The organism is Rhodococcoides kyotonense (assembly GCF_900188125.1).
In the GTDB taxonomy this organism is placed as follows: domain Bacteria; phylum Actinomycetota; class Actinomycetes; order Mycobacteriales; family Mycobacteriaceae; genus Rhodococcoides; species Rhodococcoides kyotonense.
On the sequence record NZ_FZOW01000001.1, the window covers coordinates 202,382 to 260,052 of the forward strand.

Sequence of the window (57,671 nt, forward strand, 5' to 3'; positions counted from 1 at the left end):
GCGAGGCTGGCCTCGTCGTACACGATCTCCATGCCACGCCCGCCGAGCACGTACGACGGGCGCACGAGCACGGGATAGCCGATGCCTCCGGCGATCTCACGGGCGCCGTCGAACGTCGTCGCGGTGCCGAACTTCGGTGCAGGCAGGCCGGCCTCGGTGAGCACGCGGCCGAATTCGCCGCGGTCCTCGGCCAGGTCGATTGCCTCGGGGCTGGTGCCGACGATGGGTACGCCTGCAGCCTTCAGTCGCTTCGCCAGGCCGAGCGGCGTCTGGCCACCGAGCTGGACGATGACGCCCGCGACGGTGCCGGACTGCGCTTCTGCCCGGTACACCTCGAGCACGTCCTCGAACGTGAGCGGCTCGAAGTACAGGCGATCGGCGGTGTCGTAGTCGGTCGAGACGGTCTCGGGATTGCAGTTGACCATGACCGTCTCGTAGCCGGCTTGCGACAACGTCTGTGCTGCATGGACACACGAGTAGTCGAACTCGATGCCCTGACCGATGCGGTTGGGACCCGATCCGAGGATGAGAACCTTCTGGCGCTCACGCTGCTCGGCAACTTCGGATTCGGCTTCGGGGTCGAGTTCGTACGTGCCGTAGTGATACGGGGTCTTCGCCTCGAACTCGGCCGCGCAGGTGTCGACGGTCTTGTAGACCGGGTGCACACCGAACTCGTCGCGCAGTGCACGCACGCCGTCCTCGTCGCCGAGTTCCGGCCGCAGCGCAGCGATCTGACGATCGGAGAGTCCGTGGTACTTGGCCTGACGCAGCAGAGCCTCGTCGAACGTCTCGGCCGCGCGGAGCTCGTTACCGAGCTCGTGGATCTGCTGGAACTGATCGAGGAACCACGGGTCGATCTTGGTGGACTCGAACAACTGCTCGAGTGTGGCACCGAGGGCGAACGCCTTCTCGATGCCGTACATCCGGCCGTCTTTCGGGACCGACAGATCCTCGAGGAGCGACTCGAGGCTCTCGGACTCGACCTCCGGGCCGGTCCAGTACCCGGCACGCTTGGTCTCGAGCGAGCGCATGACCTTGCCGAAGGCCTCGGTGAAGTTGCGGCCGATCGACATGGCCTCGCCGACGGACTTCATCGTCGTCGTCAGGGTGCCGTCGGCGCCGGGGAACTTCTCGAACGCGAACCGAGGAGCCTTCACGACGACGTAGTCGAGCGTCGGCTCGAAGCACGCCGGGGTTTCCTTGGTGATGTCATTGACGATCTCGTCGAGCGTGTAGCCGATGGCGAGCTTGGCGGCCATCTTCGCGATCGGGTAACCCGTCGCCTTCGACGCCAATGCCGACGACCGCGACACACGCGGGTTCATCTCGATGACGACGAGTCGGCCGTCCGTGGGATCCATCGCGAACTGGATGTTGCACCCGCCGGTGTCGACGCCGACCTCACGCAGGATGTCGATCGAGAGGTCACGCATCTTCTGGTATTCGCGGTCGGTCAGTGTCATCGCCGGAGCGACGGTGACCGAGTCGCCGGTGTGCACACCGACCGGGTCGACGTTCTCGATGGAGCAGACGATGACCACGTTGTCGCGGCCGTCGCGCATGAGCTCGAGCTCGTATTCCTTCCACCCGAGGATCGATTCCTCGATGAGGACGTTGGCGGTCGGCGATGCCGCGAGGCCGCCGCCGGCGATGCGCGCGAGATCGGCGTCGTTGTACGCCATTCCGGAGCCGAGGCCACCCATCGTGAACGACGGACGCACGACGACCGGGAAACCGAGCTCGGCGACCGTCGCGCGGACCTCGTCCATCGTGTAGCAGACAGCCGAACGGGCCGACTCTCCGCCGACCTTCGCGACGATGTCCTTGAACTTCTGACGGTCCTCGCCGCGCTGGATGGCGTCGAAGTCGGCGCCGATGAGTTCGACGTCGTACTTCTCGAGGATTCCCTGCTCGTGCAGCGCGACGGCGGCATTGAGCGCCGTCTGGCCACCGAGCGTCGCGAGAACTGCGTCGACGGGATGGCCCTGCAATGCTTCGCGAGCGAAGATCTTCTCGATGAAGTCGGCCGTGATCGGCTCGACGTAGGTGGCGTCGGCGAATTCGGGGTCGGTCATGATGGTGGCCGGGTTCGAGTTCACGAGAGAGACGCGCAGTCCCTCTTCGCGCAGAACCCGACAAGCCTGGGTTCCGGAATAGTCGAACTCACAGGCCTGTCCGATGACGATCGGTCCCGAACCGATGACCAGGACGTGTCCCAGATCGCTGCGGCGTGGCATTACTTGTCAACTCCCTCGAGCACTGATGTGAACCGATCGAAAAGGTAAGCGGCGTCGTGTGGGCCTGCCGCGGCCTCGGGGTGGTACTGCACCGAGAAGGCACGGCCACTCAGCAGTTCGACGCCCTCGACGGTGCCGTCGTTGGCGCAGGTGTGACTGACGCGGGCGCGACCGAAATCGGTGTCGAATTCTTCACCTGCCTCGCCTTCGAGCGCGAAACCGTGGTTCTGCGCGGTGATGGCGATGCGACCCGTCGTGTGTTCGACGACGGGGATGTTCATGCCGCGGTGGCCGAACTTCATCTTGTATGTAGAGCGTCCGAGAGCTCGGCCGAAGATCTGGTTGCCGAAGCAGATCCCGAACAGCGGCAGACCGCGATCGAGGACCTCACGGGTGAGGGCGACGTTCGCGTCGGCGGTCGCCGGGTCACCGGGACCGTTGGACAGGAACACGCCGTCGGGATTCAGTTCGAGGATCTGATCCATGCTCGCCGCGGACGGAACCACGTGCACTCGAATGCCGCGCTCGGCGAACATCCGGGGTGTGTTGGTCTTGATTCCGAGATCGACTGCGACGACGGTGAATCGAGCGTCGCCGCCGACCGGTTCGATGATGTATCCGGCATCGGTGGTCACTTCACCGGCCAGGTCGGCACCGAGCATCGACGGCTGCCCGACGACCTGATCCAGCATCTCGGCGTCGGTTCCGAGCGCATCGCCCGAGAACACGCCTGCACGCATCGAACCGCGTGTACGCAGGTGCCGAACGAGCGCACGAGTGTCGATTCCGGCGATGCCGACGACGCTCTGCGCTTCGAGCTGCTCCTGCAGCGACCCCGTCGCGCGCCAGCTCGACGTCCGCCGAGCAGGGTCACGGACGACGTAGCCTGCAACCCAGATCTTGTTGGGATCCTGGGCGCTCGCTGCTTCGCCGTCTTCCTGGTTCCAGCCGGTGTTGCCGATCTGCGGCGCAGTCGCGACGACGATCTGGCGGTGGTAGCTGGGGTCGGTCAACGTTTCCTGGTAGCCGGTCATGCCCGTGCAGAACACGGCTTCTCCGAGAGTCCGTCCGGTGGCGCCGAAGGTGGTGCCACGGAACGTCCGGCCGTCCTCCAGAACAAGAACTGCGCTGCTCACGCGGTTGTCTCCTTCGAATCGTTCGTATCTGTTTCAGTACCTACCCACGTGGGATAGACAAGTTTGTCGTCGGCTCGAAAGCCGGTGTCGATCTCGGTGCCGGTCGGCAGAGCCCAGCGGATGACCAGCAGGCCGTCCTTGCTCATGACCTTGCCGGCCAGCGCGCGTTCGGTCCTGATCGCCCGCACCGATTCCCGAGGAATCCAGATGGTGGATTCACCGGTGCGCTCGAGCAGGATTCCCTTCTCGTGCCGGGACAGCTCGGCGGTGGCGCGGTGACCGATGTCCCCGACGGCGACGCGGTCCTGCCAGCTCGGTGCGATCGTGCTGCCGACATACAGGCCGGTCGAGACCTCGATCAGCGTCGCGCCAAGGTCGTCGGGCACCGAGGGGAAGGTTCCGATGGCGTCGGCCTGTCGCTTCTGACGACCGCGCCATCCCCAGAAGATCAATCCGATCATCGCGATCCAGAACACGACGAACGCGATGACGATGAGAACTCTGTCCATCTCTATGCCTCCGTCGTCGCGCGTACGGCACCGTCACGTGCCGTGATCCGCCCGCGCAGCAGCGTCGTCGTGACCCTCGCTGCGAACGACATCGTCTCGAACGGCGTGTTCTCGGAGATGCTGGCGAACTTCTTGCCCTCGACCGTCCACGACGCATCGGGATCGACGAGCGTCAGGTTCGCGATCTCACCGATCTCGATGGGCCGACCCTGATCGGCGAGTCCGACGATCGCCGCGGGCCGCTCGCTCATGACGCGGGCGACACCGCGCCAGTCGAGCAGACCGGGCTCGACCATCGTCTGCGCGACGATCGACAATGCGGTCTCCAGTCCCAACATGCCGGGACGCGCCTGCGAGAACTCACAGCACTTGTCCTGCTCGGCGTGCGGCGCATGGTCGGTGGCGACGCAGTCGACCGTGCCGTCGGCGAGACCCTTGCGGAGAGCTTCGACGTCGGAAGCCTCGCGCAGCGGCGGATTGACCTTGTTGACGGCGTCGTACGTCTCGAGGCGCGAGTCGTCGAGCAGCAAGTGATGCGGCGTGACCTCGGCGGAGATCGAAATACCTTGTCCACGTGCCCATTTCAGCAGCTCGACCGTGCCGGCCGTCGATGCGTGGCAGATGTGCACCCGGGCACCGGCATCGCGAGCGAGCAGCGCATCGCGGGCGACGATCGACTCCTCGGCTGCGCGTGGCCACCCGGCCAGACCCAGGCGAGCGGCCGTCGGCCCCTCGTGCGCGACGGCACCCACGGTCAGCCGAGGCTCCTCGGCGTGCTGCGCGATCAGAACTCCGAGCGAGCTCGAATACTCCAACGCGCGACGCATGATCAACGGATCGTCGACGCACTTGCCGTCGTCGGAGAACATCTTCACCTTGCCGATGCCCGACGCCATCGTGGCCATCTCGGCGAGCTGCTTGCCCCCGAGTCCGACGGTGACGGCCCCGACGGGATGCACGTCGACGAGGCCCACTTCCTGGCCACGGCGCCACACGTGATCGGTGATGACGACCGAGTCCGCGACCGGATCGGTGTTGGCCATCGCGAACACGGCCGTGTAGCCACCCAATGCTGCTGCAGCGGAACCGGATTCGATGGTCTCGGTATCCTCGCGACCGGGCTCACGCAGATGAGTGTGCAGGTCGACGAAGCCGGGCAGCAGGATCTGTCCGCTCGCATCGACGACCTCCGCGTCACCGGCGTCGAGGTCGGTGCCGATCGCGGCGATCAGGCCGTCGTCGATCAGGACGTCGGTGGCAGGCTGCTCGCCGTAGACGAGAACTCCGCGCAGCAGAACACTCATGACTCGCCTCCGTCCGAACCGACGAGCAATCGGAACAGAACCGCCATGCGCACGTGAACTCCGTTCGTAACCTGTTGCAGTACTGCAGTTCTGGGGGAATCGGCAACCGAGGACGCGATCTCCATGCCGCGCAGCATCGGGCCTGGATGGAGTACGACGGCGTGTTCGGGCAGCAGATCCATGCGCTTCTGCGACAGCCCGTACGTGATCGAGTACTCCTTGGGCGACGGGAAGAACCCGCCGTTCATACGCTCGGCCTGCACGCGCAGCATCAGCACGGCGTCGAGTGACGGCAATTCCGCATCGATGGTGTGCGACACCCGAACCGGCCACGTCGATGCACCTATCGGAAGAAGCGTGGGCGGCGCGATGAGCACCACCTCGGCGCCGAGGGTCGACAACAGGATCGCGTTGGACCGCGCGACCCGACTGTGCAGGATGTCGCCCACGATGCCGATGCGCTTGCCCTCGATACCGCCGAGGCGCTGACGCAGCGTCAGAGCGTCGAGCAGCGCCTGAGTCGGATGTTCGTGAGTACCGTCACCCGCGTTGATCACCGCGGGGCCACCTGACGTGGAGCCTGCGGAACGTCCGAAGGAACTGCCTTCGCCTTGCCCTGCAGTCCACGCTGCGATCTGATGCGCGGCGCCCGACGCCGGATGGCGGACGATGAGCGCGTCGGCGCCCGCGGCCCGCAATGTCATCGCGGTGTCGCGCAGTGACTCGCCCTTCGACACCGACGAACTGCTGGCGCTGACGTTGATGACGTCGGCGCTCATCCACTTACCTGCGACCTCGAACGAGACGCGAGTACGGGTCGAGTTCTCGAAGAAGACGGTCATGACCGTCCTGCCCCGCAACGTCGGAAGTTTCTTCACCTCGCGGCCGAGCAGGGCCTGCTCGAACCGATCGGCTTCGTCGAGCAGTTCGGTCGCCGATTCACGGGTGAGATCTGCGACGGAGAGCAAGTGCTTCAACGCGGGTTCCTCCGGTCGAAGATGGTCACGCCGTCATGGCCGTCGTGTTCGGTCAACGACACCGACACGTCCTCGGTCCGTGCCGTCGGGACGTTCTTGCCCACGTAGTCGGCCCGGAGTGGCAGCTCCCGATGACCACGATCGATGAGTACGGCCAACTGGACGGCGCGGGGGCGACCGAGATCGCGCAGCGCATCCAATGCCGAGCGGACGGTCCGGCCGGAGAAGAGAACGTCGTCGACGAGGACGACGAGCGCATCGTCGATTCCTCCCGGCGGAACGAGCGTGCGCTCCAGCGGGCGATGGGGCTTGTTTCGCAGATCGTCACGGTAGAGCGTGATGTCGAGCGATCCGAGTGGCGGGCGAACCCCGCTGAACACCTCGATGCGTTCGACGAGCCGCTCGGCGAGAGTGGTGCCACGCGTCGGAATGCCCAGAAGAACCACACGCGGCTGCTCGGCGGAGTCCAGCGCGGACTTCTCGATGATCTGATGCGCCATACGGGCGATGGTCCGGCCCACGTCCGCGGCGGACAGCAGCTCGCGGGAAGAACCGGAATTGTCGGGAACGGAAGAACTGTCGGGCGCAGGCAAACTACGACCTCCTTCTCCGCCTCTCTGGACGGATCGTTAAAGGATGTCTGACGGTGAATCAGCCTAGCAATCGCTCCTCCCCGCACCGATGGCGGGGAGGAGCGTGAACTTCTCGATGCGTTACGAGTCCGCGGACTTCTCGTCGACGGTCGACTCGGTGCGCGACGATACAGCGGCGGCAGCCGCACGAACCTGAGGCGCAACGAGAACGATCTGACCGAGGACACCGTTGACGAACGACGGCGAATCGTCGGTGGACAACTGCTTGGCGAGCTCGACGGCCTCGTCGACAGCGACGACCGGCGGCACGTCGGTGGCGTGGAACAGCTCCCACACCGCGACGCGCAGGATGGCACGATCGACCGCGGGCAACCGGTTCAACGTCCAGTCCGTCAGGTGATCGGAGATCACACCGTCGAGACGGTCCAGATTCTCCGCCACACCGACGACGAGAGTCTCGGTGTATTCACTGACCGGTGCGATCGAGTCGTCGCTCCGTGCCAGTTCGATTCGTTCCTTCGCCAGCTCCACCGGATCGGTGTCACGCGCCTCGGCCTCGAACAGGAAATCGACGGCTCGCTTGCGCGCTTTGTGACGCGCACCGAGCTTCTTCTGTGGCTCGGTGCGCGCTGATGTCTTCTTCGATGACACGTTAGGAGTTCACACGCCCGAGGTAGTTGCCGTCGCGCGAATCGACCTTGAGCTTGTCACCGGTGTTGATGAACAGCGGAACCGAGATCTCGGCGCCGGTCTCCAGCGTCGCGGGCTTGGTACCGCCCGTGGAGCGGTCTCCCTGCAGACCGGGATCGGTGTGCTTGACCTCGAGCTCGACCGTGACCGGCAGCTCGACGTACAGCGGTGCGCCCTCGTGGGTTGCGACCTGAACCTTCATGTTCTCGAGCAGGAAGCGAGCGCCGTCACCGACGGTGGCCTCGGAGATCGAGATCTGATCGAAGGTGTCGCCGTCCATGAACACGTAGTCGCTGCCGTCGTGGTACAGGTACGTCATGTCACGACGGTCCACCGTCGCGGTGTCTACCTTCACACCGGCGTTGAACGTCTTGTCGACGACCTTGCCGGACAGCACGTTCTTGAGCTTCGTGCGCACGAACGCAGGGCCCTTGCCCGGCTTGACGTGCTGGAACTCGATGATCGACCACAGCTGGTTGTCGATGCTGAGTACGAGACCGTTCTTGAAATCGCTGGTAGAAGCCACTGGCTCTTACGTCTCCTCGTATTTCCCGTCTACGCCGTGCGTCACACGAGAATAAGTTCTTTGCTGGTCATGGTGAGCAGCTCTGGTCCGTCGTCGCGAACGACGAGTGTGTCTTCGATCCGGACGCCACCGCGCCCCGAGATGTACACACCCGGCTCGACGGTCACAGCTGCACCGGACAGAAGTGTACCGGTGCTGGTGCGAGCAATTCCCGGCGCTTCGTGGATTTCGAGGCCGACGCCGTGCCCGAGGCCGTGCAGGAACAGCTCACCGTAGCCCGCTTCCTCGATGACCGACCTCGACGCCGCGTCCACCGATGCCGTGCTCACGCCGGGTGCCAGGGCCTCGCGACCGGCAGCCTGGGAGCGCAGCACCAGATCGTAGATCTCCTTCTGCCACTCGTCCGGTTGCCCGAGAACGACCGTGCGTGTCATGTCCGAGTGATAGCCACCGACCAGCGCACCGAAGTCGAACTTCACGAAGTCACCTGCGGCGAGCACGGACGCGGTCGGCCGATGATGCGGCACCGCCGAGTTCGGTCCCGCCGCGACGATCGTCTCGAACGAGATGCCGTCGGCGCCGAAATCGAGCATCAGCGATTCGAGCTCACGGGCCACGTCGAGTTCGGTGCGACCCACCCGGATGCCGCCGCGTTCGATCAGTGCGGCGAATGCGTCGTCGGCTGCTCGGCATGCGTCGCGCAGCAGACCGATCTCGTATTCGTCCTTGACCATGCGCAGTTCTTCGACGAGGCCTGGGCTGCGGACGAGCCGAGGTGCCGACTCGAGCGCGGACCATGCGTCGTGCTGATCGACCGTGACGACGTGGCTCTCGAAGCCAAGGGCACCGGACCTCGCTGTCGCCTCGTTCGCGAGCAGCGCCGTCGCCGACGACCGGTCGATGAGGGCGCTCAGGTCGGGAACCTGCGCGGCGACCTGGGATAGGTAGCGCCCGTCGGTACAGATGACGGTCTTGTCCTCGCTACCGGGTGTATCCGACGCGGACACGACGAGCGCTGCATTGCTCCCGGTGAATCCGGTCAGGTAGCGGATGTTGAGCAGGTCGGTCACGAGCAGGCCGTCGAGCTCTCTGGCCTGCAACGCCCGACGCAGCGCAGCCCTTCGCTGTCCGAAGTCGGCTCGGGTATTCGGATCCACAGACATTCCTACAACCTATCCCTGCCCGCATCGGTGGACGGGTGCGGCGGTTCGTCGACGCCATACGAGATCGATTTCTGTGGGGCCGGACACACTTACCGACGAGTAGGGATAGGCTGAGCCCATGACTGGGTGGGTTGTGCGCGGAATCGGAATGGGTCTGATCAACGTAGGCGTGCGAATACTGCTGGGGGCAGCAGTCGCACAGTGGCCACTGCACGGGTCGCAGTTGCGGTGGGTCGGCATGGCCGCCGTGCTGCTGTCCGTCGTCGTGTGGGCGGGCATCGACGGCATCCGCGATCGTCACGCCAATCCAGACCCCGAGTACGGCAAGGATCTGACCATGGTGTGGCTGAAGGCCGCCGTCGTCGGAGGGCTGCTCGCCGGACTGCTGTCCTGGTTGGTGGGCTTCATCGTCGACTTCAGCCTGGGCCAGAATTCGCTGTTCTTCGAGCTGACGTCGGGAGCTGCGTTCACGATCCTCGTCATCTTCATCCCGGCGACCATCGCCGTGTTCCTCGGTCGCCTGCTCGCAGGCCGCGACGCGAAGAAGAAGCTTGCCGCGACCGACGCCGAACGTGAGAAGCAGCGTCACGACCGCCATCTGGTCGGCGCAGGCGGCGCAGCCGAATCGTCCCGAGCACCTGAGACACCGCGCGCAGCGGACTCTCAGGACAGCACGCGCTGGGCCGACGACTCCGCCGACACCGAAGTGTTCCCGGCCGTCGACCCCAGCGCGACGAAGAAGGACAGTTAGAGCAGAATGCCGGTGCTCGACGGGCCCGCGTCATCTCGCGCGATCGCCGAATAGGCGGCGACGAGGAGGCTCGGGTCCGGGCCTTCGAGCCGTCCCGGCTTGGCCAGACCGTCGAGCACGACGAAGCGAAGCATCCCCGCACGATTCTTCTTGTCGGTCTGCATGCCCTTGAGCAGATCACCGAACGCGTCGGAGTCGTAGGTCGTGGGCAGTCCCACCGCCTTCAGAATGCTGCGGTGACGATCGGCGGTGGCGTCGTCGAGACGTCCTGCCAGCCTGCCGAGCTCTGCCGCGAACACCAGACCGACCGCGACGGCCGCGCCGTGACGCCAGCGGTAGCGCTCGCGTCGTTCGATGGCATGGCCGAGAGTATGGCCGTAGTTCAGGATCTCGCGAAGGTTCGATTCCTTCAGATCGGCCGCGACGACACGCGCCTTGACCTCGACGGAACGCCGAATCAGTTCGGGGAGAACGGTTCCCTTCGGATCGAGCGCAGCCTCGGGGTCGGCTTCGATCAGGTCCAGAATGACCGGGTCGGCGATGAAACCGGTCTTGATGACCTCCGCGAGCCCGGCGACGATCTCGTTCCTCGGAACGGTCTCGAGAGTCGCGAGATCGATCAAGACGGCCGCCGGCTCGTGGAACGAACCGACCAGGTTCTTGCCTGCCTCGGTGTTGATGCCCGTCTTGCCGCCGACGGCCGCGTCGACCATCGCGAGCAGCGTCGTCGGCACGTGGACGATCTTCACCCCGCGCATCCACGTCGCCGCGACGAAACCGGCGAGATCGGTTGCGGCTCCCCCACCGAGACTGACGATGGCGTCGCTGCGTGTCAGACCGATACGGCCCAGCACCTCCCAGCAGAAACCTGCGACGGCCAGTTCCTTACCGTCCTCGGCGTCCGGGATCTCGATCCGATGAGCGTCGATTCCCTTGGCTGCCAATGCCTCTCGGACCGCTTCGGCAGTCTCCGCCAGCGGCGGCTGATAGAAGATGGCGACGGTCGCCGTGCCTGCCAACTCGTCGACCAGATCGGTCAGCAGCCCACGGCCGATGATCACCGGGTACGGCGCGGCGGTCTCGACTGTGACGCGTACGGGTTCGGTCATACTCTCCCCTTCATTCGATTCGGTCGGTGCGGCTGGGCGGTGTCGGGACACCTGCCTGTTCGTCGAGCTGCTTCAGTTTCGCGACGACCTGTGTGACGACACGACCAGGGCTGCGACCGTCGGTACGTACCCGGATGGTCGCGGCGGCCCGGTACAGCGGTCTCCGCGTGCGCATCAGATTCTGGTACTTCGTGCGCGGGTCGGGGCCGGACAGCAGCGGCCGCGCGGTGTTGGCACCGGTACGACGCAAACCTTCCGCGACGCTGATCTCCAGGTAGACGACGGTCTCGCGCGACAGAAGCGTTCGAGTCCGCTCCGACAGTATCGATCCACCACCGAGCGAGACGATTCCGGTGTGCGTCGCGAGAGCATCTGCGACGACCTGCTCCTCGATGACGCGGAACGCCGGTTCGCCGTCCTCGGCGAAGATCTCCGGGATAGTGCGCCCGGTGGTCCGTTCGATGGCGGTGTCCGTATCCAGAAGCTCGAGTTCGAGCGCCTGCGCGACGCGGCGGCCGATGGTCGATTTTCCGGCGCCGGGCGGGCCGATCAACACCGCGTACGGACTCATCGCGGCGGTCGGGCGGCGGTGCCCTTCACGTAGTGGTCGACGTTGCTGATCGTCTCTGCGAGCGAGTCTCCCCCGAACTTCTCGAGCGCAGCCTGAGCGACGACGAGAGCAACCATCGTCTCGGCGACGACACCGGCCGCGGGCACAGCACACACATCCGAGCGCTGGTGGATCGCGACGGCTTCCTCACCGGTGGACATATCGACGGTGGACAGTGCGCGCGGCACCGTCGAGATCGGCTTCATCGCGGCGCGGACGCGCAGCGCCTCCCCGTTGGTCATGCCGCCCTCGATGCCACCCGCACGATTGGTCGAGCGCAGCACACCGTCGGGGCCGGGCTTGATCTCGTCGTGCGCGGCGCTTCCTCGCCTGCGGGCGGTCTCGAATCCGTCGCCCACCTCTACGCCCTTGATCGCCTGGATGCCCATGAGAGCCGCGGCGAGACGCGCATCGAGCCGTCGTTCGCCGCTGACGAAGGAACCGAGCCCGACCGGCAGACCGTGGACCACGACCTCGACGACGCCACCGAGGGTGTCACCGTCTCGCTTGGCGGCTTCGATCTCGGAGATCATCGATTCCTCGGCCGCCTTGTCGAATGCGCGGACAGGACTTGCGTCGATCGCATCCAGATCGTCCCCGGCGGGAGGGGGGCCGACGTAGGGGTCCGACGCACCGATGGAGATCACGTGCGAGACGACGTCGACGTCGAACGCCTGCTTGAGGAATTGCCGGGCGACGGTACCGATCGCGACGCGGGCCGCGGTCTCACGGGCGCTCGCGCGTTCGAGAACGGGACGGGCGTCGTCGAACCCGTACTTCAGCATTCCGGAGTAGTCGGCGTGCCCAGGACGCGGACGCGTCAGCGGGCTGTTGCGCGCGAGGTCCGACAGGACCGACTCGTCGATCGGATCCGCCGACATGACCTGTTCCCATTTGGGCCACTCGGTGTTGCCGACCTCGATCGCGACGGGACCGCCGAGTGTCCGGCCGTGGCGGACGCCTCCGGTGATGGTCACCTTGTCCGCCTCGAACTTCATGCGGGCGCCGCGCCCGTAACCGAGGCGTCGGCGCGCCAGCTGAGACGCGATGTCGTCCGAGGTCACCTCGACACCCGCAACCATTCCTTCGAGGATGGACACGAGGGCGGGACCGTGAGATTCTCCGGCAGTTATCCAGCGCAGCACTGCGTTATCTTTTCACGTCCGTCACGTCGCGAGTGCCAGCAGGGTCGCCGCGCACATCGCGGGCCCGTGCGGCACCCGTGCGTGCCGTCTGCCCGACCCGCTCAGTACCGCGCCGCAGAGGCCGGTGAGCAGTGGCGCGGCGACTGCACCGAGTGCCCACGCGTCGACCCCCGCCATGCCCGCCACTCCCCCCAATGCCCACGCCAGCTTCACATCACCCGCCCCGAGCGCCCGAGGCAACGACAGATGCACGACGAGATAGCACGCGAACAGCCCGGCAGCACCCGCCAACATCGACGGGAACCGGTCGACGGCCACCGCGTACAGACCGATCGCGAGCACTCCGGTCGCCGTCAGTGTGTTCGGCAATCGGCGGGATCCCACGTCGATGCTGGACAGACAAACACACCACCAGCCGAAGACGGCGACGGCGGGAGCACCGCCGAACAGCGACACCGCAGGCCAGACGAACGCCAGCAACGGCGTCGCACCTGTCGGGCGCAGGTCCGGCGCACTTCGGCGCAGCATCCTTGTCGTGAAATATCCGGCGACGGCGCCTGCAGCGGCCCATCCGAGTAGTACGACGACATTCGACGAGTGCATGCGTGCATGGTCGCGGAGTCAGCGGCGCACCCATGTGCGAAAGCCCTGGTCGTACTTCGGGCTGTGGACACACCGAACGCTGTGGAGAAATCAGATCGCGGCGCGCATCGCCTCTCGGGGCGCCGGGCGACCGGTGAACTGCTCGACCTGGCCGTACGCCTGATTGAGCAACATCTGCAGACCGGAGATCACCGTGCCGCCTGCTGCATCGACAGCCGTCGCGAGGGGCGTCGGCCACGGATCGTAGATCGCATCGAGTACGACGGGTGCGTGAGCGACCGCGGCTGCGACGGATGCGACCCCGACGGCCGGAACGGTACTGACGACCACTGCAGCCCGGTCTGCCACGCGTGCCACACCGTCGTCGGTGATCGGCAGGAAGTCGGCAGCCATCCCCGACGCCTCGGCGCATGCGAGCGTGTCGCGCGCGCGGTCGGCGGACCGGGCGACGACGGTCACCGTCGACGCACCGAGGCCCGCGAGGGCCACGATGGCCGGACGCGACGTACCGCCTGCCCCGATCACGAGGACCGGGCGTCCGGACAGATCGACGACACCCGCTTCGGCGAGTGCGCCGGTCACGCCGTCGACGTCGGTGCAGTCGGCACGCCATCCCGACGACGTCCGCACGAGCGTGTTCGCGGATCCGGCGAGGACGGCCCGTTCCGTCCGCACGTCGGCGAACTCGAGAGCGGCGACCTTGCCTGGCATGGTCACCGACAGTCCGATCCAGTCGGGGCCGAGAGCGCCGACGAGTCCGGGCAGTTGCTCACCCGTGCAGAGGATCCGCTCGTAGGTCCAATCGTCGAGACCCAAGGCTCGATACGCGGCCAGGTGCAGCAGCGGCGACTTGGAATGTTCGATCGGGCTGCCCAGAACTGCAGCGCGCACCGTGTCAGCGCCCACTGTCGAGGAAGCCGTCCTCGACCTTGGTGATGTTGGCGAGGTGCTCGTCGTAGCTACGGGTGAACAGCGTTTCACCCGCGGTGTTGATGGTCACGAAGTACAGCCAATCTCCGTCCGCCGGTGCTTCCACGGCCTCGACCGCGGCGACGCTCGGCGACGCGATGGGTGTGGCGGGCAGGCCCTCCATCGCGTAGGTGTTCCACGGCGTCACCGTGGCCCGGTCCAGGTCGGTGGTCGCAACTTCGGTGGTGTCGAGTGCGTAGTTGACCGTCGAGTCGAATTCGAGTTTCTGAGGTTCCGCGAGTCGGTTGATGATGACGCGCGCGACCTTGCTGAAGTCCTGCGGAAGCGACTCACGCTCGACGAGCGAGGCTGCCACCAACGTCTGATACGGGTCGAGCCCCGAGCTGGCGCCTGCCGTCAGAATCCCGGTGCTCTCGTACGTGCTCGCGGAGTCGCTCACCAACTGCCGCAAGATCTCGGTCGGCGACGCGGTCGGATCGAAGTCCCAGCTACCCGCGGAGATCAGTCCCTCCAACTGGCGGTCCCGGTCGGGGACCGTGCTGACCCTCTGCGACGCCCATTCGGGAACTCCGAGGGTCGACGAATCCTCCGCCGCCCCGGCCGCGTTGAAGTCCTGATTGGAGATGCACGTCGGCGTACCGCTTCCGGTCGTGTCGATGCAGCTGGCCTCGGACAACAGTGTGTAGATGCCCTTCTTCACTGCATCGGTGTTGACGTCACGCGAATCGTGCAGCTGGCGACCCTCGGAAATCACGACGCTTCCCACCCGGGCGGACGGATCGACGAGTGCGTCGACGGCCTCGGTCGCCGGGACGTTGCTCGGCAGCAGGTAGAAGCCCGGTTGTACGGACGAGATCGACGAACTCTGCACGGCGGCACCCATGAATGCGCCGGTGCTCGCGACGACGCCCTTGTCGACTGCGTCGGCACCGATCTGCTCGGCGGTGTCACCCGGATGTACCCGGACGACGACCGAGGGACCTGCGTTGCCCGCTGCGAAATCCTCCGGTGCACCGGATCCACCGGTCATTCGATCGAACACGGCGTAACCTCCACCCACTGCTGCGACGACGACGATCAGACCCAGCACCAGACCGATCGTGCGTCCGCGACGCTTGCGCTTGCGTGCGGCGCGTTCCTGTCGCACCTGGGCACGGCTGCGTCCGACCTCACGAGGACCGGAACCGTGCACGGCACGATGGAACTCGCTGCCTTCGTCGGATCGGTAACCGATCGGATCGGTATGAAGCTCGTCCTCGTACCGCTCGCGGTCGAAGGACCTGTGGTTGCTCACTCGCCGGCCTCCGGAGTTCGACCTGTGTCTTCGGTGCTGGTGGTGCGTGCCGCGCTCAGTCGACTGGAGCGCTCGTCGAGCCACCCCTGCAGGATCGCCACGGCGGCGGCCTGATCGATCACCGAGCGCTGAGCTTTGGCTCGCACTCCGCTTTCTCGAAGTGCGCGCGCCGCAGTCACGGTAGTCAATCTTTCGTCCGCCATGCGTATCGGCACGCCGGGGAGACGTCGTCCCAGTGTGCGAGCAAATCCTTCGGCGGCCTTCACCGCGGAGCCGCTCTCGCCCCGAAGTGTGCGCGGCAGGCCGACGACGACCTCGACGGCCTCGTACTCCTCGACGATCTGAACGACTCGGGCCACGTCGGGAGCATCGGGGCCTTTGATCTTGGAACGAGCGACCGTCTCGACCGGTGTCGCGAGCACCCCACCGGGATCACTCGACGCGACACCGATCCGCACACTGCCGACGTCGATGGCGATACGTCGACCGAGCCCGGGGTCGTCGTCGCCCGGGCGGTCGGGCACACGGCTGCGAGACGGACGAGGCGACTGTCCGGCGGGGTCGGTCACGATCTTCAGGCGAGTTCCGAGATTCGAGCGCGCACCCCGGACAGAGCCTGCGCGATGCCGTCCGGATTGGACCCGGAGCCCTGTGCGGTGTCCCCTTTGCCGCCGCCGCGGCCACCGATCGCCGGGCCGAAGCTCGACACGAGTTCACCGGCCTTGACGCCCGCGTCCTGTGCGCCCTGGTTCGCCGACACGACGAACGGAACCTTGCCGTCGACCGTGCCGAACAGCACGACCACGGCCGGATCGGATCCGAGCCGCCCACGGACGTCGGCAGCGAGGGTACGAAGATCGTTGCCACCCACACCGTCCGGTGCCTGTGCGACGACGGCCCGCACAGCGCCGATGCGCTCGGCGGATGCCGCAAGATCGCCTGCAGACGCAAGAACATTCGCGGCCTTGACCGCCTCGAGTTCCTTCTCCGCGACACGGAGCTTCTCGACGAGAGACTCGATACGAGCAGGCACTTCCTCGGTCGGCACCTTGAGCGACGACGCGACGCCTGCCAGCAAGGCGCGCTCCTTCGCGAGGTAGCGGTAGGAATCGAGACCGACGAACGCCTCGACGCGGCGAACACCGGATCCGACGGACGACTCACCGAGCAACGTCACCGGTCCGATCTGGGACGAATGCTGCACGTGGGTACCACCGCACAGTTCCATCGAGAACGGCCCACCGATTTCGACGACGCGTACGCGATCGCCGTAGTTCTCACCGAACAGCGCCATCGCGCCCATCGCCTTGGCGCTGTCGAGATCGGTGATCGACGTGTTGACGGCGAAGTCGGCGCCGATCGCGTCGTTGGTCACGGCCTCGATGTCGGCTCGCTGGGACTCCGACAGCCCGCCCTGCCACGAGAAATCGAACCGAAGGTAGCCGGGCTTGTTGAGCGACCCGGCCTGAGTTGCGTTGGGGCCCAACACCTGTCGCAACGCTGCGTGCACCATGTGTGTACCCGAGTGCCCCTGTGTCGCACCCTTGCGCCACGCGGGATCGACGTCGACGCGCACCACGTCACCCTCGGTGATCTGCCCGGTCTCGACCGTGACCTTGTGGGTCCAGACCGTCTTGGCAATCTTCTGGACGTCGTTGACCTTCACCTGTAGGCCGGGGGCGCTGATCGTGCCGATGTCGGCGATCTGGCCGCCGGACTCCGCATACAGCGGGCTCCGATCGAGGATGACCTCGACCGATTCGCCCGCGGTAGCCGTCGGGACACGGACGCCGCCGGAGATCAACGCGAGAACGTTGGCCTCGGAGGACAACTCGTCGAAACCGGTGAACTCGGTCGGTCCGCGATCGACGAAATCCTTGTACACCGACAGGTCGGTGTGCGCGTGCTTGCGCGCGCGGGCGTCGTCCTTGGCGCGCTGACGCTGCTCGGCCATGAGCGAGCGGAAACCTTCTTCGTCGACGGTCAATCCCGCTTCCGAGGCCATCTCGAGCGTCAGGTCGATCGGGAAGCCGTAGGTGTCGTGCAGCGCGAACGCTTCTGCCCCACCGATGGTCGACGTACCGGACGCCTTGACGCTGTCGGCTGCGGTCTCGAACAACTTCGACCCGGACGTCAATGTCTTCAGGAACGCAGTCTCCTCACCGACGGACACGGTGAGAATGCGATCGAAACCGGTGACCAGTTCCGGGTAGGACTCGGCCATCGTGTCCCGGACGACGGTGATGAACTGAGCCATCGTCTGATCCGGCGCACCGAGCAACCGGGCCGAGCGAACGATGCGACGCAGCAACCGGCGCAGCACGTAGCCGCGACCGTCGTTGCCGGGATTGACGCCGTCGGAAATCAGCAGCGCGGCGGTACGCGCATGGTCGGCGATGACACGAAAGCGGACGTCGTCGGCATGGTTCTTGCCGTAGGCGCGGCCGGTCAATTCCTCTGCCTTGGCGATGACGGGACGGACCAGGTCGGTCTCGTACACGTTGTCGACGCCCTGCAGCAGGAACGCAACACGTTCGACGCCCATGCCGGTGTCGATGTTCTGCTTCGGCAGCGGGCCGAGGATCTCGAAGTCGTCCTTGCTGATGCCCTGGCCGCGCTCGTTCTGCATGAAGACGAGGTTCCAGATCTCGATGTAGCGATCCTCGTCGGCCTCGGGTCCGCCGTCGACGCCGTACTCGGGTCCACGGTCGTAGTAGATCTCCGAGCACGGACCGCACGGGCCGGGGATGCCCATCGACCAGTAGTTGTCGGCCATGCCGCGACGCTGGATGCGCTCGTCGGGAATCCCAGCGAGCTCTTTCCACAGTGCGATCGCCTCGTCGTCGTCGAGGTACACGGTGACCCAGATGCGCTCGGGGTCGAATCCGTAACCGCCGTCGTCGACGTGTGAGGTGAGCAACGACCATGCGTGCCGGATCGCGTCGCGCTTGAAGTAGTCGCCGAACGAGAAGTTTCCGGCCATCTGGAAGAAAGTGTTGTGCCGCGTCGTGATGCCGACGTTCTCGATGTCGAGCGTGCGCACGCACTTCTGGACGGACGTCGCGGTCGCGAACGGAGGGGTCTGCTGACCGAGGAAGTACGGAACGAACTGCACCATGCCCGCATTGACGAACAGCAGGTTCGGGTCGTCGAGCACCAACGAGGCGCTGGGCACTTCGGTGTGCCCGGCCTTCACGAAGTGGTCGAGGAAACGCCTGCGAATGTCATGGGTTTGCACTGGTACAGGTTAACGCGCCGGGATCGGAACATGCGTCAGCCCCACCCGGCCCACCGCTACCGTCCGCGAACGATACGCCGAAGCTTGCCGACGCGTGTGCCGATCTCCCGTTCGGCGCCGTGATCGGTCGGCTCGTAGTAGTCGATGCCGACCAACTCGTCGGGTGGGTACTGCTGACGCAACACCCCGCCCGGGTCGTTGTGCGGGTATTTGTAGCCGACCGCGTTGCCGAGCGCTTCGGCCCCCTTGTAGTGCCCGTCGCGCAAATGAGGCGGCACCGATCCGGACTTGCCGGCCGCGACGTCGCTCATGGCGGCGCCGAGCGCGGCGATCACCGCGCCCGACTTCGGTGCCGTCGCGAGGTGAATGGTCGCCTGCGCCAATGCGAGCCTCGCCTCGGGCATGCCGATCAACTGCACGGCGGACGCGGCTGCGGTGGCAGTCTGCAGCGCGGTCGGGTCGGCCATGCCGATGTCCTCGCTGGCGTGGACGACCAGTCGACGTGCGATGAACCTCGGGTCCTCCCCAGCCGTGATCATCCTGGCCAGATAGTGCAGGGCGGCGTCGACGTCGGATCCTCGAATGGATTTGATGAACGCGCTGATGACGTCGTAGTGCTGGTCGCCGTCGCGGTCGTAGCGCACGGCGGCCTTGTCGACGCTCGCCTCGACGGTCTTCAGATCCAACACCGGTCCCGATGCGGCCCCGGCAGCGGCTTCCAACGCGGTCAACGCCCGACGCGCATCGCCTGCCGCCAACCGCACGAGATGCGCCATCGCGTCCTCGTCGATCGCGACGGCGCCATCAAGACCACGCGGATCGTTGGCCGCGCGAGTAAGGAGCAGTTCGATGTCGTCGGCGCTCAACGGCTGCAACTGAAGAACCAGTGATCGCGACAGCAAGGGAGACACGACCGAGAACGACGGGTTCTCAGTGGTCGCCGCGACGAGGAGCACGATGCGGTTCTCGACGGCGGCCAGCAGCGCATCCTGCTGTGTCTTGGAGAATCGGTGTACCTCGTCGATGAACAGAACGGTCTGCTCACCGACGGTCAGCCTGCGACGGGCGAGGTCGATGACGCCGCGCACTTCCTTGACACCGGCCGACAGCGCGGACAACGCCTCGAATTTGCGTCCGGTCGCGCCCGAGATCAGGGATGCCAGCGTGGTCTTGCCCGTGCCGGGCGGGCCGTACAGCATCACCGACGACGCGCCGGATCCGTCGACGAGCCGTCGCAGAGGCGCACCGGGAGCGAGCAGATGAGACTGGCCGACGACCTCGTCGAGCGAGACCGGTCGCATTCGTACGGCGAGCGGTGCGTCGGGCCGAATGTAGGGACGAGGCGTCTCCGACGCCGTCGACTCCGGCACGAACGGGTCTTCTTCCGCCTGCGGTGCTTCGAACAACCCGTTCTCTTCGGCGTCGTCGTCGAATCCTGCGCCGAAACCTGTGCTCACTGCTCGAAGATTACCGAGCCGGACCGACCGATGCTCACCGGTCCCACTTGACGCGCAGTGCTGCAACGACCTGGCTCGCGAATTCCGCCACATCGGAGGCACCGGTGCGCACCGCCTGGTCGACCAGCACGGTCCACCGCGACACCAGAGCAGCCGAGCGGGGAACCGACAGATGGTGTTCTCTGGCCGCCGCGATGCGAGCGTGATCGTTCGGCAGGAACCAGTAGGTGGACAGCCACACCCAGATGAGCTGTGCGTCGAGGATCTTCGACGCCAACACCTGATCGTCCGCGAGGTGCGGCCAGATTCCGACGACCTCGGCACGCCACGCATCGATCATCGCCTGCGCGCGTTCCTCCGACAGATCGAAGTGGCACAGGCAGCCTGGGAACGACGCCAGCGCATAAGTGATGTCGAGGGTCGCGTCGCGGAAACCACCCCACTCGTAGTCGAGGAAGCGAACACCTTCCTCGTTGACGATGATGTTGTCGGGGCACAGATCGGCCGGGCTGAACGCGCGAAAAGCCCCGTGCGCGAACAGGCGTCCGCTGCGCTCGACGCGATCGAGGATTGCACGGGGTGTCTCGCCGAGCTCGAGTTCGTCGGCGAGCATGCGCGGGACGGTGGCCAGTGCATCGGGAATCTGTGCTGCAATGCCGTCGTCCGCGGCGGGCAGGCCCACACGACGCAGCAGCGCGGCGAAGTCTTCTTCACGACCGACGGTTGCTGCGTGCATACGACCGAGCGCCTGCGCCATCGCCATCAGCGAGTTGGTGACCGAGGCTGCATCGGAATGCTTCAGCAGAGCGGTGATGGGCGACGCGTCTCCCAGATCGCTGAGCACCAGCAGTCGAGCGTCGATGTCGTAGGCAAGCAGATCGGGGCCGGGACGGCTATCTGTGGCCAGCGCCGTGGCGAACTGATACGACGCCGCCTCACGGAGAAATGCCGATTGACTGCCGGTGGTCTGCGCGCTCGCATGGACGTCCGCATCGGTGGCCGTCTCACGCAGCTGTTTGATCACCAATGTGCGCGGGAGCTGAAATGGATTCTCTGCCACCCGAACACGAAGGACGACAGCCTGGCCACTGCCACCCAGGTCGATCGGATCGACGAGTGTGACGGGTGCGCCGGTGCGCTTGGTGAGCAACTGCTGTGCGGCTGCTACTACCTCTGAGACAGGGTCTGCCAATGTTGCGGTCATCGGCTACCAAGGTACCCGGTCCCTCCGACGAACTGTGCCCGCTCGCCCACAACGAATCGGACGCTTTCCGGGCGAGCTCGGCCTCGATCCTGTCGCGGTTGCATCACGATCGGCGTCGATGCTCAGGTCACGGGTGCAACGTCCACCGACACCGAAATCGTGCTCGTCTCGGCTTCGGTGTAGATGACGCCCCGCAGCGGCGGCACGTCCGCGTAGTCGCGGCCCCACGCAACGGTCGCGTAACGCTCGTCGACCAACTGGTCGTTGGTCGGATCGAACGCCAACCATCGGCCGTCCGGTGTCCACACCGCAGCCCAGGCATGGGTCGCGTCGACACCGATCATGCGTTCCTTTCCCGGCGGCGGCTCGGTGGCGAGATATCCCGAGACGTACCGCGCGGCCAGGCCCTTCGCGCGCAGACATGCGATGGCGAGTCGCGCGAAGTCCTGGCAGACGCCGGATCTGGCGTCGAGGACATCGGCCACCGTGGTCGAGACCGTCGTCGATCCGGATTCGTACGTGAAATCGGTGAAGATGCGATGCGTGAGGTCGACGATCGCGTCGCGGAGATCCCGCCCAGGCGGAAAGCTCGGCTCGGCGTACTCGAGGACCGCGTCGGTGATCTCGGGGACCGGCAGATCGAGCACGAACTCGACTGCGGTCGCCGCGTCGGAACCGAGCTGCCGCGGAAGGGCGGACTCCCAGTGCACCGACGCGCCGAGATCGGCGTCCGTCGGCGGCTCGACCTCGACGAGCGAATCGGCGGTCACGACGAGCTTCTCGTGGTCCGTGGTGACGTGGAAGTAGACGTCCTCGTTGCCGTAGACGTCGACTCCGAACGATTGATCGGTGGGCGCCGGCTCGACCGTCACCGACTTCTCGACGCATCGTTGAGCGTCGGTGTCGCGGGGGGCGAGAAAACCGCGACCGTACGACGACGTCACTCGGTCGGAGTAGGTGTAGGTGGTGATGTGTTTGATCCGATAACGCCTGTTCATGCCCTGTCCTCGTCGTGTCCGCGATCGGCTGCGCGAACCCGTCGCCTGCCGACCGAGCCCCACAGCGGCTGAGTCCCGCCGGGCAGCACCATGTGGGTCGACAGCACGACGGACGACAGTTCTTCGAGTTGCGTATGGATACCGTCGACGAGTTCGATCAACTCCGCGCGTCGGCCGGATGCGTCGACCGACTCGAGATCGCCCGGGTCGACTCTGCGCAGCCGAACCGCCATCTGCTCGACGAGCACCTCGGGGCGCGAGGTGCCCGACGCGTCGGGCAGCGAGCCGAGGTCGTGCTTGAGTCGGTCGAGCTGATACACGAGCGACCTCGGATTTCCCTCGTCGAACAGCAGAAGCTGCGCGACGGCCGCAGGTCGGGCACGCCCACGGTTGCGACGACGGTAGATCACCGAGGACTCGGCTGCCGACAGCACGGAGTCGATCACGGCCTGCTCGGTCGACGGCGTCAGCGCGTGACCGATGGTCGCCGATAGCAGCGCGGTCAACTGCAGGCCTCGTTCGATGCGTTTGCCCGCATCCATCAGGTACCAGCCCGCGTCGCGCACCATCGATTCCGACGCGAGGCCACTGAGCGACAGCAACCCACGCAACACCGACGTGTGCGACGCGGCGAGCTGAGCTCCGTTGCCCTCCGAGCCGTCGAGGTCCGCAAGCGCCGTGTCGATCCTGGCCAGCACGGCCCACGTGTCGTTGGACAACTGGTCGCGGACTCGCCGCGCAGCCCCCTGGAGGCGGTCGATCGACTGGGCGAGCGATCCCATGCGATCGACGGACAGGGTCAGGGATCGAATCTCCGCGGCCGCGTCGGCTCGGATCTTCTCGTCGAAGAACCCAGGGGCCGTCGCGGATACACGGGTCACGGCTTCGAGCAGAATCGGCAGGCTGTCGCTGCCGTCGAGCCACGGCATCGACGAGAAGTCCTGCAGTCGTTCGCGTGCGGCGATGAGCAACCGCGTCATGTCCTCGGCGCGTTCGCTGTATCGCCCCAGCCAGAACAGGTCGCCCAGTACGCGAGGCGAGCTGACGACGTCGCCGGTGGTCGCCGCGTAGTGCGGCAGTTCCTCGAACGACGACGGTGGCGTGTGCGGGGCGGAGTCGGCAGGCGTCACACGTTCGGCCGATCGGACCCAGACGTCCTTCGATGCCACGGTGATCAACGGCTCGGCGACGGGCGAGGTGACCAGGACGCGGCCGAGCCCACCTGCCATCGGCGTGTACCCGACACGCTGCGCCACGCTGAACAACCGCATCCCTACCTCGGCCGCACCGACCTGGCCGCCGTATCCGGAACCGGAGGGGGCAACCGAGAATTCGGGAACCTCCTGCCCCACCCACTTCCACGGTTCCGACCGAATTCGGCGAACGAGCGTGTCGGCATCGGAATCGGACAGGTCGTGGCCCACGACGGTCCTGCGGGTAGCGGTCGACGTGAAGACGAGCGAGCGTACGCGCGCGATCATGTGCGACAGACCGTTGTCGTTCCCGCCCCAGTACGACGGTGTCGAGTCGAGCACCAGGTCCTCGTCGAGCAGCGCGCGACTCAACGCAGGCAGAAGCGGATGCAGCGCAGGGCTTTCGAGAAACCCGCTACCAAGAGTGTTGACGACGGTGACCGCGCCGCGACGCAGCACCTCGACCAGACCGACGATGCCAAGCCGCGAGTCCGGCCGCAGGTCGAGCGGGTCCGTGAACTCGGCATCGACGCGCCGCAGCACGACGTCCACACGACGCAGCTTCCCTAGCGAGCGCATCCACAGGCACCCGTCGCGCACCACGAGGTCCGCGTTCTCGACGAGGGGGAACCCGAGAATGGTCGCCAGGTACGCCTGATCGAACGCTGTTTCCGAGTGCGAACCCGGGCTGAGGACCACGACCACCGGGTCTTCCGCCGAAGCCGGAGCGACGTCGATCAGTGCCAGCCGAATCGCGCGCGCGAACGTCGAGAGCGGACGCGGGTTCATGTCCTGGAACAGTTCGGGTGCCGCCCGCGACATGACCCGTCGATCGGCGAGCGCGTACCCGATTCCCGACGGGGCCTGCGTGCGGTCGGCGATCACACGAAAGTGCCCGTCCGCGCCGCGGCCGATGTCGGCGGCGTGGATGAACAGCTGACGCGGACCGGGAATGGTGATGCCGTGCGCGGCTCGGAGGTAACCGGGATCACCGAAGACCAACTCCGGTGGAACGAGTGACGTGCGGACGGTCTTCATCGGCCCGTAGACGTCGGTCAGCAGGGCGTCGAGCAGCCGCGAGCGTTGAATCAGCCCTGCTTCCAACCGATCCCAGTCGTCCGCCGCCAGTACGAGTGGAATGCTGTCGAGCCCCCACCGGACCGGAGAGACGACGCCGTCGGACCCGTCGGCCGGAATCGGGTTGTAGATGATGCCGTGGTCGTCGACGAGACGGCGGACCCGCGACTGCAGCGCACGCTCACCGCCGGGCCCGGCGTCACCGAGACCGTGCATCAACTCCGCCCACTGCGGCCGAACCGAGCCGTCGGATCCCACCAGTTCGTCGTGACGTGCATCGCCGCGCACCGTGCTGCGCCGAGTGCGGTATTCGGAGACGATCCGCTCGGACACTGCATCCCGGTCGGAGCGGCCGTCGACCGTCCCCGAAGCGGGATCCACCGTATCGACGGGCACCATCGAGTCGTCGTTCCTTCCGTCGAAAGCGTCGACGCCGTCGGTCACCGTGTGGGGGTGGGATGAACACCGGGGCTAGGTGTACACCCCCGTACGCCGGAGGTCGAGCATTCCGGGCGCGGTGACGTCGATCGACTGTCGAGCCTGCATTTCGACCAATCTTGCTACGTCGACCTTGCCTGCGGCGAATCCGCCCTCCTCGAATCTGCCGTTCCGCCGCGATTCGGCCTCCACAGCGTTGACTGGAGGGCCGTCGTACGACCGTCCTCCCGGGTGCACGACATGGTAGGTGCACCCACCGACAGCACGACCGGTCTGCTTCTCGACGACATCGAAGTGCAGCGGACTCTGCACTTCGATGGTCGGATGCAATGCACTGGGTGGCTGCCATGCCCGGTAGCGCACGCCGGCGACCTGAACATCCTGTCGCTCGGTGCGCAACAAAGGAACCGGAACACCGTTGCAGGTGACCAGATACCTGCCCACGTCGGCGCCCGCCACACTCACCTGGATACGTTCGACCGACGAGTCCACGTAGCGCGCGGTCCCGGACGACGTCGACTCCTCGCCGAGTGTGTTCCACGGTTCGATGGCACCGCGCAGTTCCAGCTCCGCGTCCCCGACGACGGTGGTACCGATCCTCGGAAACCTGAACTCGGTGAACGGATCGAGCCAGCTGGTGTCGAAGTCGATGCCGTGCTCGCGCAGATCTTCCGCGACACGTCCTATGTCGGCGGTCACGAAGTGCGGCAACATGTATCGGCCGTGCAGATTCGCGCCGTGCCGGATGAGCGGCGCCTTCAGCGGTTCGTCCCAGAACCGCGAGACCATCGACCGGACCAACTGAGACTGCACCATCGCCATCTGGTGATGCGGCGGCATCTCGAACCCTCGCAGCTCCAGCAGACCGAGGCGACCGCGCGTGCTGTCCGGGCTGTACAGCTTGTCGATGCAGAACTCCGCGCGGTGGGTGTTGCCGGTGATGTCGGTCAGCAAGTGCCGCAGCGCCCTGTCGACGACCCACGGCGACGCCGACCGGTCCCCCAGCGTCATACGTTGGATCTCACTGAAGGCCACTTCGAGCTCGTAGAGCGCTTCCTCTCGACCTTCGTCGACGCGTGGAGCCTGCGACGTCGTCCCGATGAACCTGCCCGAGAACAGATACGACAACGACGGGTGCCGCTGCCAGTGGGTCAGCAACGACACGAGCAGGTCCGGGCGCCTCAGCACTGGTGAGTCGGACGGTGTGGTACCGCCCAAGGTGATGTGATTGCCGCCGCCGGTGCCGCGAGTGGTGCCGTCGTTGTCGAAGCCCTCGGTACTCAGACGGGACAGTCGAGCCTGGTGATACAGCGTCTGCATCAGGTCGTCCTGTTCCGCCCACGACGACGCCGGCTGCACGTTGACCTCGATGACGCCGGGATCCGGTGTGACCGTGAGTGTCTGGATACGCGGATCCGACGGCGGTCCGTACCCCTCGACGACGACCGGGGTGTCGATGGCGGCCGCCGCGTTCTCGACGAGCGAGACCAGTTCGACGAAGTCGTCGAGCCGATTCGTCGGCGGCATGAACACGTGCAGGATCCCGTCGCGAACCTCCGCGACGAGCGCCGTCACGTCCGTGCCACCGACGTTTCCGCGAGCAGCGTCGTTGGACTCCACCAGTCGGGCGTATCGGGCCTCGGCCGGGTCCAACGGCCTGGGTGGCCGCTGCGTCCTCTGCTGCGGCAGAGGATCTTTCGGCGCCGTCGGATCGTCAGGATTCTCGGGCGGACGTCCCGCCCACGTGATCGCGTTCAGTGGCAGCCGCAGACCTGCGGGCGAATCGCCTTCGAGCAACACGAGCCGTCCGCGCCGCAACGTCCAGTCCGCGCTCTGCCAGCCGGTGCCGTCGGACGTTCTGCTGATCGGCAACACGAACGCGGCAGGTTCGTCGGTACTGGAATCCAACCGCCGCAACAGTTCCGCCCGCACGTCGGCCGAATCCGAGCCGGGTTCGATGTCTTCAGCGTCCCGCGGCGGGTCGCCGTACGGCTGCCGAACGAGATCGAGCAGGCGAACCAGTGGATCCTCGTACGCGGGACGTGCCTGCGACTCGGGCAGCCCCAACGCGTCGACCACCTTCTCCACCAGGGCACGCGACGCCGATATCTCGACCGGTGCGGGCTTACGGTCGTCGGGCAACCAGGGGTCGGCAAGGAGATCGGAGTCACGCCACAGCGCTTCGCCGTCCGTCCGCCAGAACAGCCCGATCTGCCAGCGCGGCAACGGCTCTCCCGGATACCACTTGCCCTGGCTGCGCTGCACGAGACCGTCGGGTGCGTAGATGGTCCGCATACGCTCGGCGAGTTCGCTCGCGAGCAGGCGTTTGTGCGGACCATCCGCCGTCGTGTTCCATTCAGGCGCTTCCTGGTTCTCGATCGCGACGAACGTCGGTTCGCCGCCGACCGTGAGGCGGATGTCCTGCTGGGCCATACGCTCGTCGAGTTCGACGGCCGCGGCTCGAATGGCAGCCCATTGCTCGGCGGTGTACGGAAGAGTCGTGCGCGGATCCTCGTGTACACGAACGACGGTGTTGGAGAAGTCCAGTTCGGCCTTGCACTTGCCGGTCGCACCGGAAATGGCTGCAGCCGTGGAGGGATGAGGCGTCGCCGACAACGGGATGTGGCCCTCACCGGCGAAGAGCCCCGACGTCGGATCCAACCCGACCCAGCCTGCACCCGGCAGATACACCTCGGTCCATGCATGGAGGTCGGTGAAATCGGCAGGCGGGCCGGACGGGCCGTCGAGCGACTTCACGTCCGACGCCAACTGCACGAGATAGCCCGAGACGAACCGCGCCGCCAGGCCCATCTGCCGCAGGATCGACACCAACAACCAGGCGGAGTCGCGACACGACCCGACCGCGGACGTCAGCGTGTGATCGGGCGTCTGCACCCCCGGCTCCATACGAACCGAGTAGCCGACGTCCTCGAGCACGGATCTGTTGGCAAGCACGAGGAAGTCGATCGTCCGGAACTTCGGGCCACGTTCGCGCACCGCGGCATCGAGCTTCTCCACCCACGCCGTGACGACGGGTCCAGGTCCGGATCCTGCCTCGTCCTCGTCCACCGGCCGTAGATACGGCTCCAGGTCGGGAAGGTCGTGCTCCTCGTACTCGAACCCGAAGTGCTCCGCCCACTCCTCGACGAAGAAGTCCAGCGGGTTGATCACGGCCATGTCTGCGACGAGACCGACCGTGATGGACATGTGATCGGTGCGCTCGGGAAAGACCACGCGCGCCAGGAAGTTTCCGAAAACGTCCTGCTGCCAGTTGACGAAATGCTCCGCAGGTTCGATCGTCAGCGAATACGCTTCGATCGGAGTGCGCGAATGCGGGGCCGGACGAAGACGGATTTCATGCGGATATACCTGCACCATTCGATCGAACGAATAGCTCGTTCGGTGTTCCAGTGCGACCTTGATGCCCACGGCGAGCCCCTCACGTATCCCGGACCGGTTCCGAATGCACAACCTTAGTTCTCACGGGACACACTCGCCTGCCGAGAATTTCCGCCGGGAATGCCCGTTCTCCTCCCTCGCGCGTACTGCTTGACACTCCCCCGTGAATGGGGTTCGCTCACGTGCGAGTGTGTAAAGACCTGATACGCAACTATTCAGCTACTCCAGCCGAGGGGAATGTCAGTGAGCGAGAACCCGCCCAATGGACCGCAGTACGGCGGCAGTCCGGATCCGAATCAGCCGCAGTACCCGCAGAATCCGGCGGGAAACTACCCTCCGCCGGGAAACTACCCGCCACCCGGTAACTACCCACCGCCCCCTGCGGCCGGCAACTACGGCTACGGATCGGGGTCGCAGTTGCCGGGCGGCGCCCAGCCCGGCAGCCTGGGACTGCGCTTCGGCGCTCGCCTCATCGACGGGATCATCGTCGGCATCGTCGCGTTCATCATCTACCTGATCGCGCCGGGCGGATTCGTGGGCCAGTTCATCCTCGGACTCGTCAGTGCCCTTCTCGGATTCGCATACTTCACGTTTCTCGAGTCGAGCCGCGGGCAGACCTTCGGCAAGCAGATCCTCGGACTGCGGACCCTCGGTGCAGCGGGCGGACATCCGACGCAGGCAGAGGCAGCCAAGCGCAACGCGTTCCTCCTGCTCAACATCATTCCTCTGCTCGGTGGACTCCTGGTCTTCATCGCTTACATCGTCATCGCGGTGACCATCAACTCCAGCCCCACCAAGCAGGGCAAGCACGACGAACTCGCCGGTGGCACGCAGGTCGTCAAAGTCGGCTGATCACAGCCGCAGCATCGCAGGATGGGCTCGTCGTCTCCCAGGCGGCGGGCCCATTTCGTTTCCGTCCCATGTCTCGATCCGACAACTCGGCGTGTGCGACATGCCGTAGTCGGGGCACAATCGAGTTCGAATCCCCCACGAGGAGTGATGACCGTGAGCGAGAACCCACCCGACGGACCGCAGTACGGCAACAACCCCGATCCAGAACGACCCGATCTCGGCAAGGCTCGTCCCGATGGTGGGTCGACGCCGCCGCCGCAGAACTACCCGCCCTCCGGTGGTGGCACTCCCCCTCCGCCCGGCAACTACCCGCCTCCTCCCGGGAACTACCCACCCCCGGGCGGGTACCCTCCGCCTCCGAGCAACTACCCGCCTCCCGGTGGCAACCCACCTCCCGGCAACTACCCACCTCCCGGCGGTAACTACCCACCCCCTGGCGGATATCCACCGCCTCCGGGCAACTACCCACCCCCTGGCGGATATCCACCGCCTCCCGGCAACTACCCGCCGCCACCCGGTAACTACGGCCCGGGGAATTACGGTGGCGCAGGCTACGGCGGTGGACTGCCCACGACGTTGAGCGTCGGCGACGCGATTTCGTTCGGGTGGAACAGGTTCAAGGACAACGCGGGCGTCTGGATCGGCATCGTGCTCATCGCCGCGGTCATTCAGATCGTGATCAATGTGATCTTCGGCGGCACCAACACGTCCGACGACTTCTCTGCCGCATTCGGAGTCCTGGGCATCATCGGCGCCATCATCAGCACGGTCGTCGGCTATCTCATTCAGGCGGCGCTGATCCGGGGCGCTCTGCACGAGGTCGACGGCAACAAGCCCGCGATCGGATCGTTCTTCCAGTTCGCCAACGTCGCCGCGATCATTCTCGCGAGCTTCCTCGTCGGCATCCTGGTGCTGGTCGGCTTCGTCCTGCTGATCATTCCCGGCATCATCCTGGCGTTCCTGACGTGGTGGACGTTGCAGTTCGTCATCGACCGCAACGAGGACGCGATCACCGCCATCAAGTCGAGTTTCCGGGCGATCTCGTCGAACGCCGGGCCCCTCGTTCTGCTGGCCCTGGCGCTGGTCGGTATCAACATCCTCGGCTTCATCGCGTGCCTCATCGGCCTGCTCGTGACCATCCCGATCACGATCATCGCGTCGACCTACGCGTACCGAGTCGTCGTGCGCTCGCTACCTGCCTGACGGAACACCGCCCCGACGCACAGAGGCCCTCCTACGATTCGATCGTAGGAGGGCCTCTTGTCCGTCGGCGCTATTCGGAGGCCGTAGCGGCGTCCGCGTCGACCTTCACGTCTTCCTTCTTCTCCGGCTTCGCGTCGATGCCGGATTCCTTGCGCTGCAACGGAGTGATCGGTGCCGGTGCATCGGTCAGCGGGTCGACGCCGCCGCCCGACTTCGGGAACGCGATGACCTCACGGATCGAGTCGACACCCGCCAGCAGCGCCGTGATGCGGTCCCAGCCGAACGCGATGCCGCCGTGCGGGGGCGCGCCGTAGCTGAAGGCGTCGAGCAGGAAGCCGAACTTCTCCTGCGCCTCGGCCTCGTCGATACCCATGATCGCGAACACTCGTTCCTGAATGTCCTTGCGGTGGATACGAATACTGCCACCACCGATCTCGTTTCCGTTGCAGACGATGTCGTATGCATACGCGAGAGCCGAGCCTGGATCGGTGTCGAACGTGTCGATCGACTCGGGCTTGGGCGAGGTGAACGCGTGATGCACGGCCGTCCACGCACCCGAACCCACGGCGACGTCACCGCTGGCGGTGGCGTCGGACGCAGGCTCGAACAACGGCGCGTCGACGACCCACACGAATGCCCAGGCCTTCGGATCGATCAGATCGAGCTTGCGGGCGATCTCACCACGCACTGCGCCGAGCAACCCACGCGATGCCTTGACCGGGCCCGCGGAGAAGAAGATCGCGTCGCCCGGTGCGGCACCGACATGTGCTGCGATGCCGTCACGTTCGGCGTCGGTGAGGTTCTTGGCGACGGGTCCGCCGAGGGTTCCGTCCTCGCCGACGAGCACGTAGGCAAGACCCTTGTGGCCGCGCTGCTTGGCGAATTCCTGCCACTTGTCCAGCTGCTTACGCGGCTGCGATGCGCCGCCCGGCATGACGACCGCACCGACGTACGGCGCCTGAAACACACGGAAAGTGGTGTCCGAGAAGAAGTCCGTGCACTCGACGAGCTCGATCTCGAAGCGCAGGTCCGGCTTGTCCGAGCCGTAGCGGCGCATCGACTCGGCGTACGTGATGCGCGGAATGGCGGAAGTGAACTCGTAGCCGACGAGCTTCCACAGCGCCGCGAGAATCTCCTCCGCGAGCAGAATCACGTCGTCCTGAGTGACGAAGCTCATCTCGATGTCGAGCTGAGTGAATTCGGGCTGACGGTCGGCGCGGAAGTCCTCGTCGCGGTAGCAGCGCGCGATCTGGTAATAGCGCTCGATGCCACCGACCATCAACAGCTGCTTGAACAACTGCGGGCTCTGGGGCAGCGCGTAGAAACTCCCCGGCTGAAGTCGCGCAGGCACCAGGAAGTCGCGGGCGCCCTCGGGCGTCGACCGCGTCAACGTAGGGGTTTCCACCTCGACGAACTCGTGATGTGCGAGGACGCCACGCGCGGCCGCGTTGACCTGCGACCGCAGCCGGATCGCGTGCCCAGGGCCTTCGCGTCGGAGATCCAGGTAGCGGTACTTCAGGCGCGCTTCCTCACCCGGCTGGTCGTCGAGCTGGAACGGCAGCGGTGCGCTCTCCGACAACACCTCGATGTCCGTCGCGTCGACCTCGATCGCACCGGTGGGAATCTCGTAGTTCTGGTTGCCCTCGGGGCGCTGTTCGACCTTGCCGGTCACCTTGACGACGTATTCGGCCCGCAGACGGTGTGCCTGCTCGGCGACATCGCCCTCACGGAAGACGACCTGTGCGACGCCGGATGCATCCCGCAGATCGATGAAGATGACACCGCCGTGATCGCGTCGACGCGCCACCCAACCCGTCAGTGTGACTGTTCGATCGACGTGCTCGGCTCGAAGAGAGCCGGCGAGGTGGGTGCGCAGCACTGGTTTCCTTTCACAAAAATGCCGAACAGCGTGTTCGTCGGTCACCAATCCTACGTAAGACACGTGCCCGGACCGGAAACGGATACCTCCGGAGCATGGGAAGCTGCTACCCGACGGCAATTCCCAGCAGACCACGACACCTCGTCTCGCACGAGGTTCTTCCCCGGAAGGACACCTGAGATGACGTTCAGAGAAGGCGCAAGGATGCAGCCCGGCCGGGTGTCGGTCGGCGGAGGCGGCGGCGGTCGCGGCGGCAAGATCGCACTGGGCGGCGGTGCGGGCGGACTCGTCATCCTCGTTCTCGCTCTGCTGTTCGGCGGAGATCCCGGATCTCTTCTCGGTCAGTTGAGCGGGTCGACGGACAACGCTGGTCAATACGACGGCTCGGGAACTCTCGAGAACTGCGAGACCGGCGCCGACGCGAACGCGAACGTCGATTGCCGGGTGAACTTCACGGTCGGCAGCCTCGACACCGTCTGGGAATCGCAGCTCGGGCCGCAGACCGGCGTCGCCTACGTCCAGCCTGCCGTTCGACTGTTCAGCGGGTCGATCAACACAGGCTGCGGCAACGCGACCAGCGCCGTCGGCCCCTTCTACTGCCCTGCCGATTCGACGGCGTACTTCGACACCAGCTTCTTCCAGGTGCTCGTCGACCGGTTCGGCTCCAGCGGCGGCCCGCTGGCACAGGAGTACGTCGTCGCGCACGAGGTCGGTCACCACATTCAGAACCAGCTGGGCGACATCGGCCGCGCACAAGCCGATCCGCAGGGCGCCCAATCCGGTGCGGTGCGCGTCGAACTGCAGGCCGACTGCTACGCAGGCGTGTGGGCACACCACGCCGCCATCATCGAGGATCCGAACACCGGTCAGCCGTTCCTCGAGCCCCTCACCGACACCGACATCTCCGACGCCTTGTCCGCCGCATCGTCGGTCGGCGACGACCGTATCCAGGAGGCGTCGAGCGGCAGAGTGAATCCGGAAGGGTGGACGCACGGATCGTCCGAGCAGCGTCAGCAGTGGTTCCTCTCCGGCTACCGCACGGGCCAGGTGGCGGCTTGCGACACCTTCTCGGCCCGCGACCTGAACAACCCACCTGCCCTGGCGCGCTAGAAGAGCGTCAGCGCAGGCGTTCGCACATCGGCACCGGGGCCTGGGTCCGCGGGCACGTTCTCGGGCATCGACCGTGACTCACCGGTGCCGAACCCGTGCTGATCGAGCAGCGGATCGATGCGTTGACGGAGCCACGCTTTGTATTCCGGTGTCACGTAGGCCCCGTGCCCGTACAACTGGCGGTATCGCCGTACGAGGGCCGGGTGCTGCTCTGCGAGCCACGACAGGAACCAGTCCTTCGTCGACGACCTCAGATGCATCGGCATCGCGGTGACCGAGGTGGCGCCTGCGTCGGCGAGCGCGGCGAACAGGGCGTCGAGCTGGCGGGCGCCGTCGGTGAGGAACGGTATGACAGGGGCGACCATGACGCCGCAGGACAGACCCGCGTCACGCACAGCTCGGATCAGTTCCAGACGTGCCTTCGGGCTCGGCGTACCCGGCTCGATCTGCTTCTGCAGATCCGCGTCGTGGATGGCGAGACTGACGTTGATGCGAACGTCGACCTGTTGCGCAGCCAACGTCAACAACGGCAGATCGCGACGCAGCAGAGTGCCCTTGGTCAGAATCGAGAACGGCGTGCCGGATTCCGCGAGAGCGCGAATGATGCCCGGCATCAACCGATATCGCCCTTCCGCCCGCTGATAGGGGTCGGTGTTGGTACCGAGAGCAACCGGCTCACGCTTCCACGATCGACGCGCGAGCTCCTTGCGCAGGACCGCGGCAATGTTGGTCTTGACGACGATCTGACTGTCGAAATCCGTGCCTGCGTCGAGATCGAGGTACTCGTGCGTCGGCCGGGCGAAGCAGTAGCGGCACGCGTGCGAGCATCCGCGTGCAGGATTGATGGTCCAGGTGAACGGCAATGACGCGTCACCGGTGATCTTGTTGAGCGCGCTCTTGCACAGCACTTCGTGGAACGTGATGCCCTCGAATTCCGGAGTCTGCACACTGCGCACCAACCCAGACCGCTCCAATCCGGGAAGCGCACCCTCGTCGGCGGCGTCGAGCGTCTGACCGGACCATCGCATGCCGACTAGTCGAACATTTGTTCTAGGTCATGTCAAGGCGTCACGAGCACGGCGGGGAAGATAGCGTGTAGACGATCCCTTTCGTCGCCCCCGAGGAGCGTTCCCCCACGTGACTGCACCCATTGCCCCTACGCTCGAACCGATTCTGCGCCTCGGGCTCACGCTCGGCGCCCCGATCGACGTCGGCACCGTCCCCACCGGCGAACGCATCGTGACACCGATCCTCGGGGGCGCGGCTCCGGGACCGGACATCGAGGGAACACTCGCAGGGTCGGCGTCCGTCGTCGGCATCACCCGCCCGGACGGTTGCACCGAATTCAGTACCGAGCTGACACTCGAATTGACTGTCGGAGGGTATCTTTCACTGTCCTACCGCGGCCTGCAGTTCGGCCCGGCGGACGTCATCGAATCGCTGAACGGCACCGAGGAAGTAGATCCGGCGACGTACTACTTCCGCGGCACACTCGACATCTCCACGTCGGTCCCACAGTTCGGCTATCTGAACCGTGCACTCGTCGTCACGTCGGGGTCCAGGTCCGCGGAAGCCGTTGTCCTGGACGCATTCCTGGTGACCTAGGCCGTCAGTTCGGCGACCTCGCGGTCGGTGAGGGTGGCGATCGGAGTTCGACCCGCTTCCCTCACCAGTTCGACGGCACGGAACAGCGGACGCTCGTCGAGTCCGGCGTCTCGCGCCTCCGCCTTCAACTGGTCGACGAGCACCGACGCGATCGCCGCGGCCGGCACCAATTCGCTGGTCCACAACGCGTCGGCGAGCTTGCGCAGCGACAGGATCGGAAGCTCGCGGCCACCACCCTTGGTGTAGAGCGCGAGCGGCACGGTGATCCGAGTTCGGCCGTCGTACAAGCGGAGTGAGATCTGGTCGATTCGCGCGGTGCGGACCTGAACCTCGGCGGAGACGAGTTTCGGGACCTCGAGCGCCCGTGTGCGTACCGCGCCGCGTGCTCGAATCACACTGCCCGTCAACCATGTTCGACGACGCAGCCCGACCCAGGCCGATCCGGCCGTCGGCACCGCGACGACGACGCCCAGAACCACCGCAACCACAACGGGCAGAAAGAAACTCGCGATCAGGGCGAGCACCACGCCCACGACGACGGAACCGATCGCGACCTTGCGCAGCCGAGGCGCGATCAGTTCCACGGGAACGAGATCCAGGTCGACGCGATCGCCGTCCTGGCCGTCAGCCGACAAGCTCGGCCTCCAGGGTGGCGACGACGTCGGACAGGGGAATTTCCTTCTGCTCACCGTTCGCGAGGTCCTTGACGACGACGACCTGCTCGGCGAGTTCCTTGTCGCCCAGAACGAGTGCGAATCGGGCACCGGAGCGGTCGGCGGCCTTCATGGCGCCCTTCACTCCCCTGTTGCCGTACGCCAGGTCGACGCTGATTCCCTTGCCGCGCAATTGTCCTGCGACAGCGACGATCTGCGCCTTCGCCTCGGCGCCGAGCGGAACACCGAAGACTGCACAACGTGCAGGCGAGCCGGCCGACTTGCCTTCGGCGGCGAGTGCGAGCATCGTGCGGTCGACGCCGAGCCCGAATCCGATGCCGGACAATTCCTGACCACCGAGTTGTGCCATCAGGCCGTCGTAACGTCCGCCGCCGCCGATACCGGACTGGGCCCCGAGGCCGTCGTGCACGAACTCGAACGTCGTCTTCGTGTAGTAGTCGAGACCGCGCACCATGCGCGGGTTGACGACGTACGGCACCTTCAATGCGTCGAGATGCCCGAGGACCTCGTCGAAGTGCGCCTTGGCGGTCTCGGACAGGTGATCGAGCATGAGCGGTGCGTCGGCCGTCATCTGACGTACGTCGGGCCGCTTGTCGTCGAGCACGCGCAGCGGATTGATCTCGGCGCGCTTACGAGTATCCGCGTCGAGCGGCAGCGCGAACAGGAACTCCTGCAACAACTCTCGGTACTGCGGCCGACACGTGTCGTCGCCGAGCGAGGTGACCTCCAGCCGGAAGTCGGTCAGGCCGAGGCTGCGAAATCCGGTGTCCGCCACGGCGATCACCTCGGCGTCGAGAGCTGGATCGTCGACGCCGATCGCCTCGACACCGACCTGCTGCAGCTGCCGGTAGCGACCAGCCTGCGGACGTTCGTACCGGAAGAACGGGCCGGCGTAGGCCAGCTTCACCGGCAGGGCGCCGCGGTCGAGACCGTGCTCGATCACCGCGCGCATCACGCCCGCAGTGCCTTCCGGGCGCAGCGTGACGGACCTGTCGCCGCGGTCGGCGAACGTGTACATCTCCTTGCTGACGACGTCGGTCGACTCACCGACGCCACGCGCGAACAGCCCTGTGTCCTCGAAGATCGGAAGTTCGATGTGCCCGTACCCGGCATTGCGGGCGGCGGTCAGAAGGCCCTCGCGCACGGCGACGAACTCGGCCGAGTTCGGGGGAACGTAATCGGGGATGCCCTTGGGCGCAGAGAATGTAGACGGCTTGCTCACGGTCACAGTGTTCCTTGTTCGGTGCCCGACAGTCCAACGAGAAAGGGATTCGACGCCCGTTCCTGACCGATGGAACTCTGCCCACCGTGGCCGGGCAGGATCACGGTGTCGTCGGACAGCGGCAACAGCGTGGTGGCGATCGATGTCAGAAGCTGCTCGTGGTTGCCACCGGGCAGATCTGTTCGCCCGATCGAACCGGCGAACAGTGTGTCGCCCGTCAACGCGATCGTCGCGGTGCCGTCCGGCGTGTCGACCTCGGTCGTGAACACCACCGAACCCTGGGTGTGTCCGGGCGTATGCAGCACTCCGAACGTGATGCCCGCCAACTCCAGCGTCCCGCCGCCGACGAGGAGCTCGACCGCCTCCGGTTCGTGGAATTCCGCGTCACCCAGCAGTGCAGCCAGAGTCGGACCGGTTCCCCGCAGCGGATCGGACAGCATGAAGCGGTCGTCGTCGTGGATGTACGCCGGAATGCCGAACTTGTCGCACACGGGCGCGACGGACCACGTGTGGTCGAGATGTCCGTGCGTCAACAACACCGCGACAGGCGTCAGCGACGACGAGTTCAGGAACTCGATCAGTGGTTCCGCGGCATCCTGGCCGGGATCGACGACGACGCACTCGCTCGCGCCGTCGTGCGCGAGGATGTAGCAATTGGTCTGGAACATCCCCGCCGGGAATCCGGTGACGAGCACAGCGCTAGCTCCTAAACGGTTGCGGCCTGGTATTTCGTCCACAGTAAACCGGTCCACCCGTCGGGCGTGCCGCGAGTACCGCTCCTGTGATACCCGTCAGTGTGTTCTCAGGATGTAATGGCACACTCACTGACGGCCGGTTCAGGCCCTGGACAAGCAGGAGGATACCGACAGTGCCCAGCAACGAGCAGCGGCGTGAGGCGGCGAAGAGGAAGCTCGAGCGCCAGCTCGAACGCCGCGCCGAGCGTGCGAAGAAGCGCAAGCAGCTGACGATCGCAGGATCCGTACTGGGCGTCGTCGTCGTGGTCGGTGTGGTCGCCGTGGTCTTCGCACTGACCCGAGGGGAGGACACGGACACGACGGCCGCCTCCGACACACCGTCGTCCGCCACGCTGATCGCCGACGGCAGGTCCGAGGCGCTCCCCGAGACCGTGACGTGCGCGTACCCCGCATCTGCGCAGCCCGCGGCGAAGGAGAACACTCCCCCGCGCACCGACGGCGTACCGACGTCGGACGAGCCGCTCAGCTACAGCATGGCGACGTCGCAGGGAAACATCGGCCTCACGCTGAACAACCCGCAGTCCCCGTGCACGGTGAACAGCTTCGTCTCGCTGGCCAATCAGGGCTACTTCGACGGGACGTCGTGCCACCGACTCACGACGAGCGCGGCGCTGAGCGTGCTGCAGTGCGGCGATCCGGCCGGTACCGGCATGGGCGGACCCGGGTACGAGTTCGCCGACGAGTTCCCCGCGGATCAGTTCGCCGAGGGCGACGCCGCAGCCGACGAGCCGATCACGTATCCGCGTGGCACCATAGCGATGGCCAACGCCGGGCCGGGCACCAACGGCAGCCAGTTCTTCCTCGTCTACGGCGACTCGACGCTGCCGCCCGCGTACACCGTGTTCGGCACCATCGACGAGACAGGATTGCAGACCTTGGACAAGATCGCAGCAGGCGGCGTCGAAGGCGGCGCCCAGGACGGCAAGCCCGCACTGCCCGTGGACATCACGTCGATGGTGAGTGACCTGTGATGCGACGAACGTCACCTGTGATCCTGGCCGGGGCAGCGGTTGCGCTCCTCGTCGCCGGATGTTCGTCCGACTCGTCCGACACGGCGACCTCGACGACGGCAGCATCGGCCGTCTCCTCGACGTCGGCCGCGCCGACGACCCAGCAACAGTTGGACCTCAGCCGGTTCGGTGCATTGCCTGCCGTGCCGACCGCCGAGGCGTCGACCACGACGTGCGACTACCCCGAGGCGACTCCGGCCATCAAGGACAACACGGCGCCTGCTACGAGCGGTGTGTCGACGGAGGGCGTCGTCGACGTCGCGATCACGACGTCGCAGGGCCCGATCGAACTCACCCTCGACCGCACCGAAGCTCCGTGCACGGTCAACAGCTTCACCAGTCTGGCGTCGCAGAGCTACTTCGACGACACCTCGTGCCATCGGCTGACGACGTCACCCGGGCTCCAGGTCCTGCAGTGCGGCGACCCGTCGGGCCAGGGCAACCGAGGACCCGGGTACGAGTTCGCGAACGAGTACCCGACGACGGCCTACCCCGCGGGCGATCCCGCGGCATCGCAGCCTGTCGTCTATCCGCGCGGAACCGTCGCCATGGCCAACGCAGGCCCGGACACGAACGGAAGCCAGTTCTTCCTCGTGTACGCGGATTCGGTGCTGCCTCCGCAGTACACGGTGTTCGGCACCATCTCCGAGCAGGGACTCGCGACGCTCGACAAGGTCGCGGCCGCAGGTGTCGCGACGCCCGGTGGCGACGGTGCGCCGAACGCCGAGGTCACGCTGGAGACCGTGACCGCTGCCTAGCGGCTCGTGAGTGAAAATGTATAGCGGGCTATACATTTTCACTCACGAGCGCGAAGCGCCTAAGCCGCCGAGGTCAACCGATACACGTCGTAGACACCCTCGACGTTGCGCACGACGTTCAGCACATGACCCAGATGCTTCGGGTCGCCCATCTCGAAGGTGAACTTGCTGATCGCCACGCGGTCGCCCGACGTCGCCACCGACGCCGACAGGATGTTGACCTTCTCGTCGGCGAGTGCCTTTGTGACGTCGGACAGCAAGCGGTGCCTGTCCAGTGCCTCGATCTGGATCGCGACGAGGAACACCGACGATGCGGACGGCGCCCATTCGACGTCGATGAACCGCTCCGACTGCTCACCGAGCGATTTCGCATTGGTGCAGTCGGTGCGGTGCACGCTGACCGATCCACCGCGCGTGACGAAGCCGAGAATTTCGTCTCCGGGAACGGGCGTGCAGCACTTCGCCAACTTGGCGACGACACCCTCGGTCCCGGACACCAGCACACCTGCATCGCCGACGTGACGGGGTCGCGTCGGAATGGTCGACAGCGTGGCGCGCTCGGCGAGTTCCTCCTCGACGTCACCGACGCCACCCAGATGAGCGACCAGTCGCTGCACCACGTGCTGCGCCGACACATGACTCTCGCCGACGGCCGTGTACAGCGCCGAGACGTCGACGTAGCGCAGTTCGTGTGCGATGGCCGACATCGACTCGGCGTTCATGAGCCGCTGCAGCGGCAATCCGCCTCGGCGGACTTCCTTGGCGATGGCGTCCTTGCCCGCCTCGAGCGCCTCTTCACGACGCTCCTTGGCGAACCACTGCCGAATCTTGGTCTTGGCACGCGGTGAGACGACGAATCCCTGCCAGTCGCGGCTCGGACCGGCGTTGACCGCCTTCGATGTGAAGACCTCGACGACCTCACCGTTGTCCAACGTGCGTTCCAACGCGACGAGCCTGCCGTTGACGCGAGCACCGATACATCGGTGTCCGACCTCGGTGTGCACGGCGTACGCGAAGTCGACCGGGCACGAGCCTGCCGGCAGCGTCACGACGTCTCCCTTGGGAGTGAAGACGAAGATCTCCTTGACCGCGAGGTCGTAGCGTAGCGATTCCAGGAACTCGCCCGGGTCCGCGGCTTCACGCTGCCAGTCGAGCAGCTGACGCATCCACGCCATGTCGTCGACCTCGGCGTTGTCGCTGCCGTGCTTGCCGCGTGTCTCCTTGTATCGCCAGTGCGCGGCGATGCCGAACTCGGCGGTCCGGTGCATGTCGCGGGTACGGATCTGCACCTCGAGCGGCTTGCCCTCCGGCCCGACGACCGTGGTGTGCAGCGACTGGTAGACGCCGTAGCGCGGCTGCGCGATGTAGTCCTTGAACCGTCCGGCCATCGGCTGCCACAGCGAATGGACGACGCCCACAGCCGCATAGCAGTCGCGAATCTCGTCGCACAGGATCCGGACACCGACGAGGTCGTGAATGTCGTCGAAGTCGCGGCCCTTGACGATCATCTTCTGGTAGATCGACCAATAGTGCTTGGGACGTCCTTCGACCACGGCACTGATCCGCGACGCCGACAGCGACGCGTTGATCTCGGCGCGCACCTTCTCGAGGTACGTGTCCCGGGATGGTGCTCGGTCGGCGACCAGGCGCACGATCTCGTCGTACTTCTTCGGGTGCAGGATAGCGAACGCGAGATCCTCGAGTTCCCATTTGACCGTCGCCATACCGAGCCGGTGGGCGAGCGGCGCGATGACCTCGAGCGTCTCCTTCGCCTTGCGCGCCTGCTTCTCCGGCGGCAGGAAACGCATCGTGCGCATGTTGTGCAGACGGTCGGCGACCTTGATGACCAGCACTCGCGGGTCGCGGGCCATCGCGATGATCATCTTGCGGATGGTCTCGCCTTCGGCTGCCGTTCCGAGGACGACCTTGTCGAGCTTGGTGACGCCGTCGACCAGGTGCGCGACCTCCTCACCGAACTCGTCGGTCAGCTGGGTCAGCGAGTACCCGGTGTCCTCGACGGTGTCGTGCAACAGCGCGGCGACGAGCGTCGTCGTGTCCATTCCCAGTTCCGCGAGAATGTTCGCCACGGCCAGCGGATGGGTGATGTAGGGATCGCCGCTCTTGCGCATCTGCGACGCGTGTCGTTCGTCGGCGACGTCGTAAGCGCGTTGCAACAGCGCGAGATCGGCCTTGGGATAGAGCTCCCGGTGCAGACTCACCAATGGCTCGAGCACCGGTTTGACCGCTGCGTTGCGGCCTGCGGTGATGCGCCTCGCCAACCGCGCGCGGACACGCCTCGATGCCGACGTCGGGACCGCGGGCGTACTTCTACCGGTGGTCGGCGCCGGGGTGCTCGGGGACTGCACCGTTGCCTCGTTGTTCTCGGTCGTCGTCTCGGACCGTTCGGGCAAGGGTTGGTCGACGTAACGGGTCACAGTGATCGCCTCCTGCCGCGTTGTCTGCGTCTCGCACTCGTGCCGTGAGAGACGCAGTATGGGACAACTTTAGTCCTCACACTCTCCGGAGGCAGGTGAGCGGGTACCCGTCGCACCGGGCGCGTCCGCCGAGCGCGGAGATCTCCAGCACGACCGCGGCGCCGACCACTTCGGCACCTCGTTTCCGAAGAAGCTCGGCTGCGGCGGCGATGGTGCCTCCGGTGGCGAGAACGTCGTCGACGACGAGGATCCTGCGACCTGACACGTCGATCGCCTCGGGAATCTCCAATTCGGCTGTGCCGTATTCGAGTTCGTACCTCTGCGAGACCACGGGCGGCGGCAGTTTTCCGGCTTTGCGCATCGCGAGAACACCGGACCCGAGCGCCAGGGCGATACCCGCTCCCAGCAGGAATCCCCGCGCGTCGATGCCGGCGACGAGGTCGGCGCCCTGACCCGCGGCGGCCATCTCGTCGACGATGCTCGCCAACCCGTCCGCGTCGGCGAGCACCGGCGTCAGGTCGGCGAATCGCACGCCTGCAGTGGGAAAGTCGTCCGCCCAGCGCACGAGGCGATCGATGTTCGCCGCTGCCGCACTCCGGCTCGTAACGGAAGTCTCGCTGTGTCTACTCACCGAAGAAGTATCCATCGGTCCATGTTCCAGCCCGCACCCGCCGCCGTCGGATTGACGACGACGTTGTCCATGCCTTCGGCGACGGCCAGCGTCCGCGGGGCGTTGTACAGCGGCAGCGACGGCATGTCGTTCCAGAGGATGTTCTCCCCCTCGGTCTGCAGCGACAGACGCGACGCGTTCGAGGTCTCCACCGAAAGCTGATCGACGATCGCATCGATTCTGCCGCCGGCGTATCCCCCGACGTTGCTGCCCGCACCGCTGTGCAGACTGTCGTGTGCAGTCGCCTCGGACACGGATCCTGCAGCGCCCGACGCAGACGCCGTCGACCCCAGGACCGCGTCGACCGATCCTGCGCGCAGCGAAGTCGGCGAGAACTGAGGGGATCCCGCGTCCTGCACGGTGATTCCGGCCGGTGCACAGGCTGCCGCGATATCGGCGACGATCTGTGCGCGACGTGGATCAGGGGCGAGATAGCCGATGCGCACGACGAGATCGCCGATTCCCGCACCGTCGAGTTCGGCGGTTGCGGTCGCGGTGTCGGGTTGACGGAATCGGCCGGCGGCCGTGGCTGCGACCGGCGGGTAGAACAGATCGCTCGGACCGACGAGACGTGAATCCACGACGCCGGAACCCACTCCGGTGGTGTCGTCGAACCCGGGGTGTCCGTGACTGTCGAACAGCGGCTGTCTGGGGGTGCACAGAGCGATCGCACGACGTGCGGCCGACGGTGCGAGCGTCCCGCTCGTCGCGAAGGTCAACTGTTCGACGCCGGTGGACGGAAAATCGGTACTGGCGAAGCCGTCTGACGGCACGGTGTTTCCCGCGCCCTGGTCGAGAACTTCGAGTTCGTCCGCGTCGGCGCGAGCTTGGATGTCGGTTCCCTTGGGCCACACGACGATCCGCTCGGTTGCGGGCGCGATTCCCCACCATTTGTCGTTGGCTACCAGTACGAGACCACCGTCGTCGGTGTACGAATCGACACGGTACGGCCCGTTCGACGGCAGCAACGACGTGTCGATCGCACCGGGCGTGAGATTCCACCCGGTGTTCCAGAAATCCGCGATGCGCGAGATCGCATCCATGTCACCCGAAGCCAACGGCGTCACAACGTCGGGGACACCACCGACCCGGGCCGCGACGTGCGCGGGCAAGATGTCGGTGGCGCCGAACAGAGATCGCCAGTCCGTGTAGGAGCGTCCGGCCCGGAACGTGACCGTGGCCTCCTTGGCCCCTGCCGCACAGGCGACCTGGTCGATGTCCTTGTATCCAGCCGTGGACGCGGCATCGAACAGTGGAAGATCGTTCGCGCCCGCAACGAAGCGTCCACTGTTCGCGGCCCAGGTGAGCACCAGGTCGTCGCACGTCATCGGCACGCCGTCGGAGTAGACGGCCTGCGGGGCGATGACGTACCGAACGGTCAGCACGTCACCCGGAACGACGACGGCACTGCCGATGTCGTTGTCCGCGAGGGCCTCACCTTCCGGACCCAGGTAGCCGAAACCCGTCTGCACTCGCGGAAACGCTTGTCGCGCACCGGAAGCCGCTCCGTCGACCGTGCGAGCGTTGTACGTGGTGACGACATTGTCGAGCGCGTATCCGATGGACGGAACCTGATCCTCGGGTGCCGAGCAACCAGCAACCACCGACACGCCGACGACGGCAGCCACCGCTGCCGCCGTTGTGCGTGCCACCCCGACCCGTACGTGCATCAACGCCTCTTCTTGTTGCGCTTTCCGGTCGGCCGCGAGCCGGGCACCGGCGTCGCCGGTGCAGGAGTCTTCGACGCGACCGCCGCGGCCGGCACTGCGCCACCGGTGCGCTGCGCTGCTTCGGCACGCTTGGCCAGCACCTTCTTGGTGTGCGCGGCGACGGGGCCCCACTTCTCCTTCAACGTCACCAGAAGCGGCGTTGCGAAGAAGATCGACGAGTACGCACCGACGATCATGCCGACGAGCTGCACCAGCGCCAGGTCCTTCAGCGTTCCGACTCCGAGCAACCAGACGGCGACGATCATCAACGCCAGCACGGGCAGCACACCGATGACGGTGGTGTTGATCGAGCGCATCAGCGTCTGATTGACCGCCAGGTTGGCCTGCTCCGCGTACGTCTTGCGGTTCAGATGGAGGATCCCGCGGGTGTTCTCCTCGACCTTGTCGAACACGACGACCGAGTCGTACAGCGAGAAACCGAGGATCGTGAGCAAGCCGATGACCGTCGCGGGCGTCACCTCGAAGCCGACGAGGGAGTAGACACCCGCGGTCACCAACAGGTCGAATCCGAGCGCGGCGAGAGCTGCCAACGCCATGTCCCGTTCGTATCGAATCGAGATGTAGATACTGACGATCACCAGGAACACGACGAGCGCGATCAACGCCTTCTGCGTGATCTGACCACCCCACGTCTCACTGACGTCGGACACGCTGATCGCGTTCGGAGTCGCCGTTCCGCTGCCGTCGACGGGCTCGAACGCGTCGAACAACGCCGTCTTGACGGAGTCGACCTGACCTGCGTCGAGCGCCTCGGAACGGACCTGCACGGTGGCAGCCGCGCCCGAGCCCACGGTCTGCACCGACACCGGTTCGAAGCCGAGAGTGTCCGAGAAGATCGTCTCGACCTGTTCGGTGCTGACGTTGTCGGCGGCCGGGAGCTGAATCCGGGTACCACCCTCGAAATCGATGCCGAGGGTGAAGCCGCGGAAGACCATGCTGAGGAGACAGATCAGCACGATGGCACCGGTCAGGATGTAGTAGAACCGTCGACGTCCGACGACCTCGAAAGCACCGGTACCGGTGTACAGACGGTTGAGCCAACTGTGATGCGGCTGCGCGCTCTGCTGTACGTCGGCGTCCTTGACCAGCGTCGAACCTTCGACGTCGGACGCGGCGTTCTGGGGAGAGTCGGACATGTCATGCCCCCTTGGTCGGCGCGGCGGACGCGACGGTATTCGGCTTGGATCGGGCGGCCGCACGTTTGCGTTCCTGCGCGATCTCGGCGACTGCGCCCAGGCCGTTGACCCCGGGCTTGGACCAGAACTTGGACTTCGAGGCCAGGTAGACGAGAGGCCAGGTCACCAGGACCACGACGATGACGTCGAGAATCGTCGTCAAGCCGAGTGTGAACGCGAACCCACGAACCTGTCCGACGGCGAGAACGTAGAGTACGGCGGCCGCGATGAAGCTGACGGCGTTGCCCGAGAGAATCGTCTTCCGTGCGCGTGCCCACCCTCGTGGAACCGCGGATCGGAAGCTACGCCCCTCGCGAATCTCGTCCTTGATGCGTTCGAAGAACACCACGAACGAGTCCGCGGTCATGCCGATACCGATGATCAGACCGGCGATTCCCGCGAGGTCGAGGGTGAAGTTGATCCATCGACCCAACAACACGAGGATTCCGTATACCATCAGACCCGCCAGTACCAGGGACAACGCGGTCAGAAGTCCGAGCGCTCGGTAATAGACGAGGCAATACACCAGCACGAGCGCCAACCCGATCGCACCGGCGATCAGACCGGCTTCCAGTGACGCGAGACCGAGCGTTGCCGACACCGTCTCCGCCTCGGACGACGCGAACGACAGCGGCAACGAACCGTACTTCAACGTGTTCGCGAGTTCGGACGCCGACTGCGCGGTGAACTGGCCCGTGATCGACGTCGCGGAGCCCGCGGGGGTCGCGCCTTGGATCTGGGGTGCGCTGACGACCTTGGAGTCGAGGGTGAACGCCGCCTGGCTACCGATGTTGGCACCGGTGAACTGCGCCCAGGTGTTGCTGCCCTCGGAATCGAAGCTGAGGCTGACCTCGTGGCGGGACTGCTGGGAGTTGAATCCCGACGTCGCGTCGGAGATCTGCTGACCGTCGATGATGCTCGGACCCAGGATGTACACGGCCGTGCCGTCGGTCGAGCACGCGACGAGCGGCAACGCCGGGTCGTCGTTACCCTGCAGCGGATCGGGTGCGTTGCAGTCGATCGTTGCGAGCGCAGCCTGCTGGACCTGAGTGTCCTCGCTCTGGCGCAGCGCTTTCGCTTCGGCGATCTGGGCTGCGGCCTGCTCGCTCTCGGTGCCCGTCGCCGGAGCCTCGGTCGTCGGTGCGTCGGTCGCCGGAGCTTCTGTCGCGGGAGTCTCGCCTGCCGGGGCCTCGGGCGCGGGCGTCGGATCCACCGCGCTCGGATCCTGTGCAGGGAACGGCCGTCCCTGCGGTACGGCGTCACCCGCCGGAGCCTCCGTCGTCGGAACATCCGTCGCTGGTGCCTCGGTCGCCGGAGCCTCGGTGGCCGGTGCCTGAGCGCCCGCCGACGGCTGTGCCGCGGTGACGACCGGGCGGATGAACAGACGAGCGGTCTGACCGAGTGAACGCGCCTGCGAGCTGTCGTCGCCAGGCACCGTGATGACCAGGTTGTCGCCGTCGATCACGACCTCGGACCCGGACACACCGAGGCCGTTGACACGCGTCTCGATGATCTGCTGGGCCTGCTTCAGGCTGTCCTGGCTCGGCGCGCTGCCGTCAGGGGTACGTGCGGTCAACGTGACGCGCGTGCCGCCCTGCAGGTCGATTCCCAACTTGGGACTCGGCGACTTGTCTCCGGTGAAGAAGACCAGCGCATACACAGCTGCCATCAGAACCGCGAACACGGCTAGATAGCGACCTGGATGCACCGATCCGCTGGAAGGTGCCACGGTGTGTGATTCTCCTAACGAGAAGTGGGGCGAGAAGCATGCTGAGACGGCGCGCTCCCCGGCACGCGAAACCGCTGCCGGATCAGATCCGACAGCGGCGACGGTGCGGGGCTGAAGTCACTCCTTGTCGAGGCGACGTGCAGTCTGCTCGACGGTCTCGTCCGCGGGGGCCTCGGGTGCGCGCTTCTCGAGCGACGGCGACGACTCACCGATTCCCGAGAGGTCGTCGGGTGCCGAGAACTCGTCGTCGGTGTCGGCGGGCAGGACCTCGCGGACGACGGCACGCGACCACGTCGTGACGACGCCGTCGGCGATCTCGAGATCGACCGTGTCGTCCTCGACGAGCACGACGCGGGCGTAGAGACCCGCGGTGGTCACCACCTCGTCACCGATCTTCAGCGAATCCTGCAGCGCCTGCGTGTCGGCCAGAGCCCTCTTCTGCTTGCGTACGTTGAGGAACATCGGTACGAGCAGAGCCACGATCAGGAGTGGGAAGAGCAGTTCCATCTTTACGTCAGTCCTCGTAGTGTCGTAGTGCAGGGTGTTCGGGATGTATTCGGTACGTGCAATGCGCACGCTCGAACTCCGCATCGGAGTCCGTGCATGGAACCCAGTGTGCCATTACCTCGGTGCTCTACTGCTCGGCTCCCACCGATTATCAGCAGATTATTCGAATAAGCCCTGCTGGGCCTCGTTCGTTCGCACCGAAATGCCCCCGATCGCCAGATCGGGCGGCGGTACGAGACCGAGGTGCTGCCAGGCCGCTGCGGTCGCGACGCGGCCGCGCGGTGTGCGGGCGACCATACCGGCTCGCACCAGGAACGGCTCGCACACCTCCTCGACGGTGGCGGGTTCCTCGCCGACGGCCACCGCCAAGGTGGACACGCCGACGGGGCCTCCGCCGAAGCTTCTGATCAACGCGCTCAGAACAGCGCGGTCGAGGCGGTCGAGACCGAGGTGGTCGACGTCGTAGACGACGAGCGCAGCCTGGGCCGTCTCCTTCGTCACCGTGCCGTCGCCTCGCACTTCCGCGTAGTCGCGCACTCGACGAAGCAAGCGGTTGGCGATGCGAGGCGTGCCGCGTGAGCGTCCGGCGATCTCCGAACATCCACCCTTGTCGATCGGAACACCGAGAATGCCCGCCGACCGGAACAGGATCCGTTCGAGTTCCTCGGGTTCGTAGAAGTCCATGTGCGCGACGAATCCGAAGCGATCACGCAGCGGACCGGTCAGCGCACCCGACCTGGTCGTCGCGCCGACGAGCGTGAACGGCGCGACCTCGAGCGGGATCGACGTGGCACCGGGCCCCTTGCCGACCACGACGTCCACGCGGAAGTCCTCCATCGCGAGGTACAGCATCTCCTCGGCGGGACGTGCGATGCGGTGGATCTCGTCGATGAACAACACATCGCCTTCGACGAGGTTGCTCAGCATCGCCGCGAGGTCACCCGCCCGTTCGAGCGCCGGACCCGACGTCAGCCGCAGCGACGTCCCGAGTTCCTGGGCGATGATCATCGCCATCGACGTCTTGCCGAGGCCGGGCGGACCCGACATCAGAATGTGGTCGGGCGTACCACCGCGCAGCTTGGCGCCGGTCAACACCAGCTGCAGCTGCTCCCGCACCCGAGGCTGCCCGATGAAGTCGGTCAGAGATTTCGGGCGCAGGCTCGTCTCGATGTCGAGATCGTCGGGAGTGGCCTGCGCGGTCACCTGGGAGTCGTCGAACTCCGACTCGTCGGTCACTTGGACTTACCCAGATACGCGAGTGCCGAGCGCAACGCGGCCGACGTCGACGCGTCGGGCTGCGCGGCGAGCACCGAATCGGTCGCGTCCTCGGCTTGTTTGACCGCGAATCCGAGGCCGGTGAGCGCCTCGACGATCTGATCGCGCACCGGCGAGCCGCCTGGAGTTCCGGACGGCAGCGGCACTCCCGACGAACCGACGATGGCGTCGACCTTGTCGCGTAGTTCGACGATCATGCGTTCGGCGCCGCGTTTACCGATGCCGGGCACGCGCGTCAACGCCGCGACGTTGCTGTCGGCAAGAGCAGTACGCAACGCATGGGGATCGAGGACGGCGAGCGTCGCCATCGCGATGCGCGGCCCGACGCCCGAGACCGTCAACAACAGCGAAAACAGATCCCGCGTCTCGTTGTCGGAGAATCCGTACAGCGTCATGGAGTCCTCGCGGACGATCATCGTCGTCAGCAACCGCGATTCGACGCCTCGGCTGAGGTTTCCGAGCGTCGCAGGCGTCGCGTTGACTCGATAGCCGACTCCCGCAGCCTCCAGGACAGCATGATCGAGTGCGATGTCGAGGACCTCGCCGCGTATGGACGCGATCATCGCGCTCCTGCCTCTCTCTTCGCACGTTCGAGCTTCTTGGCGGCCGTCGCCCGAGCCTTGCGCTCCTCGGCGAGTCGCAGTTCGTACTTGCGCTTCTGCGCTGCCGCCATCGCCTCGGCCTGCGCCATGCGCGCGATCATCGGTGCCCGCCAACAATGGCAGATACCGAGCGCGAGGGCGTCCGCTGCGTCGGCGGGTGTCGGTGCGACCTGTAGGCCCAATATTCGCATCACCATTGCCGTGACCTGCGCTTTGTCGGCGCTACCGTTGCCGGTGACGGCGGCCTTCACCTCACTGGGGGTGTGGAAGCAGACGTCGATGCCGCGTCGCGCCGCGGCAAGAGCGATCACTCCCCCGGCCTGCGCGGTACCCATCGCAGTGCGGACGTTGTGCTGCGCGAACACCCGCTCGATAGCGACGACAGTCGGCTTGTGAGTGTCGAGCCAGTATTCCGCCGCCTCCGAGATACGAAGCAGACGCTGCGCGAGATCCATGTCCGCCGGAGTGCGCACCACGTCGACGTCGAGCGCGGTGACGCTCCTCCCGGAACCGCCTTCGATCAGACTCAGCCCGCACCGGGTCAAGCCGGGATCGACGCCCATCACACGCACTGTCGCACACCTTCCGCTTACGAACTGTTGTTCGATAGCGTAGCGGAGGACAGGCAGGGCGGGCGTGTGCGACACCCGCCCGGCGCCGATGTGTCAGTCCTCGTCGAGCTGGGCCAGAACCTCGTCGGACAGTTCCACGTTGGAGTACACGTTCTGCACGTCGTCGCTGTCCTCGAGCGCGTCGATCAGTTTGAACACCTTGCGCGCGCCGTCCGCGTCGACCGGAACCGACACCGAGGCCTGGAAGCTGGCTTCTGCGGAGTCGTAGTCGATGCCTGCGTCCTGCAGTGCGGAGCGGACGGCGACGAGGTCGGTCGGTTCGCTGACGATCTCGAAGGTGTCTCCGTTGTCGTTGACTTCCTCGGCACCGGCGTCGAGCACGGCCATCAGAACGTCGTCCTCGGACTGGCCGTTCTTCTCCAGGGTCACGAGACCCTTGCGCGAGAACAGGTAGGACACCGAACCGGGATCGGCCATGTTGCCGCCGTTGCGTGTCATCGCGACACGAACCTCGCCTGCCGCGCGGTTGCGGTTGTCGGTGAGGCATTCGATGAGGACGGCGACGCCGTTGGGTCCGTAGCCCTCGTACATGATCGTCTGCCAGTCGGCGCCGCCGGCTTCTTCACCTGCGCCGCGCTTGCGTGCCCGTTCGATGTTGTCGTTGGGAACCGACGTCTTCTTGGCCTTCTGGATGGCGTCGAACAACGTCGGGTTACCCGTTGGATCTCCACCACCGGTGCGGGCCGCCACCTCGATATTCTTGATGAGCTTGGCGAACGACTTGCCACGCTTGGCGTCGATCACCGCCTTCTTGTGCTTGGTGGTGGCCCATTTGGAGTGGCCGCTCATGCGATGGAGCCCCTTTCGTACTGCATACAAGTGTCTGCATAGTTTACGCGTGTGTCGACGCGCCCGAGATCAGACCGCGCGGACGAGGTTCACGAACAAGTGGTGCACACGCCTGTCGCCGGTCACCTCGGGATGAAAACTGGTCGCCATGACCGATCCTTGCCGCACGGCGACGACCCGTCCCTCGGCCGGCCCGTCGGGGACCGTGGCCAGGACTTCGACGTCCGGACCGACTCGTTCGACCCACGGTGCTCGGATGAAGACCGCACGGACCGGGTCCCCGTCGATTCCGACGACGTCCAGATCGGTTTCGAACGAGTCGACCTGACGTCCGAACGCGTTGCGCCGAACCGTGATGTCGAGTCCGTCGAGGTGGTGCGCGTCGGGCCGGGTGTCGAGGATCTCACTGGCCAGCAGGATCATTCCTGCGCACGAGCCGTAGGCCGGAAGTCCGTCCTTCAACCGGGCGCGAAGCGGTTCCAGCAGGTCGAACACCGACAACAGGGTGCTCATCGTCGTCGACTCACCGCCAGGGAGGATCAACCCGTCGACCTTGTCCAATTCCTCCGGCCGCCTGACGCGGATTCCGTGGGCACCACTCGATTCGAGCGCCGCGAGATGCTCGCGCACGTCGCCTTGAAGCGCGAGGACGCCGATCGTGGGCTCGGTCATCGCGGTGTGAACGGGTCGGTGGCGGTCTTGGACGGGTCTCGTTCGATGCGCATCAGGCCCTCCTGCACGACAGCCGCGACCATACGGCCCTGCCTGTCGAAGATCCGCCCCTGAGCCAGAGCGCGACCGAAATCGGCCGACGGAGACGTCTGGTCGTACAGCAGCCACTCGTCGGCCCGGAACGGACGCAGGAACCACAGCGCGTGATCGAGCGACGCGGTCTGAGTCACGACGCCGGGATGAGGAACTTTCGCGGAACCGATCAACGTCATGTCGGACATGTAAGCGAGCGCACAGACATGGAACACCTGACTGTCCGGCAACCGATCCCGGTAGCGGAACCAGACCCGTTGCTGCGCTGCGAAACTCGCATGCTTGTCCTGTTGGTCGTCGGGGATCCGTCGGATGTCCCACTCTTTCCATTCCGCGTAGAAGGAGTGGTCGTACTCGGGCAGCTCGCGCGGGTCGGGCAACGACTCCGGGTCGACGGCACGCGGCATCGTGTCCTGATGGGAGATGCCGTCGTCGTCGACGTGGAAGGACGCCGACATCGTGAAGATCGCCTTGCCGTCCTGGATTCCGGTGACGCGACGCGTGCAGAACGACCTGCCGTCGCGCAGTCGATCGACCAGATAGATCGTGGGCTCGGTGGGGTTACCGGGGCGAATGAAATACCCGTGCAACGAATGCACCCGAAACTGCTCGTCGACGGTGTTGACCGCCGAGACCAACGCCTGCCCGGCCACCTGTCCACCGAAGGTGCGCTGGAGCAAACTGGGGAAAGTCCTGCCTCGAAAGATGTCGTTCTCGATGCGCTCTAGTTCGAGTATGTCCTCGATACTGGCCATGGGTCACCTTTCTCTACACTGCCGAAGAAGGCTAACAAGCACCCCGGCAGGCAGGATGGTCGACGTGTCTGCCGTCCAACCGATGTTTCCGGATCGCCTCGCTCGCGCGATCGTCGACCGAGTGCCACGCGGGCGACGCGCCGTCGTCGTGATCGACGGCGCCGACGCCGCGGATCCGGTCGAATTCGCCACTCGCATACGTGATGTCGTCGTATCCGAGGGCCGCTCGGCGACCGTGGTCGATCTGCACGACTTCGTACGGCCTGCGTCGTTGAGGTTCGAGTACTCGCGCACCGACGAACTGACCTACCGGACCACGTGGTTCGACTTCGACGCGCTCGACCGTGAGGTCATCGCGCCGCTGCAGCCCGGCGGGCGCGGCCGGATCCTGCCGCGCCTGTGGGACGAAGCGACCGACCGATCGGCCCGCGCCCGGTTGCTCGACGCGGCCCCGGACCACCTCGTCGTCGTCGCCGGGCCGATGATTCTCGGACGCATTCCGTCGGCTGCCGTCGTCGTACATCTGTTGCTCGCCGAACGGACGCTGCGTCGAAGAACGCCCGACGACGAGCAGTGGACGATCGAGCCGCTGCTCGAGTTCTACGAGGATGCCGACGCTCGGCCGGACATGGTGGTCCGGTGGGATCATCCGGACCGGCCGGCTGTCATCCCCTCGTGAGCGAAAATGTGTACTCCTGTATACATTTTCGCTCACGAGAGCTTCACCACCCTCGCTCGGCCAAACGGTGTCCGACGGGCAGGTCGTCGACGTTGATGCCGACCATCGCCTCACCCAGGCCACGAGAGACCTTGGCGAGAACGTCCGGATCGTCGTGGAACGTGGTGGCCTTGACGATGGCCTCGGCGCGCTGCTGAGGGTTGCCGGACTTGAAGATTCCCGATCCGACGAACACGCCCTCGGCGCCGAGCTGCATCATCATCGCCGCGTCGGCGGGTGTCGCGATGCCACCTGCTGTGAACAACGTCACCGGGAGCTTGCCCGCCTTCGCGACCTCGACGACGAGGTCGTAGGGAGCCTGCAATTCCTTTGCGGCAACGTACAACTCGTCCTCGGGGAGCGAGGTCAGGCGGCGGATCTCGTCGCGGATCTTGCGCATGTGCGTCGTCGCGTTGGAAACGTCGCCGGTGCCTGCCTCACCCTTCGAGCGGATCATCGCCGCGCCTTCGGTGATACGACGCAACGCCTCACCCAAATTGGTCGCGCCACAGACGAACGGAACGGTGAAATTCCACTTGTCGATGTGGTTCGCGTAGTCGGCCGGAGTGAGCACCTCCGACTCGTCGACGTAGTCGACGCCGAGGCTCTGCAGAATCTGCGCCTCGACGAAGTGCCCGATTCGAGCCTTCGCCATGACGGGGATGGAGACGGACGAGATGATGCTGTCGATCATGTCCGGGTCGCTCATCCGCGACACGCCACCCTGGGCGCGAATGTCGGCCGGAACGCGCTCGAGCGCCATGACAGCGACCGCGCCTGCATCCTCGGCGATCTTCGCCTGATCAGCGGTGACGACGTCCATGATCACGCCGCCCTTGAGCATCTCGGCCATGCCGCGCTTGACCCGGGCCGTCCCGACGCCACCGTCGCCGGTGTCGGTGTGACTGGATACGGGCACGATAGGGGTACTCACGGCGAACTCCTGAAGTCTGGGAAACGATGCCACGCCGGGCGTCGGACGCACTCGGCGCGATCGATGCTAGGTCGAACTGGCCGTCGTTCCCATAGCCAATCGAGAATCCCTGGACCTCTCAGCGGATGGCGCGGACTTCCGGTTCGATCCGCCGCGCGAGCACGATGTTGACCTCGTCGAGCAATTCGGCCAGATCCTGGGGGTACACCGTCTCCCCGGTCGCTGCGAGCGAGCGGATGTCGTCCTCGGTGCACCACCGGTGACCGGTGACGGTGCGTCGTTCCAGATCGGTGAACCCCGCATGTTCGGGCTCGAACTCCTGGGTGCGGTACGCGAAGAACAGCTCCTCGGACCGCAGGAGCGTGCCGTTGAACGGGAACGTCGCGACTCGTCGCCACATCGGCCCCTTGAGATCCGTCGCGTCGACGACCAGGCCCGTTTCTTCGAGTACCTCGCGCGCCGCGGCCTCGCGCAGGTTCTCACCGTGCTCGACTGCCCCGCCGATCGTGAACCAGAAGTAGACGTCGGGAACCGTCGGATCGTGACCGCGCAACAGCAGCACTCGCCCTCGCTCGTCGACCAGCACGACGCGCGACGACGTGCGTTGCACCGCCCGGCCCTCCGACCCGTAGGTCGCAGCTGCCGATCTGTCGACAATTTCGAAGTACGCGGGCAGCGGCGCCGTTCCGCCGAGGTGCAGCACGCGCACCGGGCGGGTCGTGCGCAGCGCGAGCGTGTCGCGCACCGCGTCGTTGTGGAAGCGCCTCGCGATCAACACGCGGGCCTCGGCGTCGGCGAGTTCGGCGACGAGCTGAGGCGGCAGATCGACCGGGTCGAGAGACGCGAGTGCGACGGACAGCGCGTTCTCCGCATCCTCGCGGTGACCGCGGTCGGCACGTTCGGCGGCGTCGGCCAGAGCGGCGAGCCGCCGGGAGGCATCGAGTCGATCCCTGGTGGCCGCCGACACCGCACGCGCGACGACGGCTCGCCGCGCCAATGCGGCATCGAGCGACTGCCACGCGAGGTCGGATCGTACGTGCAGCCGATCGAGCCGGTTGGCCGTGCCGTATGCCCACAGCCCGACGACGAGGATCAGGGCCGCGATCGCCGCCAGTACCAGGATGGTCAGTGCCGAGAAGGTCATCAGCTGGCCGACCTGACTTTCTGTCCGCCGACGGTCACCGTCTCGTAGACGCGCATGATCTGCTCGGCGACGACGGGCCAGTCGTATTCGACGACGACACTGCTCGCGGCATCGACGAGGCCGCGCCTGATCTCGTCGGACGACAGCACCGAATCCACTGCAGCCGCCAGTGCCGCCGAATCGTCGATGGGTACGAGCAGTCCGGCGACGCCGTCACGTAGCACCCGCCGGAATGCATCGAGCTCACTGGCCACCACCGCGGTTTTCGACGCCATTGCCTCGACCAAGACGATCCCGAAGCTCTCGCCTCCGAGGTTCGGAGCGCAGTACACGTCGGCGCTTCGCATCGCGGACGCTTTGACGTCGTCGTCGACCTGCCCGAGGAAGGTCAGGTGGTCGGCGAGTGAACCCGCGTCCTTACGCAGCTTGTCCTCGTCGCCTCGTCCGACGACGAGGATCTCGAGATCCGGGTGGTGTTCGACCAGTGCGGGAAGCGCGCCGAGCAGAACGGCCATGCCCTTACGGGGTTCGTCGAACCTGCCGAGGAACAGGACGGTCTTTCCCGCGCGTGGATATCCGGGGAGCATCGGGGCTCGCGCGAATGCCGAGACGTCGACGCCGTTGGGGATCTCGACGGCGTCGCTGCCGAGGGCCTCGACCTGCCAACGTCGGGCCAGCTCGGAGACGGCGATCCGACCGCTGATCTTCTCGTGATACGGCCGCAGGACGCCCTGAAATGTGCTGAGCACCAACGATTTCGTCGTCGACGTGTGGAACGTCGCGACGATCGGCCCTTCGGCGGCCTTCAGCGCCAGCATCGACAGGCTCGGTGCGTTCGGCTCGTGGATGTGCAAGACGTCGAAGTCGTTCTCGGCGATCCAGCGCCTGATCCTGGCGTACGTCACCGGGCCGAATCGGAGCCGGGCGACGGACCCGTTGTAGGGAATCGCGAGCGCCTCCCCCGCCGAGACGACGAACTCCGGCAGCGTCGTCTCCTCGGACGCCGGGGCGAGAACGCTGACGCGGTGACCCCGCTCGATGAAGACCCGGGCGAGCTGTTCGACGTGGGCCTGAACACCACCGGGCACGTCGAACGAGTACGGGCAGACCATTCCGATCTTCACTCAGCCCTCGATCCGAGCGCGTCGGGAATCGCTGAGGTCGGACATCCACAAGGGCTGCAACATGTGCCAGTCCGCCGGATGCGCGGCAATGTTCGACGCGAATAGGTTCGCGAGATCTTGTGTGGCACTGTCGACTCCAGCTGACACATCGATTCGCGGGGAGATCGAGAAGCCCCATCCGTCACCGTCGAACCAGCAGTGCACGGGAAGCAGATGGGCACCGGTGTCGACGGCGAGCTTCGCAGGGCCCGCGGCCATTCGTGTCTGCTCCCCGAAGAACTTCACGGGCACACCGTGTCTCGCGAGATCGCGCTCGCTGAGCAAGCACACGATCTTGTTGTCGCGCAACCGCGTCGACAGCGCAGCGAAGGGCGGCGTCTCACCACCGCTGAGTGGGAAGATCTCGAAGCCGAGGCTCTCGCGATAGTTCACGAAACGCTCGTAGAGCGACTCCGGTTTCAATCGCTCTGCGACGGTGGAGAACTGGCCGTAGTAGCGCACCAACCACATACCCGCCATGTCCCAGTTACCGCTGTGCGGCAACGCGAGCACGGCACCCGAACCATCGGCCAGTGCCGCGTCGAGGTGCTCACGACCGTGCACACAGTTGTCGATGACGGCGGCCTGCGCACCGAGGTCCATCGACGGCAATCGGAACGCCTCGCGCCAGTAGCGCGCGTAGGACCTGACGCTGTCGCGGATCAGGTCGTCGGGAACCGCGTCGGGTGTCACTTCGAGTACCCGAGCGAGGTTGCGGCGCAGCTGGTGCGGTCCCCCGTTTCGGGACGCCGCGATATCGGCGCCCTTCTCGAACAGAGTCCGTGCGAAGCCGTCGGGCAGCCCGCGCACCAACCGCCACCCTGCCGCATATCCGGCATCGGTGGCGCGCTCCGCGAACGTCATGCCGACTCGGCCTGTCCGTCGGCAGGCGGCACCGAGGTGTGCGTGATGATGTCCCGCGCTCCCTCGGAGCCACGGACCGCGAGCACACGCTGGAAGACGGTCACGACGCTGAGTACGGCCAACACCCACATCGCC

Annotated in this window: 52 protein-coding genes (2 of these 52 running past the window's edge); 8 read left to right on the forward strand and 44 right to left on the reverse strand. The window is 65.9% G+C overall.

Annotated elements, in window-relative coordinates; translation table 11 throughout:
- From carB to CHB96_RS00900, 9 genes are all read right to left on the reverse strand, one after another.
- Positions 1 to 2,237: the 5' portion of a carbamoyl-phosphate synthase large subunit gene (gene carB / locus CHB96_RS00860; protein WP_089242688.1), read on the reverse strand. It extends 1,105 nt beyond the left edge of the window; 2,237 of the gene's 3,342 nt are visible here — the first part of the coding sequence; the start codon lies at positions 2,235 to 2,237; its stop codon lies off the left edge, out of view.
- A complete protein-coding gene (carA, locus tag CHB96_RS00865; RefSeq protein ID WP_089242689.1) occupies positions 2,237 to 3,373 on the reverse strand; it encodes a glutamine-hydrolyzing carbamoyl-phosphate synthase small subunit in 1,137 nt (378 codons plus the stop codon). Before carA ends, carB begins: the two co-directional genes overlap by 1 nt.
- Complete coding sequence (locus tag CHB96_RS00870; RefSeq protein WP_089242690.1) at positions 3,370 to 3,882, reverse strand: PH-like domain-containing protein; 513 nt, start codon at positions 3,880 to 3,882, stop codon at positions 3,370 to 3,372. The genes carA and CHB96_RS00870 overlap by 4 nt, the downstream gene beginning before the upstream one ends.
- Before the next feature lie 2 nt (positions 3,883 to 3,884).
- Positions 3,885 to 5,186 carry a dihydroorotase gene (locus CHB96_RS00875; RefSeq protein WP_089242691.1) on the reverse strand — a complete coding sequence of 434 codons (1,302 nt, stop codon included), beginning with the start codon at positions 5,184 to 5,186 and terminating at the stop codon, positions 3,885 to 3,887.
- The gene (locus CHB96_RS00880) at positions 5,183 to 6,163 is read right to left on the reverse strand and encodes an aspartate carbamoyltransferase catalytic subunit (protein ID WP_089242692.1); all 981 of its coding nucleotides are present in this window, start codon (positions 6,161 to 6,163) and stop codon (positions 5,183 to 5,185) included. The genes CHB96_RS00875 and CHB96_RS00880 overlap by 4 nt, the downstream gene beginning before the upstream one ends.
- On the reverse strand, positions 6,160 to 6,756 hold the full coding sequence (gene pyrR / locus CHB96_RS00885) for a bifunctional pyr operon transcriptional regulator/uracil phosphoribosyltransferase PyrR (RefSeq protein ID WP_089242693.1): 597 nt from the start codon (positions 6,754 to 6,756) through the stop codon (positions 6,160 to 6,162). Before pyrR ends, CHB96_RS00880 begins: the two co-directional genes overlap by 4 nt.
- Positions 6,757 to 6,876: 120 nt before the next feature.
- Complete coding sequence (gene nusB, locus CHB96_RS00890; RefSeq protein WP_089242694.1) at positions 6,877 to 7,407, reverse strand: transcription antitermination factor NusB; 531 nt, start codon at positions 7,405 to 7,407, stop codon at positions 6,877 to 6,879.
- A 1-nt stretch (position 7,408) separates the two neighbouring features.
- On the reverse strand, positions 7,409 to 7,972 hold the full coding sequence (gene efp / locus CHB96_RS00895) for an elongation factor P (RefSeq protein WP_089242695.1): 564 nt from the start codon (positions 7,970 to 7,972) through the stop codon (positions 7,409 to 7,411).
- Between the two features lie 41 nt (positions 7,973 to 8,013).
- Positions 8,014 to 9,129, reverse strand: coding sequence for a M24 family metallopeptidase (locus CHB96_RS00900; RefSeq protein WP_245865119.1), 1,116 nt, complete (start codon positions 9,127 to 9,129; stop codon positions 8,014 to 8,016).
- 124 nt (positions 9,130 to 9,253) lie between these two features.
- Here CHB96_RS00900 and CHB96_RS00905 point away from each other — a divergent pair, with 124 nt between their 5' ends.
- Positions 9,254 to 9,886 carry a B-4DMT family transporter gene (locus CHB96_RS00905; protein WP_089242697.1) on the forward strand — a complete coding sequence of 211 codons (633 nt, stop codon included), beginning with the start codon at positions 9,254 to 9,256 and terminating at the stop codon, positions 9,884 to 9,886.
- On the opposite strand, the gene aroB is transcribed toward CHB96_RS00905, so the two are convergent.
- The 13 genes from aroB to CHB96_RS00970 form a co-directional block, all read right to left on the reverse strand.
- Positions 9,883 to 10,995: a 3-dehydroquinate synthase gene (gene aroB / locus CHB96_RS00910; protein ID WP_089242698.1), complete on the reverse strand. Its 1,113-nt coding sequence runs from the start codon at positions 10,993 to 10,995 to the stop codon at positions 9,883 to 9,885. The two genes, CHB96_RS00905 and aroB, sit on opposite strands and share 4 nt — an antisense overlap.
- 10 nt (positions 10,996 to 11,005) lie before the next feature.
- Positions 11,006 to 11,566: a shikimate kinase gene (locus CHB96_RS00915; protein ID WP_089242699.1), complete on the reverse strand. Its 561-nt coding sequence runs from the start codon at positions 11,564 to 11,566 to the stop codon at positions 11,006 to 11,008.
- Positions 11,563 to 12,750 carry a chorismate synthase gene (gene aroC, locus CHB96_RS00920; RefSeq protein WP_089242700.1) on the reverse strand — a complete coding sequence of 396 codons (1,188 nt, stop codon included), beginning with the start codon at positions 12,748 to 12,750 and terminating at the stop codon, positions 11,563 to 11,565. Before aroC ends, CHB96_RS00915 begins: the two co-directional genes overlap by 4 nt.
- 21 nt (positions 12,751 to 12,771) lie before the next feature.
- Entirely contained in the window at positions 12,772 to 13,200 is a 429-nt protein-coding gene (locus tag CHB96_RS00925; protein WP_342746235.1) for a prepilin peptidase, read from the reverse strand.
- A 243-nt stretch (positions 13,201 to 13,443) separates the two neighbouring features.
- Positions 13,444 to 14,244, reverse strand: coding sequence for a shikimate dehydrogenase (locus CHB96_RS00930; RefSeq protein WP_089243026.1), 801 nt, complete (start codon positions 14,242 to 14,244; stop codon positions 13,444 to 13,446).
- 4 nt (positions 14,245 to 14,248) lie between these two features.
- On the reverse strand, positions 14,249 to 15,577 hold the full coding sequence (locus CHB96_RS00935; RefSeq protein ID WP_089242701.1) for an endolytic transglycosylase MltG: 1,329 nt from the start codon (positions 15,575 to 15,577) through the stop codon (positions 14,249 to 14,251).
- The gene (ruvX, locus tag CHB96_RS00940; RefSeq protein ID WP_371828974.1) at positions 15,574 to 16,101 is read right to left on the reverse strand and encodes a Holliday junction resolvase RuvX; all 528 of its coding nucleotides are present in this window, start codon (positions 16,099 to 16,101) and stop codon (positions 15,574 to 15,576) included. The genes CHB96_RS00935 and ruvX overlap by 4 nt, the downstream gene beginning before the upstream one ends.
- Before the next feature lie 50 nt (positions 16,102 to 16,151).
- Positions 16,152 to 18,815 carry an alanine--tRNA ligase gene (gene alaS / locus CHB96_RS00945; RefSeq protein WP_089242703.1) on the reverse strand — a complete coding sequence of 888 codons (2,664 nt, stop codon included), beginning with the start codon at positions 18,813 to 18,815 and terminating at the stop codon, positions 16,152 to 16,154.
- 56 nt (positions 18,816 to 18,871) lie between these two features.
- Positions 18,872 to 20,272, reverse strand: coding sequence for a replication-associated recombination protein A (locus tag CHB96_RS00950; RefSeq protein WP_089242704.1), 1,401 nt, complete (start codon positions 20,270 to 20,272; stop codon positions 18,872 to 18,874).
- A gap of 34 nt (positions 20,273 to 20,306) precedes the next feature.
- Positions 20,307 to 21,476: a protein kinase family protein gene (locus tag CHB96_RS00955; protein WP_089242705.1), complete on the reverse strand. Its 1,170-nt coding sequence runs from the start codon at positions 21,474 to 21,476 to the stop codon at positions 20,307 to 20,309.
- A 122-nt stretch (positions 21,477 to 21,598) separates the two neighbouring features.
- A complete protein-coding gene (locus CHB96_RS00960) occupies positions 21,599 to 22,474 on the reverse strand; it encodes a transglutaminase family protein (protein WP_089243027.1) in 876 nt (291 codons plus the stop codon).
- Entirely contained in the window at positions 22,471 to 25,143 is a 2,673-nt protein-coding gene (locus CHB96_RS00965; protein WP_089243028.1) for a circularly permuted type 2 ATP-grasp protein, read from the reverse strand. Before CHB96_RS00965 ends, CHB96_RS00960 begins: the two co-directional genes overlap by 4 nt.
- 72 nt (positions 25,144 to 25,215) lie before the next feature.
- Entirely contained in the window at positions 25,216 to 28,611 is a 3,396-nt protein-coding gene (locus CHB96_RS00970; RefSeq protein WP_089242706.1) for a transglutaminase family protein, read from the reverse strand.
- A 213-nt stretch (positions 28,612 to 28,824) separates the two neighbouring features.
- Here CHB96_RS00970 and CHB96_RS00975 point away from each other — a divergent pair, with 213 nt between their 5' ends.
- Together CHB96_RS00975 and CHB96_RS00980 are read left to right on the forward strand one after the other, a co-directional pair.
- A complete protein-coding gene (locus tag CHB96_RS00975; protein ID WP_245865121.1) occupies positions 28,825 to 29,433 on the forward strand; it encodes an RDD family protein in 609 nt (202 codons plus the stop codon).
- Between the two features lie 147 nt (positions 29,434 to 29,580).
- Positions 29,581 to 30,636: a DUF2189 domain-containing protein gene (locus tag CHB96_RS00980; protein ID WP_442978048.1), complete on the forward strand. Its 1,056-nt coding sequence runs from the start codon at positions 29,581 to 29,583 to the stop codon at positions 30,634 to 30,636.
- 70 nt (positions 30,637 to 30,706) lie between these two features.
- Here CHB96_RS00980 and aspS read toward each other — a convergent pair whose 3' ends face one another.
- Positions 30,707 to 32,515: an aspartate--tRNA ligase gene (gene aspS, locus CHB96_RS00985; RefSeq protein WP_089242707.1), complete on the reverse strand. Its 1,809-nt coding sequence runs from the start codon at positions 32,513 to 32,515 to the stop codon at positions 30,707 to 30,709.
- A gap of 180 nt (positions 32,516 to 32,695) precedes the next feature.
- Between aspS and ypfJ the strand changes: the two genes are divergently transcribed.
- Positions 32,696 to 33,625, forward strand: coding sequence for a KPN_02809 family neutral zinc metallopeptidase (gene ypfJ, locus CHB96_RS00990; protein ID WP_089242708.1), 930 nt, complete (start codon positions 32,696 to 32,698; stop codon positions 33,623 to 33,625).
- Here the strand turns inward: ypfJ and CHB96_RS00995 are convergent.
- The gene (locus CHB96_RS00995) at positions 33,622 to 34,653 is read right to left on the reverse strand and encodes an Rv2578c family radical SAM protein (protein WP_089242709.1); all 1,032 of its coding nucleotides are present in this window, start codon (positions 34,651 to 34,653) and stop codon (positions 33,622 to 33,624) included. The two genes, ypfJ and CHB96_RS00995, sit on opposite strands and share 4 nt — an antisense overlap.
- Before the next feature lie 109 nt (positions 34,654 to 34,762).
- Between CHB96_RS00995 and CHB96_RS01000 the strand changes: the two genes are divergently transcribed.
- Positions 34,763 to 35,230 carry a DUF3237 family protein gene (locus CHB96_RS01000; RefSeq protein ID WP_089242710.1) on the forward strand — a complete coding sequence of 156 codons (468 nt, stop codon included), beginning with the start codon at positions 34,763 to 34,765 and terminating at the stop codon, positions 35,228 to 35,230.
- On the opposite strand, the gene CHB96_RS01005 is transcribed toward CHB96_RS01000, so the two are convergent.
- Genes CHB96_RS01005 through CHB96_RS01015 form a run of 3 tightly spaced genes read right to left on the reverse strand, consistent with a single transcriptional unit; the run spans position 35,227 to position 37,821 of the window.
- Positions 35,227 to 35,865, reverse strand: a complete 639-nt coding sequence (locus tag CHB96_RS01005) for a hypothetical protein (RefSeq protein ID WP_089242711.1) — start codon at positions 35,863 to 35,865, stop codon at positions 35,227 to 35,229. The genes CHB96_RS01000 and CHB96_RS01005 overlap by 4 nt on opposite strands.
- Positions 35,855 to 37,126: a histidine--tRNA ligase gene (hisS, locus tag CHB96_RS01010; RefSeq protein ID WP_089243031.1), complete on the reverse strand. Its 1,272-nt coding sequence runs from the start codon at positions 37,124 to 37,126 to the stop codon at positions 35,855 to 35,857. Before hisS ends, CHB96_RS01005 begins: the two co-directional genes overlap by 11 nt.
- A gap of 2 nt (positions 37,127 to 37,128) precedes the next feature.
- Positions 37,129 to 37,821, reverse strand: a complete 693-nt coding sequence (locus CHB96_RS01015) for an MBL fold metallo-hydrolase (RefSeq protein WP_089242712.1) — start codon at positions 37,819 to 37,821, stop codon at positions 37,129 to 37,131.
- Positions 37,822 to 37,994: 173 nt separating this feature from the next.
- On the opposite strand from CHB96_RS01015, the gene CHB96_RS01020 reads away from it, so the two are divergent.
- Together CHB96_RS01020 and CHB96_RS01025 are read left to right on the forward strand one after the other, a co-directional pair.
- Positions 37,995 to 38,852, forward strand: coding sequence for a peptidylprolyl isomerase (locus CHB96_RS01020; RefSeq protein ID WP_089242713.1), 858 nt, complete (start codon positions 37,995 to 37,997; stop codon positions 38,850 to 38,852).
- Positions 38,852 to 39,649 carry a peptidylprolyl isomerase gene (locus CHB96_RS01025; RefSeq protein ID WP_089242714.1) on the forward strand — a complete coding sequence of 266 codons (798 nt, stop codon included), beginning with the start codon at positions 38,852 to 38,854 and terminating at the stop codon, positions 39,647 to 39,649. Before CHB96_RS01020 ends, CHB96_RS01025 begins: the two co-directional genes overlap by 1 nt.
- Before the next feature lie 59 nt (positions 39,650 to 39,708).
- Here the strand turns inward: CHB96_RS01025 and CHB96_RS01030 are convergent, their stop codons facing one another.
- The 12 genes from CHB96_RS01030 to CHB96_RS01085 form a co-directional block, all read right to left on the reverse strand.
- Positions 39,709 to 42,015 (reverse strand): RelA/SpoT family protein, encoded by a 2,307-nt coding sequence (locus CHB96_RS01030; protein ID WP_176444099.1) that lies wholly within the window; start codon positions 42,013 to 42,015, stop codon positions 39,709 to 39,711.
- Between the two features lie 145 nt (positions 42,016 to 42,160).
- Positions 42,161 to 42,730 (reverse strand): adenine phosphoribosyltransferase, encoded by a 570-nt coding sequence (locus tag CHB96_RS01035; protein ID WP_089242716.1) that lies wholly within the window; start codon positions 42,728 to 42,730, stop codon positions 42,161 to 42,163.
- Positions 42,712 to 44,424 carry an ABC transporter substrate-binding protein gene (locus CHB96_RS01040; protein WP_089242717.1) on the reverse strand — a complete coding sequence of 571 codons (1,713 nt, stop codon included), beginning with the start codon at positions 44,422 to 44,424 and terminating at the stop codon, positions 42,712 to 42,714. The genes CHB96_RS01035 and CHB96_RS01040 overlap by 19 nt, the downstream gene beginning before the upstream one ends.
- Positions 44,424 to 45,620, reverse strand: coding sequence for a protein translocase subunit SecF (secF, locus tag CHB96_RS01045; protein WP_089242718.1), 1,197 nt, complete (start codon positions 45,618 to 45,620; stop codon positions 44,424 to 44,426). The genes CHB96_RS01040 and secF overlap by 1 nt, the downstream gene beginning before the upstream one ends.
- 1 nt (position 45,621) lies before the next feature.
- A complete protein-coding gene (gene secD / locus CHB96_RS01050) occupies positions 45,622 to 47,388 on the reverse strand; it encodes a protein translocase subunit SecD (protein ID WP_176444056.1) in 1,767 nt (588 codons plus the stop codon).
- A gap of 117 nt (positions 47,389 to 47,505) precedes the next feature.
- Positions 47,506 to 47,895: a preprotein translocase subunit YajC gene (yajC, locus tag CHB96_RS01055; RefSeq protein ID WP_089243032.1), complete on the reverse strand. Its 390-nt coding sequence runs from the start codon at positions 47,893 to 47,895 to the stop codon at positions 47,506 to 47,508.
- A gap of 159 nt (positions 47,896 to 48,054) precedes the next feature.
- Positions 48,055 to 49,131 (reverse strand): Holliday junction branch migration DNA helicase RuvB, encoded by a 1,077-nt coding sequence (gene ruvB, locus CHB96_RS01060; RefSeq protein WP_089242720.1) that lies wholly within the window; start codon positions 49,129 to 49,131, stop codon positions 48,055 to 48,057.
- Positions 49,128 to 49,733 carry a Holliday junction branch migration protein RuvA gene (gene ruvA, locus CHB96_RS01065; protein ID WP_089242721.1) on the reverse strand — a complete coding sequence of 202 codons (606 nt, stop codon included), beginning with the start codon at positions 49,731 to 49,733 and terminating at the stop codon, positions 49,128 to 49,130. The genes ruvB and ruvA overlap by 4 nt, the downstream gene beginning before the upstream one ends.
- Positions 49,730 to 50,344, reverse strand: a complete 615-nt coding sequence (gene ruvC, locus CHB96_RS01070) for a crossover junction endodeoxyribonuclease RuvC (protein ID WP_089242722.1) — start codon at positions 50,342 to 50,344, stop codon at positions 49,730 to 49,732. Before ruvC ends, ruvA begins: the two co-directional genes overlap by 4 nt.
- A gap of 93 nt (positions 50,345 to 50,437) precedes the next feature.
- Positions 50,438 to 51,193 (reverse strand): YebC/PmpR family DNA-binding transcriptional regulator, encoded by a 756-nt coding sequence (locus CHB96_RS01075; RefSeq protein ID WP_089242723.1) that lies wholly within the window; start codon positions 51,191 to 51,193, stop codon positions 50,438 to 50,440.
- Positions 51,194 to 51,262: 69 nt separating this feature from the next.
- Complete coding sequence (gene pdxT / locus CHB96_RS01080; RefSeq protein WP_089242724.1) at positions 51,263 to 51,865, reverse strand: pyridoxal 5'-phosphate synthase glutaminase subunit PdxT; 603 nt, start codon at positions 51,863 to 51,865, stop codon at positions 51,263 to 51,265.
- The gene (locus CHB96_RS01085) at positions 51,862 to 52,713 is read right to left on the reverse strand and encodes an acyl-CoA thioesterase (protein WP_089242725.1); all 852 of its coding nucleotides are present in this window, start codon (positions 52,711 to 52,713) and stop codon (positions 51,862 to 51,864) included. The genes pdxT and CHB96_RS01085 overlap by 4 nt, the downstream gene beginning before the upstream one ends.
- Positions 52,714 to 52,768: 55 nt before the next feature.
- On the opposite strand from CHB96_RS01085, the gene CHB96_RS01090 reads away from it, so the two are divergent.
- Positions 52,769 to 53,392, forward strand: a complete 624-nt coding sequence (locus tag CHB96_RS01090; RefSeq protein WP_245865123.1) for a nucleoside/nucleotide kinase family protein — start codon at positions 52,769 to 52,771, stop codon at positions 53,390 to 53,392.
- A 43-nt stretch (positions 53,393 to 53,435) separates the two neighbouring features.
- On the opposite strand, the gene pdxS is transcribed toward CHB96_RS01090, so the two are convergent.
- The 5 genes from pdxS to pgsA form a co-directional block, all read right to left on the reverse strand.
- On the reverse strand, positions 53,436 to 54,365 hold the full coding sequence (gene pdxS, locus CHB96_RS01095; protein ID WP_281254381.1) for a pyridoxal 5'-phosphate synthase lyase subunit PdxS: 930 nt from the start codon (positions 54,363 to 54,365) through the stop codon (positions 53,436 to 53,438).
- 118 nt (positions 54,366 to 54,483) lie between these two features.
- Positions 54,484 to 55,509 (reverse strand): NUDIX hydrolase, encoded by a 1,026-nt coding sequence (locus CHB96_RS01100; RefSeq protein ID WP_089242726.1) that lies wholly within the window; start codon positions 55,507 to 55,509, stop codon positions 54,484 to 54,486.
- Positions 55,509 to 56,633 carry a glycosyltransferase family 4 protein gene (locus CHB96_RS01105; RefSeq protein WP_089242727.1) on the reverse strand — a complete coding sequence of 375 codons (1,125 nt, stop codon included), beginning with the start codon at positions 56,631 to 56,633 and terminating at the stop codon, positions 55,509 to 55,511. The genes CHB96_RS01100 and CHB96_RS01105 overlap by 1 nt, the downstream gene beginning before the upstream one ends.
- The gene (locus tag CHB96_RS01110; RefSeq protein ID WP_089242728.1) at positions 56,634 to 57,536 is read right to left on the reverse strand and encodes a phosphatidylinositol mannoside acyltransferase; all 903 of its coding nucleotides are present in this window, start codon (positions 57,534 to 57,536) and stop codon (positions 56,634 to 56,636) included.
- Positions 57,533 to 57,671, reverse strand: the end of a protein-coding gene (pgsA, locus tag CHB96_RS01115) for a phosphatidylinositol phosphate synthase (RefSeq protein WP_089243035.1). Its footprint extends 542 nt past the window's final position; the window shows 139 of its 681 coding nt (coding positions 543-681); its start codon lies beyond the right edge, outside the window; the stop codon is at positions 57,533 to 57,535. Before pgsA ends, CHB96_RS01110 begins: the two co-directional genes overlap by 4 nt.

Excerpts from the sequence above, each read along its gene's own strand:
- CHB96_RS01100 (WP_089242726.1), bottom strand. The coding sequence starts at position 55,509 with ATGACCTTCTCGGCACTGACCATCCTGGTACTGGCGGCGATCGCGGCC.
- CHB96_RS01075 (WP_089242723.1), bottom strand. The coding sequence starts at position 51,193 with ATGAGCGGCCACTCCAAATGGGCCACCACCAAGCACAAGAAGGCGGTG.
- CHB96_RS00980 (WP_442978048.1), top strand. The coding sequence starts at position 29,581 with ATGACCGTGAGCGAGAACCCACCCGACGGACCGCAGTACGGCAACAAC.
- CHB96_RS00870 (WP_089242690.1), bottom strand. The coding sequence starts at position 3,882 with ATGGACAGAGTTCTCATCGTCATCGCGTTCGTCGTGTTCTGGATCGCG.
- CHB96_RS00955 (WP_089242705.1), bottom strand. The coding sequence starts at position 21,476 with ATGACCGCAACATTGGCAGACCCTGTCTCAGAGGTAGTAGCAGCCGCA.
- CHB96_RS00915 (WP_089242699.1), bottom strand. The coding sequence starts at position 11,566 with ATGAGTCCGTACGCGGTGTTGATCGGCCCGCCCGGCGCCGGAAAATCG.
- CHB96_RS00875 (WP_089242691.1), bottom strand. The coding sequence starts at position 5,186 with ATGAGTGTTCTGCTGCGCGGAGTTCTCGTCTACGGCGAGCAGCCTGCC.
- pdxT (WP_089242724.1), bottom strand. The coding sequence starts at position 51,865 with ATGACCGAGCCCACGATCGGCGTCCTCGCGCTTCAAGGCGACGTGCGC.
- CHB96_RS00960 (WP_089243027.1), bottom strand. The coding sequence starts at position 22,474 with ATGAACAGGCGTTATCGGATCAAACACATCACCACCTACACCTACTCC.
- ypfJ (WP_089242708.1), top strand. The coding sequence starts at position 32,696 with ATGACGTTCAGAGAAGGCGCAAGGATGCAGCCCGGCCGGGTGTCGGTC.
- CHB96_RS00905 (WP_089242697.1), top strand. The coding sequence starts at position 9,254 with ATGACTGGGTGGGTTGTGCGCGGAATCGGAATGGGTCTGATCAACGTA.
- secF (WP_089242718.1), bottom strand. The coding sequence starts at position 45,620 with ATGTCCGACTCTCCCCAGAACGCCGCGTCCGACGTCGAAGGTTCGACG.
- CHB96_RS01025 (WP_089242714.1), top strand. The coding sequence starts at position 38,852 with ATGCGACGAACGTCACCTGTGATCCTGGCCGGGGCAGCGGTTGCGCTC.
- CHB96_RS01110 (WP_089242728.1), bottom strand. The coding sequence starts at position 57,536 with ATGACGTTCGCGGAGCGCGCCACCGATGCCGGATATGCGGCAGGGTGG.
- CHB96_RS00965 (WP_089243028.1), bottom strand. The coding sequence starts at position 25,143 with ATGGTGCCCGTCGATACGGTGGATCCCGCTTCGGGGACGGTCGACGGC.
- CHB96_RS00995 (WP_089242709.1), bottom strand. The coding sequence starts at position 34,653 with ATGCGATGGTCCGGTCAGACGCTCGACGCCGCCGACGAGGGTGCGCTT.
- CHB96_RS01035 (WP_089242716.1), bottom strand. The coding sequence starts at position 42,730 with ATGGATACTTCTTCGGTGAGTAGACACAGCGAGACTTCCGTTACGAGC.
- CHB96_RS01040 (WP_089242717.1), bottom strand. The coding sequence starts at position 44,424 with ATGCACGTACGGGTCGGGGTGGCACGCACAACGGCGGCAGCGGTGGCT.
- aroB (WP_089242698.1), bottom strand. The coding sequence starts at position 10,995 with ATGACCGAACCCGTACGCGTCACAGTCGAGACCGCCGCGCCGTACCCG.
- CHB96_RS01085 (WP_089242725.1), bottom strand. The coding sequence starts at position 52,713 with ATGGCCAGTATCGAGGACATACTCGAACTAGAGCGCATCGAGAACGAC.
- CHB96_RS01090 (WP_245865123.1), top strand. The coding sequence starts at position 52,769 with ATGGTCGACGTGTCTGCCGTCCAACCGATGTTTCCGGATCGCCTCGCT.
- ruvA (WP_089242721.1), bottom strand. The coding sequence starts at position 49,733 with ATGATCGCGTCCATACGCGGCGAGGTCCTCGACATCGCACTCGATCAT.
- yajC (WP_089243032.1), bottom strand. The coding sequence starts at position 47,895 with ATGGAACTGCTCTTCCCACTCCTGATCGTGGCTCTGCTCGTACCGATG.